The sequence below is a fragment of the Neglectibacter sp. CSJ-5 genome, assembly GCF_032490475.1.
In the GTDB taxonomy this organism is placed as follows: Bacteria; Bacillota; Clostridia; order Oscillospirales; family Acutalibacteraceae; genus Hominenteromicrobium; species Hominenteromicrobium mulieris.
In genome coordinates this window covers 169,628-227,298 of record NZ_JAVYJC010000004.1, presented here as the reverse complement: position 1 = coordinate 227,298, position 57,671 = coordinate 169,628, and the positions used below count along the sequence as shown (strand labels likewise).

Genomic DNA, 57,671 nt, shown 5'->3' with positions numbered 1-57,671 from the left:
CGATAAGATTACCGTCACAAAGAACACCACGTTGACGGCAGTCTACACCAATAAGCCCCAAACCGAGACGATTACGTATCATTATAATTTCGGGGGCAGCACGCAGACCTTTATAGACAGCGGTTACCCGAAGAACACGAACGCAACCGTAAGATCGCGTGACTATGTTGGCTTCACCGCTCCCACAGGCTACAAATTCCTCGGCTGGGCAACCACGCCGAATGGTAATGTTGAATATCAGCCGAACACCAAAGTTTTTGTCGACGCTACCGGCGATAACAATCTCTATGCGGTTTGGCAGGTGAAGACGTACACGGTAACGTGGGTAAACTGGGACGACAGCGAAGTCAGAACGGATACAGAAGTACCGTATGGCACAGAACTGGAAGCACCGGCAGACCCGACGAGAGAAGCAGATGCAGAGTATACGTATACGTTTGCAGGTTGGACACCGGAAATCAAGACGGTTACCGGCAATGCAACGTATAAGGCAAAGTATACGAAAGAAGCGAATACCTACACTTTGACGTATGACCTCGACGGCGGCGAGTGGGAGAACGATACGACCTACACGTACACGAAGAAGTACAACGAAGAAGTTGAGGTAAAAGCAGATCCGACAAAGACAGGTTATACCTTCGCAGGTTGGACGAGCGCAGAAGTAAAAGTAGTAAACGGCAAGTTCACGATGCCTGCAAAGAACGTAACTCTGACGGCGCAGTGGAACATTAACAAGTACACGGTAACGTGGAAGAATGACGACGGCAGCGTACTCAGAACGGATAAGAACGTAGAATACGGCACAATGCCGAACTACGGATCAAACCCGACGAAGGCAGCAGATGCGCAGTACACCTATACGTTCAAGGGTTGGACACCGGAAGTTGAGACGGTTACCGGCGATGCAGTTTACACCGCAGTGTATGAGAAGACCACGAACAAATACACGGTAACGTGGAAGAACGACGACGGCAGCGTACTCAGAACGGATAAGAACGTAGAATACGGCACGATGCCGAACTACGGATCAAACCCGACAAAGGCAGCAGATGCGCAGTATACGTACACGTTCAAGGGTTGGACGCCGGAAGTCGAGACGGTTACCGGCGATGCAGTTTACACCGCAGTGTATGATAAGGCAGTCAACAAGTACACGGTAACGTGGAAGAACGATGACGGCAGCGTACTCAGAACGGATAAGAACGTAGAATACGGCAAAATGCCGAACTACGGAACAAACCCGACGAAGGCAGCGGATGCCCAGTACACCTACACGTTCAAGGGTTGGACACCGGAAGTCAAGGCGGTTACCGGCAATGCAGTTTACACCGCAGTGTATGAGAAGACCACGAACAAATACACGGTAACGTGGAAGAACGATGACGGCAGCGTACTCAGAACGGATAAGAACGTAGAATACGGCAAAATGCCGAACTACGGAACAAACCCGACGACGGCAGCGGATGCCCAGTACACCTACACGTTCAAGGGTTGGACACCGGAAGTTAAGACAGTTACCGGCGATGCAGTTTACACCGCAGTGTATGATAAGGCAGTCAACAAGTACACGGTAACGTGGAAGAACGACGACGGCAGCGTACTCAGAACGGATAAGAACGTAGAATACGGCACGATGCCGAACTACGGAACAAACCCGACGAAGGCAGCGGATGCCCAGTACACGTACACGTTCAAGGGCTGGACGCCGGAAGTGAAGACGGTTACCGGCGATGCAACGTATAAGGCAACGTATACGAAAGAAGCGAATACCTACACTTTGACGTATGACCTCGACGGCGGCGAGTGGGAGAACGATACGACCTACACGTACACGAAGAAGTATAACGAAGAAGTTGAGGTAAAAGCAGACCCGACAAAGGAAGGCTACACCTTCGCAGGTTGGACGAGCGCAGAAGTAAAAGTAGAAAACGGCAAGTTCACGATGCCTGCAAAGGATGTTACTTTGACGGCACAGTGGGAAGCGAATATCTACAATGTAACGTACGACCTCAACGGCGGCGAGTGGACTGAAACGACTAACGAGTTCCCGTACGAGTACAAAGCAACAGTAGAAGTTATAAAGACGGTTCCGACCAGAGAGGGCTATAAGTTCTCGGGTTGGAGAAGCGAAGAGGTTGCGATCGAGAACGATGCGTTCACGATGCCGGCTAAGGACGTTGTGCTGAAGGCTGTTTGGGAAGCAAATCCCACGCCGACCCCGATTCCGTCGGAAGAGCCGACCCCCACACCGGCTCCGACAGAAGAGCCTACACCTACTCCGGCTCCGACAGAAGAACCTACCCCTACTCCGGCTCCGACAGAAGAACCTACCCCTACACCGGCTCCGACAGAAGAGCCTACACCTACTCCGGCTCCGACAGAAGAACCTACCCCTACACCGGCTCCGACAGAAGAACCTACACCTACACCGGCTCCGACAGAAGAACCTACACCTACACCGGCTCCAAATCCGAACCCGAACCCGGCAACACCTACTCCGACGCCGGTAACTCCGGTCGTTCCGGCTACGGTTGCAACACCCACCCCGACACCGACTGCCACACCTTCCGCAACGCCGAGCGATAACGGCGGAAAAGGCGATGGCAATAATGACGGCGAAATAGGCGAAACGATTAACGATAACGATACACCGCTTGCAAACGGTGAAGATATCGCAGACAACGCAACGCCGCTCGCAGGTCTCGGCACGGGCGCTTGGGCACTCATCAACCTGATCCTCACCATCGTGACGACCCTCCTTTCCATTCTCCTTCTCATCGGCTATATCGGCAAGAAAAAGAAGGCGTTGGAAGACGAAGACGGCAACGTGGTTCTCGATGAGAACGGCAAAGAGGTTATGGAGTACGAAAAGAACAAGAAGGGCCTTTGGAGACTCATCAGCATCATCCCGGCTCTGATTGCCATCATCGTCTTCATCTTCACCGAAGACATGACCCTGCCGATGATCTTCGTCGACAAGTGGACAATCCTCCATGCTGTAATCGCGCTGGTACAGGTCGTTGTTATGGTCCTCTGCAAAAAGAAGAAGGACGAAAACGACGAAGACGAGAACGCAGCAAACGCGTGATGGAACAAAAGCATAAGGCGTAAGCCAAAGTAAGACGGGATGTCCCCCAAAAAGGGACATCCCGTTTCTTATGCGCGTTGTGTTTTCCACAGAGTTTTTCTGTATTGTGGAAGGATCAGCTGCACGTGCATAGACCGTACGGCAGGCTTTGCGCAAAAGAATACCGCACAAGGTGAGTTTGCCCTGTGCGGTATCTCTTTTTATAGCGGTTTAGTTTTCAAATTTCGCATCTGCAAGGTACAGATAACCGACGGCACGCAGCGAGGCGAACGCGCCCTCCACTTCAATGCGAACGGTGGAAGCGCCGGAAATGCTCAGGCTCAGCGCGCTTGCGGGGCTGTTCACCGTGAGCGAGGAAACTTCATACTGCAAATGGTCGTCCACATAAATGCGAACCGTGCCGATAAAATCGTCGGAGGTATCGCCCTCCACGACCCATGTGCCCGTCAGGCGCTTATATTGTCCGTTCGGGGCGTATTCGGTGTAGACGGTTTTTGCGATGACAGGGTACAGCGAGAAGTTAAGGCCGTTGCTGTACGCATTGCCGTTTGCGTCATAGGCTGTCCAGTTCTGGCTGCAATCTTCGCCGCCGCTTGGAGAAAGATCTGTCAGCGAAACGGGGTAAAGCGCCCTGTATTCTTCAATCTTAGCCGCAATATCGCTGTCGCCGGAGAGAATGTCGTCGGCGTTTTGCAGCGTTTCCACCGCGTCATAATAGCGGCTTTCACCGGCCTGCTTTGCGGCAGTATCGAGAATTTTTTGCTTATACTGGTTTTTGTAGGTGGCAATCTGCGCGTCGATGCGCTTATCGCTGCGTGTGGCGTCCTGCAGCACGTTAACAGCGCCGGGCAGGTCGCCGTCATCCGCGAGCGTTTTGGCGGTGCCGAGCAGCGTTTCCACGTAGTTGTTGAGCTCTGCGTCCTTAATCTCTTCCAGCTTAGCCTGGACGTCTTTATCATCGCCGAGGATATCGGCGCTGTTCATCAAAATGGCTTCGGCACCGAGGAAATCTTTCTCGTCCGCGCGGCTCTGCGCATCGCTTAACACTTTTTCTTTGTACGCGGTGCGGATGTTCTGAATTTGTGTCTGCGCGTCGTCGTGGTTTACATCGGCGTGAATGACCTTCTGATATTCCGTAATGGCGCGGCCGTCTTCGCCCTGTGCCTGCAGGCTTTTGCCGTTTTTGTAGGCCTCTTTGGAGTCTTTCAGCGATTGAATGCCATCGAGCTGATCGTCGAGACCGATGTTCGGGAACAGCTTTTGCAGGCGGTCGAGCAGTTCATAGGAGCTGTCGTAGTTCGCTTCGCTTTTATTGTATCGGTCGATGACCGTCTGGGCATATTCCTGCATTTGGTCGGAGACCGAAGCGAGTTCGTCCTTTGAAAGCGTGGGAAGTACCTGTGCCGCAGCGGAATAATCGTAAGCGTCAAGCGCGCGGGTGAGCTTTTGCATGGGTGCATTGTACCACCAGAAAATGCCGCCGATTGTAGCGCCGATGGCGATGAGAATGGGAAGCACGATGAAAAGCCATTTAAAAGAACGCTTTTTCTTCGGCTTTTCGTCGTATTCCTCGTAGGCGTAGCCGTCGTTATACGTATATTCTATGGGTTGCACGCGCGGCTCCGGCCCTGAAATTTCCTCCGGGGTTGGGGAGACGGTGAATGTGCCCTCGTGCTCCGTGCCTTCGGGTTTGTCGCCGAGCGCATCGCCGGAGGAAATATCCTCCGTGAAGTCCGTCGGGGAATGGCTGTAAATATCTTCGCCGTCCGGACTGTTTGAAGGGGTATCTTCAGCTTCGGGTGTCGGTTCCGCTTCGGAGAGGCTCTCTGTCAAATTTGGGGAGATGTCTTCCACGGCAGGCTCCGTGGGCGTTTCCGGTGCGGGGGCAGATTCCGACTCCGGTTCGCTTACGGGTTGTGCAGTGGCTTCCGGCGGGCGCACAACGGGGTTGCCGCAGAGCGTGCATTTTTTCGCGCCCTCCGGCAAGGTGGCGCCGCAGTATATACAAAACATAAGTGACCTCCTAATGTTTGTGATCCCGCAGGGAAAATCTGCGGTGTTTTCCATAGCATACAATATTCCGGGAAATCTGTCAAATGTTTAGAAAAAATGTGGGAGATAAAGCAAAGAGAGGGAACGAAGCGTTCCCTCTCTTATCCCCAAAAGTGCCGCTAATCGGCTATTTTAGTCTCCCAGATATGTTTCTGTTCTGGCGAAACGGTCTTTAGCGCGGCGAGCGAATACGGTATCCCCAGCGCGTCCCATTTCGTTTTGCCGATGTCATGGTATGCCATGATCTCGGCCTTTTCAATACAGGTATATTGATGCTTGAGCGCACAAATCGCCTCAAAGTGCGCGTCTGTGTCGTTCACGCCCGGAATGACCGGGCAGCGCAACCACACATGCGCATGCGCGTCCTCAAGGGCTGCCAGGGACTCGAGGATCGGCGCAAGCGGCGCGCCTGCCCATTTTTTGAGGGCATCGGGGTCGCTGTGCTTAAAATCGAACAGAAAAAGATCGGTGAGTGGTATCAGTTCTTTTAAATGTGCGGCAGAGATCAAACCGTTTGTCTCCAGCGCGGTGTGGTACCCTTTTTCGCGGCAGGCTGTAAGCAGCTTTTTCAGGAGTTCAAAGTGCAAAGAAGCCTCGCCGCCCGAAAAGGTGACGCCGCCTTTTGACGAGCGGTAATATTTTGCGTCCTTGTCGATCTGCTTCATCACGGCTTCCACCGTCATTTCGCGCCCGGAAAGCTCCAGGACATCGTTCGGACATACTTCGGCACATTTGCCGCACGCCGCGCATTTTGCACGGTCAAAAACATGTGTGCCGTCTGCTTTTATTTCATGCGCTCCGTTCGGACATACCGCAGTGCATGCCCCGCAGGACGTGCATTTTTCGTGGCGAAACAAGAGCTCGGCATCGGTTGAAAAGCTTTCCGGATTGTGGCACCACGCACAGTGCATGTTGCACCCTTTGAAAAACACGGTGGTGCGAATGCCCGGCCCGTCATACACGCAAAAACGTTGAATATCAAAAATAAGATCCCGCATATCGGCCTCCGCTTACGCGCCGTAGGTCGTACGCTCAATAATCTCGCGCTGCACAACAGGATTCAGTGTGACAAATCTCGCGGAGAAGCCGCCGATACGCACGAGGAGGTTCTGGTAGTTTTCCGGGTGCACCATAGCGTTTTCAAGATCATCCTTGCCGATGACGCACAGGTTCGTCTGCACGCCGTCGTTGTCGTAAAACGCCCTTAAAACGGCTTCTACTTTATCCATAGAGCCCTTGAAGAGCTCCTTTGTAAAGCGCACATTGTTGATAACACCCACGTGCTTTGTATTATCAAACTTCGACATGGAGTTGAGCAGCGCCGTAATGCCGCACTTATCCGCGCCGATGGAAGCGCCGTTGGCGTTTGCCATGGGGCTGCCGGCCTTTCTGCCGCAAGCAGATGCCGCACAGAAGTTGCCCCATTCTGCACTCATGGAGTTGTTGACGCTGACAATATTGTAGTGGTCAAGCCCCGCAGCTTTGCCCGCCGCCACGGTAAGGTCAGCAATATCGGTGAAAAGGCGCGTTGCGATGTCGTCAGCCGTGTCGTCGTCGTTGCCGTATTTCGGTGCGGAAAGGCACATGCGGCGAATATCGTCGTGCCCCTCAAAATCGTGATCCAGCACATCGATGAGCTCCGGCAAAGTGAGCTTCTTCTCGTCGTAAACGAGCGTTTTAATGGCCGTCAGGCTGTCTGCACAGCTGATGATGCCGAACATTTCGCTGGAAGCATTCAGGTAACGCACGCCGCCTTCAAACGTAGCCTTGCCGCGCGCGATGCAGTCGTTCAAAAGCAGGCTGAGGTGCAGATATGGCGCGTTTTCGCCCGCAATTTTATAGTTGAGGTATTTGTGTACAGCAAAGCGGTCAATGGTCGGCTTGAGCTGTGCAAGCACGGCGTCATACAGCTTTTCAAAGGTATCAAACTGCGCCGGGTCGCCGGTCTTTTCGCCGCAGGGAACGTTCTGGTAGAAATCAAGGCCGTTGTGCAACGCAATTTCCAGCGCTTTCAGCGCGTTGATGCCGTTGTTCGGTGTGCCTACGCTGTAACCGACCATGACGTATTCGCCGCAGCCGAACGGCACATATTGCTCGGCTTCCTCATGCGAAACGCCAAAGACTTTTTCCACAGCCGGTACATTCGTCTCATCGGAGTAAATAATCGGGAACGTAGTGCCCTCCGCATTCACTTCCATCGCCTTGCGGAAAACGGTCTCGTCCATGTCGCTGTAATAGCGCAGGGTGAGCTGCGGCACAGTCTCGCGGAAGCGGCGGGAAGCTTCCATGATGACGATGGCGAGGCGGTCGGCTTCCTTCTGGTGCTTTCTGCCCACGCCGCCGATGATTACGCGGCAGTCATGGATCTTGTTAATCTCTTTAAAGTGCTTATAGAGATACAGCACGGTCTGCACGGCTTCTTCTTCCGTGATGCACCCCGCGTCGATATCCGCGGCGTAGAGCGGCCCAAGATAATCGTCCATGCGGCTGTAATTCATAATGTCGCTGCTGACAGCGTAGATCCACATCAGCTGCACGCCTTCAAGGAATGTCTTCGGTGTGCTGTGCTGAATGTTTAAAAGTGCTTCGGCAAGCTTTGTAAAGCGCGTTTTGGCTTCCTCGGTCTCTGCTTTTTCGGCAAGCTCCAATGCCTGTTCGCGGTAACGCTCGCATGCGCCGCGCAGGCTTTCAATCCACAGCTTTAAAGCCGTGTAGAACGAAGACGCGCCGTTCACTTCCGCCGCGCGGTCGATCTCCTGATCGAGCCCGTCAAAGCCGAGGCGGATGAGCTTTTCAAAATCGAGGTTTGTACCTGCCACGCGGCAGTCGCAGTTACCCACGCCCGCACCGGGAAAAGCTTTCGGCGGTACATAGCCGTAGCGCTTCGAAAATTCCAATTCAACCTTGCGCGCGGTGTTTTCCTCGTGCCAATAGGCCTGCACAGCCTGCAAAGCGTAGTCCTCCGCAGCGGTAATCTCGCCGTTTTGCTTACAGGCCATGTATGCGTTCAAAAATTCATGCTCGTTAAAGTAATACGTGTAAATGCCGCCGACCTGCGAGGAAAAGCCCACAAAGTCGTGCTCATAGCGGCCCGCGATGCCGTCGTTTTCATCCATCGGCACTAAGATATGACGGAGCTGAAAATCCATGCAGGCGGCTTCACGCAGGTAAATGTCGTTTGCGTTCTCTTTGTAAATGCGCGTGAATTCCAGCGCATTGCGCAGTTTTTGAACATCGGTCTTGAACATACCGTTATCCTCCCGAAGTTATAATTGAAATTTCTTGATTCCGTTTTTTTGACGCGTTATAATAGCAGAAGAAAGGGGGCGCCGAAATGAGCGACGTTGAACTTCTGCATTTTTCCGAAGAAAATCTGCACACCGGTGAGGGTGCGCGTGTTCTGCACCAGCGCGGTGTGCCGGCGACGTATAAAATTCACACGCATGATTTTTACGAGCTGTTTCTCGTCTCGCACGGCGGGGCCATCCACGCTGTGAACGGACGCTCGCAGCTGCTTTCCGAGGGCTCGTTCGTTTTAATGCGCCCGAGGGACGTGCACCGCTATGATTTTTTCAACAACGCGGATTTCGAGCTGCTTGATATCGGTATTCCACGCACAGTGTTTGAGCGCTTGTGCGATTATTTGCAGCTTGACCGCGCCATATTCGATACGCCGGAGCTGCCGTTGCATTGTGTGCTTTCCGGCCACACCTTAACGGATGTGCAGGAAAAGCTTTTGAACACGAACCGCTTTGCCGATAACGAAACGGCGTGCCGCTACATTTTAAGCCTGTTTCCGTATTTGGTGCAGCTGTTTCTTACAGCACCCGCGCCGGAAGCGATTTTGCCTGCGTGGTTTTCGGAGCTGCTTGAAAAAATGGAGCGGCGCGAAAATTACACCACAGGTCTTCCGTGTCTTTTAGCGCTTGCAAACATGTCGCAGGAGCACCTTACGCGGTCGTTTCGTCGCTACATCGGCATGACGCCGACGGAGTACATCAACGGCAAGCGATTGTCTTTGGCGGCGCAGCTGCTTTTGCAGGGGGACATGCCCGTCATTGAAATCTGCGGTGCATGCGGCTTTAACAGTTTAAGCCGGTTTTACCGCTTATTTACGGAGCGCTACGGCTGTGCACCGAAGGCGTTCCGCACGCAGTTTGCGCATGCGCAGTCCGGGCAAGATTCGCCTATATCTCTATCATAATCGTTTTGCCGTTTGATTTCCTCAAACGCATTGACTAAAACTTCCACTATATTGATATTCAAAAAATACCGCACAAAGTGCAAAACGCAGCTTTGTGCGGTATGGCGGAAAATGAAAAATGCAGCCTTCTCTATCCGAGAGAGCTGCATTTTGTGCGTTAACCCACCGGCTGTTCCTCATCCGTAAACTGGCTGCGGTACAGCTCGGCGTAGAAGCCGTTTTTCGCAAGCAGAGATTTGTGGTCGCCCTGCTCTACGATGTTACCGTCGCGCATGACGAGGATAACATCAGATTCCTTGATGGTCGATAAGCGGTGTGCGACGACGAACGAGGTGCGTCCGCGCATCAGCTTTACAAACGCGCGCTGAATGCGCAGCTCGGTACGTGTATCAATGGAAGACGTCGCTTCGTCCAGAATCAGCATAGGAGGCAGCGTCAGCATGATGCGCGAGATGCACAAAAGCTGTTTCTGTCCGGCGGAAAGGCTGCCGCCGTCTTCGCCAATCTGCGTATAGTAGCCGTTCGGCAGCTGCTCAATAAAACTATGTGCGTGCGCGGCCTTTGCGGCGGCGATAACGTCTTCTTCGGAAGCGTCCGGGCGGCCCATGCGGATGTTATCGAGCACAGTACCGGTTTTCAGCCATGTTTCCTGCAGGACCATGCCGAAGTTACGGCGCAGTGCGCGGCGCGGGATAGTCTGCGTATTCGTGCCGTCCACGCTGATGCTGCCGCTGTCCGGGTCGTAGAAGCGCATGAGAAGATTGATCATCGTCGTTTTGCCGCAGCCCGTCGGGCCTACAATGGCGACGCGGCAGCCCGCCGGTACATCCAAGCTGAAATTGCGGATGAGCGGGCGGTCTTTTGTATAGGAGAAGCAAACGTTATCGAACGTGACCTGTCCCTTTGCGGTCTCGCTGTGCTCCGGCAGCAGTTCGGGGTCGGCAGACATTTCTTCGCTGTCGAGGAATTCAAGCAGGCGGTCTGCGCAGGCGAGTGCGTTCTGAAGCTCGGTGATAACGCCGGAAATCTCGTTAAACGGCTTCGTGTATTGATTTGCGTAGCTCAAAAAGCAGGAGAGCATACCAATGGTGAAGCCCTGTCCGGTCACGGCCAGAAAAGCGCCGATGAGCGCGACCGCCGCGTACACAACGGAGTTTACAAAGCGCGTGGCGGGGTTTGTGATGGAGGAGAAGAATGTCGCCTTTAATGTGTGGCGGCGCAGCTCTTCGTTGATGGTGTCGAATTTCTCCATGTTCTCGTTTTCGTGTCCGTATGCGCGCACGACCTTCTGGTTCGTAATCATCTCATTGATGAATGCCGTCTGGCGGCCGCGTGTTTCGGACTGTAAGCGGAACATGGCGAACGTTTTCTTTGCGATGAAGCGCGCCACCAAAATGGAAAGCGGCGTGACAAGCACCACGACAAGCGTTGTCCAAACGTTGACGGAAAGCATGAAGCCGATGGTGCCGATGATCGTCACAACACCGGTAAACAGCTGTGAGAAGCCCATCAAAAGGCCGTCTGCAAACTGGTCAACATCGGCAATGATGCGGGAAACGATGTCGCCGGTTTCGTGTGCGTCGAGGTAAGAAAACGGCAGACGGTGAATTTTTTTAAAGGCTGCCTCGCGCATATCGCGGATGGTGTTGTACGTGACCTTGTTGCCGCAGACATTCATCAGCCACTGGGCGAGCGCCGCGCAGCCGATGAGCACCGCGCAGGTGAAGAGCTTCGGCAGGATAACGGCAAAGTTGACCTGTTCCTTGCCGATGATGGCGTCGATGGCGTCGCCGACGAGCACCGGGATGTACAGCGAGCACAGCACGCTGACTACGGCAAGTGCAAGCAGCAAAATGATGGTCGGCAGATACGGACGGATTTGCAAAAGAACACGTTTAATGGTACTGTTTTTGTTATTTATCTTGCTCATTTCGCAGCTGCCTCCTTTCCGCCAAACTGAGAGTCGTAGATCTCGCGGTACACGGAGCAGTTCTCAAGAAGCACATCGTGTGTGCCGCAGCCGACAAGCGCGCCGTTGTCTAAGACGAGAATCTTATCCGCGTGCCGCAGCGAAGATGTGCGCTGCGAGACGATGAACACAGTCGGCTTATTCGGCAGTGCGGAAAGCGCGCCGCGCAGTGCCTTTTCGGTCACATAGTCGAGCGCGGAAGCGGAGTCGTCCAGAATGAGGATCGCGGGGTTACCTACAAGTGCGCGGGCAATGGAAAGGCGCTGGCGCTGTCCGCCCGAAAGGTTGCGGCCTTCGGCGGTAATCTTCATATCGAGCCCGCCCTTACTCTGTACGAAGTCTGCGGCCTGCGCAGCCTTTACGGCTGCCTGCATCTCTTCGTCGTTGGCGTTTTTATTGCCCCAAAGCAGGTTTTCGCGCAGCGTGCCGCGAAACAAGACCGCGCGCTGCAATACGACGTGCACCTTTTCGCGCAGTTCTTCAAGCGAATAGGAATTCACGTTGCGGCCGTCCACGCGGATGGTGCCGGAGGATGCATCATAGAAGCGGGGAATAAGCCCCACAAGCGTCGTTTTTCCGCTGCCTGTGCCGCCGATAACGCCGATGATCTCGCCCGGCTCGGCGGTGAAGCTGATGTTTTCGAGCGCGTCCTTCGCGCCTTCGTTATAGTGCATGGAAACGCGGTCGAACTCGACGGCGTGGGTATTGTAGATTTTCTTGTCGTCGGAATAAACGGTGTTTGTGTCGAGCTCGAGCACGTCGCGGATACGTGCGGCGCTTGCAAAGGACTTTGTTACGGTGATGATGAGGTTTGCAAGTTTGATGAGCTCAACTAAAATCTGGCTCATGTAGTTATACAGCGCCACGACCTGACCCTGCGTTAAAATGCCGGTGTTGACCTGAACAGCGCCGTAATGGATGAGCAGAATGATGCCGACGTTAATCAGGATAAACGTAACCGGGTTCAAAAGTGCGGAGATACGGCCCGTGGATTTCTGGAGCTTGGAGAGCAGCGAATTTTGGCCGATAAATTTTTCTGTTTCGGTGTCTTCACCGCAGAACGCGCGTATGACACGCGCGCCGTTCAGATTTTCACGCGTGGTGTTCAAAACGGAATCCAGCTGGTTTTGAATAGCCTTGTAGCGCTTGATGGTCAGCAGCATGATGCCGAATACCACAACGGAGAGCAGAGCGACCACAATGAGGAACAGCAGCGCGCTGCCGGGATCAATGGTGAACGCCATAACGCATGCGCCGAACACAATGAACGGCGAGCGCATAAACAGGCGCAGTACAAGGTTCACACCGTTCTGCACCTGATTTACGTCATTTGTGATGCGTGTCAGCAGCGTGGAAGTGCCCACACGGTCCAAAAGAGAGAAGGAGAGTTCGTTGATTTTTTGGAACAAGCTGTGACGCAGCCCGGTGGCAAAGCCCACGGCAGCCTTTGCGGCAAAATACTGCGCCGTGATGGCGCTGATCATGCCGACCACACCGAACCCGACCAGAAGCAGACAGCGGGAGATGATGAAGCCGGTGTCACCGGTCTGAATGCCCACGTCGATGATCTGCGCGATTATGAGCGGGACAATCAACTCAAAGGTGGCTTCGAGCAGCTTGAAAAGAGGCGCTAAAAGCGACTCTTTCTTGTAGTCTTTCATGTAAACGAGGAGCTTTCGCATGGCGTTCGTCCTTTCCGAACAGTTTAAACGGCATAGTTTTCCATACAATTCCGTTTTTGTCAGTAATTTTCATTATACCGCCTATTATCGTGTAAGTCAAATCGAAACATACCCTGCTACGGAGCGCAGCAGGGTATGTTCTATAGAATTATTTATTCACAGGAAAGCTCTACCGGGTCTGTAAAGTGTTCGTTGTTGTAGATGTCGCGCAGGGTGTATTGGATCACCGTGCGGTATTCGCCGATTTCCTCATAGGTGACGACGGGTTCACTTGCGTATGTTACCGGGTCGCCGAGCGTGTAGTCCCGGTCGTAGTTGAAATCGTAATCATAGTACGAACAGGTGTACTGAATCTGATCCGTCTCCGTAAAGCTGTGCAGACCCTTTGCCGCTACCGTAGGCTCTTCGGTCTTTAAGCGGTAGCCCGCAACAAAGCCGCTGTCATGGTCGCTGTCCCAGCGCAGAACGATCTCAATATCGGTGCTACCGTTCAGCTCGGCCGGTACATAACCCGTTGTGTACCAGTAGTCGTCCGTCTGTTCCTCGATTTCGGCGTAGAACGGCACGATCACGCCGTCAATCGAGATCCATGTATAGTCAAAATCGACTTTCAGGTCACCATCGTCGTCAAACTCGTACACGTTGTCATTGCCAAGGTCAATATATCCCTCGCCGTCGTCGAGGTAAACGGTCATATCAATGTACGTGATGAGGTTCCATGCTTCATCGGAAAGAGAGAGTGCATAATAGTCGCCCTTGTCGATGAGTTCAAAATCGTTGTCGTTTATTGTGGTGACGTTTTCGCCGCCAACCTCGGAGGAATCGAACCAGTCGTAGTAGGAGTAAAAATCGATATCACTCTGCGAAAGCGACTGCCCGGAGAGCATCGTGTTCATGAATTTATCGTAGAATTCAAAATACGATTCCGGGAAGCCGACGCAGGTCATTTCAAAGCGCGTGTCGCCGTAGTAATCCGGCCACAGGCATGGGAAGTAGACCGCAATGCCCGCGGCGGACTTTTCATAGGTGACGTTATACACCACCATGTTCTGAACGGCGGCCTGCACATCGTCCTCGGTGCCGAGGGAAAGGCTCTGCTTTGTCAGCGTGGCGAGGTCGGAAAGATCGACCTGGTCGTATTCGTTGTCGCCGAATTCCCGCACGTTGCTGCGCACCTGCGAAAACGCACCGTAGCTGCCGCTTTGCAGTGCGGCGTAGGCGCTTCCCCAGTAGCTTTCCAACGCGGCGTATAATTCCGGCACATAGCGCAGGTCTAAAACGGAAAGCGTCGGCATGTCGGCGAAAATATAGGCCTCAAGGAAATCGTCCGCCAGCTTTTTGCCGAGCTCCGCCGTGGGTACGGCGGGGTCTTCCGCCAGCATCGTAAGCCAGTTTTTGTACGCCCAGCCCTCGCCGGGTTCGGATTCTTCGGAGGCGATGAGGTAATCCGCATACGGATCCAAGGCGTAGGCCACCTCTGCCGTCGCCATCAGGCAGGCGTCAAAGCCGATGAAATCAAACTGCACGCCGCCGTTATACAGCGCTGTAGAAAGAGAAGAGAGTGTCAAAGAGGTATCTTCGTACAGCTCGTCGTAGCCGAAGCCTGTCATGGTGCCGCCGCCGTGATCCCACAAAATGAGCTCGTAGCGATCTGCGGGGTAGCTTTCGGCGGAGAAGCGAATGAAATCGGAGAGCGTGTCGGCGTCCGTCATATTCATGCTGCCAAGGCTTTGGAGCAGCGTCATATCGCCGTTTTCGATCACAAAGCGCTCACTTTCATCGTCTGTGCAGACATCGTTCCACCAGGTTTCGGTGCCGCCGGTCTGGAGTACAAGGTGAATGTTTTCGGAAAGCGCGGCATCTGCCATTTCCAAAAGGTCGTCGGTCGCGGAGCCGTCCTCGCTTTCTAAGTCGGAGCCGATCATGTACACCATTACCGTGACACTTTCAGCGTTTGCAACATCCGTGTAAAACGCACGCAGGTCGCCGTCTTCGGTCGGCACAGGGGTGGAGATGACGCCGGAGGACGCGGAGCTTTCCGAAATCACGGAGGACGAAGCTTCGCTGTTTTCACGAGCTTTACCGGCTAAGACCAAAACCGTGCTGCATCCTGTGCAGTTAAAAATCAAACCGAAGCTGAGCAAAAGGGGCAAAACGCGGGATAAAAACCGTTTCATACAAAACTCCTTTTATGGCTGTGGACGGAAAACGACCGTGCCGGTTGCGTCGTCCATGCTTTCCACAATGGCGAGCGATTCGAGCGGGTAGCCCATCTCGCGAATTTTCGCGCCGCCGGGCTGGAACCCCTTTTCAATCGCGATACCGATGCCTTCCACCGTGCCGCCCGCCTGATCTACAATAGAGATGAGCCCCTGCAGCGCACAGCCGTTTGCAAGAAAATCATCGATGATAAGAATGTGATCCTCGGGGCCGAGAAATTTTTTCGAGACGATCACGCGATTCACACGCTTATGTGTGAAGGATTCCACTTCGGAAACGTATACGTCGCCATCGATATTCACACTCTGGCTCTTTTTCGCGAAGACGACCGGCACGTCAAAGCATTCCGCCGCCACACACGCAATGCCGATGCCGGAGGCTTCAATCGTCAGAATTTTGTTGATGGGCTTATCTGCAAAACGTCGCTTGAACTCTTTGCCCATTTGGCGAAACAGGCGCACATCCATCTGGTGGTTTAAAAAGCTGTCTACTTTCAATATATTGCCGGCTTTTGCAACGCCGTCCTTTACGATACGTTCTTCCAGAAAATTCATACTGTTTTGTCCCCCGAGGTTCTTGTTGATTCTATTGTACCGAAGCGGAACGGGAATGTCAATTCCGAATGCGCATAGGAAAGCGTACCTGCCATGAGAAGTCGCTTTTCCAAGAGAAATCAAGAAGCCCTCCCGTGTCGGTCATGGATATGCTTCCTTTATAGGGTACATATCCATCACTTCGGGAGGGTGTTTTTGCTTTTATTCAGAAATTCTTATTGTTTTCCGGCGGCGCCCAGGTGAAATCCTCGGCGGAAAGAAGCGTTTTGCCGCTGTGAAAGCGGTCAAGCTCCGCGGTGCACAGCCGCACGGCGTCTTCAATGTACGTGTCCGCCATGGCGGCCGTGAAAAAGTAGGGGGCATCCGCCGACACGGGCACAAAGTTTTGATGAATCGAACGCAGAAGACCTTCGGCGTCAAACGGCTCAAAAGCGAAAATCGGTTCCTGCGTGAAATTTTCCGGGACGGCAAGGTCATCCCGAATATTATATTTTTGAATGAAATGACGGTTTAAAAGCGTGTAATCGTGGTGCATGCGCGCGGTGCTTTCCGGCGTGTAGGGATTCCAGCCGAAGGTGTCGTACAGTGTTTTGCGGTACAAAGCATCCTCGATGAGGTGCAGATAGTAGCCGAGATAAAGGTCGTCTTTTTGCATACGTTCACCGAACTGCGCGCGGTACGATTCAAGATCATAAAGCCGAATGCCGAGCTTTTCATCGTAAATGCGAAAATGTGTTTTCCGCTTGTTTACGGAAGCGTCCGGCAGTACCGCGCCAAAGCGCAGCCGCGCACCGTCGTGCATAGGAAACAGTTGCAAAATTTTGTCTGTGATCGCGTAGTGCATGAGACTGGAAGCCATATTTTTTTACCTTTCTTCCATAATTTTCGGGAGCGGAATTTGCAAATATCCGCAGGTGAACGGGAAAAAATCAAATTTCTTCGTGCCGGTATGCACGGCGCCGTTTTTCTCATACCAGCGGCGCAAGACCCGGTTTTCTTCTACGATGCCGATGTGCATGACCGTGCAGTGCAGCGCAGCAGCGGTTTTTTCGGCGTGCTCCAAAAGCTGTTTGCCGATGCTTTTGTGTCGGTAGGCAGGCAAAACCGCAAGATTGTTTAATTCACAGGTATTATTCTCCTCTGGAAAAAGAGAGTAATAGCCGACGATCTTATCACCGTCCGCATATGCGTACATAGGGCGGTGCTCAACGTGAAATTGGTAGGAAAGGCGGCCTTCGTTGACGGAAAACGCTGTAAAGCGCGGTGCGCTTTCTTTTGTAAAATGAAATTCCTCCGCAACGGTCAAAAAGCTTTCGCGGATCACTTCGACGCAGACGGGAATATCCTTTTCGGTAACGGGGCGAATCATGGGAAAGCCTTCTTTTGTTTTAATTCATCTTATCCAACCGTACGACGCATTCTACATGGTCAGTGTGGGGGAACATGTCTACGGGCTGAATCTTTTCGGCGCGATAGCCGCGCTTTGTGAGAAAATTAAGGTCGCGCGCGAGCGTTTCCGGGTTACAGGAGACGTATACGATGCGTCTCGGCGCAAGTGTGAGCGCGCAGGAGAGAAACGCGGTGTCGCTGCCGGCGCGCGGCGGATCCATGAAAAGCACGTCGCAGTGTTCACCGGCGTTTGCCATATCTACCATGAAGTCGCCTGCATCGGCGCAGACGAAGCGGATATTTTTCACGCGGTTTAATTTTGCGTTTTCACGGGCATCGCGCACGGCGTCGCGGTTCACTTCTACGCCGAGGACCTGTCCGGCTTTTTTGGCGGCGACCATGCCGATGGTGCCGATGCCGCAGTACGCGTCAATGACAGTTTCTTTGCCCGTGAGCTCCGCAAATTCCATCGCTTTGCCGTACAGCACCTCGGTCTGCACGGGGTTAATCTGGTAGAATGATTTTGCCGAAATGCGGAAGCGCAGCCCGCAGAGAATATCCGTGATATAGCCGGGGCCGTAGAGTGTTTTCTCGTTCTGCCCGAGCAGCATGGAGGTGTAGCGGTCGTTGACATTTTGAATGATTGTGGTAATCTCCGGGTGAAGCTTTAACAGCGCACGGGTGAAATTGTTGCGCGCGGGGAAGATCGGCGTACCGGTGACGAGCACAACCATGACTTCGCCGGTCTGAAAGCCGCGCTTGACGAGCACATGGCGCAAAAAGCCGCGCCCGGTGACCTCGTTATACGTTGTCATTTTGAAATCGCGCAGCAGGCGGCGGATATCGACGATGATGCGGTCGGCAATTTCGTCTTCCGTCATGCAACTGTCCACGGCGACGATGTTGTGCGTGCTGCTCTGGTAAATGCCGGAGATGATACGTCCGGCACGCGTGGTGCCGAATGCGGCCTGTACCTTGTTGCGGTAGTGGTAGGGGTTCTCCATGCCGATGATGGGCTCTACGCGGCAGAATTTGCCGAGCAGGCGGATGCACGTGCGCTCCTTGTGCGCGAGCTGTTCCTTATAATCGAGGTTCTGCAGTTGGCAGCCGCCGCACTTTTTGCTGTGCGGACAGCGCGTTTTGTTCTGTGTGCTTTCCATTTTTATATGTCCTTCCGTAGTTTAAATCGGTTTTAGCGTTTTATTTTATGAATTTGCCTTGCAAATTCATTGGGAGACCCCCTAATTGTGTCTCCCACACCACAACAGTCCACCGGACTGTTGTGGTTCCCATCCTGCTTTTTGTTAGGCAAAAGGTGTTTCGTCGTCTGCGGACGACGACTTAGGGCGCTGCCCTAATGAACCCAAGCGAACGCACACGTTCGCTTTAAGCTTCTTGAAAAAGCTTAAGCAAAACTTTTAACCACCGTTGCCGTTGGCTTATGTTTCTTTTATACTATCATTTTGTTTCTCCAAAATCAAGAAAAGCCTTGTTTTCTGCCCGAAAACACAAATTTTGGTTGAAAAGCGAAAAGTTCCGTGCTATACTGAATGTGAAAAAAGGGTGCTGACGTATAAAGTCGGCTGAGAGCGGCGTGAACGCCGAAACCTGTTACCTGATTCGGATAATGCCGACGTAGGAAAATACGCTTATTCTAAAGTGCTTTTTATGCCGCGTGCCGAATGGGTGCGCGGTTTTTGTTTTCTCCGCTTTATCCCCTAAATCTCGGTAGAAAACCGGAGGAATGAACTATGAAGAACAACAATACAAAAAAGCTTGCGGCCTGCGCGGTTATGGTCGCACTGGGCGCTGTGCTCAGCATGATCAAGGTGCTTCAGATGCCGTTTGGCGGTTCCATTACGCTGCTTTCCATGCTGCCCTGCGCCATGATTTCCATCATGTACGGCCTTAAGTGGGGCTTTGCGGCTTCCTTTGTGGAATCCGTCGTTCAGCTTGCGTTCGGCATCACGATGGACGGCATCCTCGGCTGGGGCATGACGCCTTCTGCTCTCATCGGCACGATTCTGCTCGATTACATCGTGGCATACACGGTTATCGGCATTGCGGGCATTTTCCGCAAGAAGGGTTATGTAGGCATTTGCTGCGGCACGGCGCTGGCTGTTGCGCTGCGCTTTGTGTGCCACTTCATTTCCGGTGCCATTATCTTTGCAAACTTTGATGAGTTTGTGGCGTTCGGCGCTTCCTGGGTGGGCCACCCGTGGCTTTACTCCTTCTGCTACAACGGCACTTACATGCTGCCGGAGCTCATCTTCACAGTTATCGCGGCGGTTATTCTGTTCCGTCTGCCGCAGATGAAAAAGCTCATCGCGGACGAGGGCGAATAAATCCAAACAAGCGGAAATTTCGGGCGGTACTCTGCGGAGTGCCGCTTTTTCGTATAAAATCCCGCCGCGGTAGTTGTGTATCTTTGAAAAACGTGGTATGATTGATAAATCATAAGCGCAGCATCCAGCTGCACGAAGCCGTGCAGCAGCCAGCGGCGCGAAAGGAGTTTAACAAATGAAGAAAGTTCTGAAGCCTGAAGAAAAGACCATGGAAAAAATCGTGGCGCTCTGTAAAAACAGAGGTTACGTGTACCCCGGCTCCGAAATTTACGGCGGTCTGTCCAACTCTTGGGACTACGGCCCGCTGGGCTGCCTTTTCAAGGACAACGTAAAAAACGCGTGGAAACGCAAGTTCGTGCAGGAGAGCCGCTACAACGTGGCGCTGGATTCCGCAATCCTCATGAACCCGGAAGTCTGGGTGGCAACCGGCCACGTGGGCGGCTTCTCCGACCCGCTGATGGACTGCAAGGACTGCAAGACCCGTCACCGTGCCGATAAGCTCATTGAAGACTTCACCGGCGAATCCGCAGACGGCTGGACGAACGAGCAGATGCAGCAGTTCATCGCCGACAACAACATTGCCTGCCCGGAGTGCGGCGGCCACAACTTTACGGATATCCGCCAGTTCAACCTGATGTTCAAGACGTTCCAGGGTGTTACGGAAGACGCAAAGAGCCAGCTGTACCTCCGCCCGGAGACTGCACAGGGCATTTTTGTCAACTTCCCGAGCATTCAGCGCACCACGCGCAAGAAGGTGCCGTTCGGCGTTTGCCAAGTGGGCAAGAGCTTCAGAAATGAGATTACCCCGGGCAACTTCATTTTCCGCATTCGCGAGTTTGAGCAGATGGAGTGCGAATTCTTCTGCAAGCCGGGCACGGACCTCGACTGGTTCTACTACTGGAAGGATTTCTGCAAAAACTGGCTTTTGAACCTCGGTCTGGACGAAGCGAACATCCGCCTGCGCGACCACAGCCAGAAGGAGCTCTCCTTCTACTCCAAGGCGACGACGGATATTGAGTATCTGTTCCCGTTCGGCTGGGGCGAGCTTTGGGGCATTGCAGACCGCACGGACTATGACCTCACCCGCCATCAGGAGCATTCCGGCAAGGACCTCTCCTATTTCGACCCGGAGACGAACACCCGCTACGTGCCGTATGTCGTCGAGCCGTCTCTCGGCGCGGACCGCGTAGCGCTGGCGTTCCTGTGCGACGCTTACGACGAAGAAAACCTCGGCACCGAAGAAAAACCGGACGTGCGCGTTGTACTGCGTCTGCACCCGGCACTGGCACCGTTTAAGGCAGCGATTCTGCCGCTCTCCAAGAAGCTGAGCGAAAAGGCCGGCGAGGTTTACGATGCGCTCGCAAAGAAGTTTTCCGTTGACTTTGACGATACGGGTTCCATCGGCAAGCGCTATCGCCGCCAGGATGAGATCGGCACGCCGTTCTGCATCACGTATGACTTTGACAGTGAAAATGACGGCTGCGTTACCGTTCGCGACCGTGACAGCATGGAGCAGGAGCGCGTGAAGATTGACGAGCTTGAAGCGTACATTGCAGAGAAGATTGATTTCTAAAAAAATATAAATAGACACAGTACCCGCCGTTTCGACTGCATGAACCGTGCAGAGAAGCGGCGGGTTTGTTTATTTTGCCGTTGAAACACCATGCAAAATATGCTAAACTAAATAAAAATGAATTCGAAATCGTGACACATAAAAGTTATCACGAAAGAGGAAATGGATTATGAGAAATACTTTTTCTAAACGTATATTTGCTGTTTTAGCGGCGGTTTTACTTGGCGCTGCGCTGTGTGCGCCGCTTACCTTTGCGGATGAAGCCGATACGGCCGATACCACAGACAGCACCGAAACGGTGGACACCACGGAAGGCACGACCGACACCGCAGGCGAAGACAGCAGCGGAGCGGAATCGTTCTTTAATGAGCTGAAGGCCGATAACGGCGTCGGCCGCACGCTGTTCATTGCGGGTGCGGTGTGCATCGTGCTCGGTGTCGGCGGAATTGTCAGCATCATTTTGTGGCAGCGTGCAAGTCGTAACCGCGACAGCGGCGAAGCGGACCGCGCCGAGGTGCTGGATGAGATTGAACAGGAGGAACGACGCAACCGCAGAAGACGCGAAGAAGAGCGCATGCGCCGCGAGCAGATGCAGGCGCGCCGTGAGGCAGAGCCCCGCGTGCCCACGTCCTTTGACCCGGATAAAGACACCGGCGAGCTGCCGGTGATGCCGGTGTCGGCGGAGTACACCGCAGAACGCCCCATCATGCCGGAAACGCCGGTTTCCATGCAGCCACAGAACGTGCGCCGCGCTGCGGTGCAGACCTCAGTGAATCGCGCGCCACGGCAAAGCGCCGCGCCGAGAGCTGCAAAGCCCGCCGCACCTGCGCCGAAGTCCGTGCAGCAGCGCCCGGCAAATCCCCCGAAGCCGGCTGCACAAACAGTGCAGGCAAAGCCTGCCGCGCCGAAAGCACCTGAAAAATATGACCTTGAGGACATTTTAAGAGAAGTCCGCGAGATGAACGCGAATAAATAATCGTACATAAAAAGGCCTTTGCATCTCCGTTTTGGACGGTGCAAAGGCCTTTTGTCGTCTTAATTTTGCGTCAGGTTCTTTTCTTTCTCGAAAAATGCTTGCGCAATGTCTCGAAATCCTCGGGTGTGCAGGCTTTTTTACAGGTGGGGATGAACGAGCCTGTCACCGTGAAGCACGCTTTAATGACGTCGCACGGGTAGTTTTCACACTGGCCGCAATGTGCGATATGCTTTTCGTTCACGCATTTTACAAGGCGATAACGGCACCAGTTTTCTTCCTTGCAGCCGGTACAGGCAATCTCCTCGTTTGTCACTACGTGGTCGCGGTAGCCGATTTTATACCACAGCTCGGCGGTGTGGTGCAGTTCTTCTGCGGTTTTGGTGTACGGCGGCACGTTGTAGCGCGGACATACCGCGCAGTTGTTTCCACACGCTGCAATGATTTTTTCACACATAGAGAACTCCCCCAAAAAACTATGTCTATTGCAGTTTGTCGCGGTAGTAGGCGAGAAGCAGATCGACCATTCTGCCGTAGGAGCGCAGGCCGTTTTCCTGCCCGTTGGCTTTTAAATACGCGTCGTTCACGCGGTCGGAGACCTCGGAAACGGGCGTTTCGTACTGCTTCCAGTACGCATTATTTGACCGAATGTCGCGGCGCAGTGCGTCGCTTTTTAAAGCGTCCGCCCGGTTCCACAGGTCGCTGTCCACGGTGAGCAAAGCATTCATCGCGTGGACGGACGCCAAATACACACCGCTGTAACGGAATTCCGAGTCGTCACTTTGCAGGCACGCCAAAAAAGCGATGAAATTTGCTTCGTCCTCGCGCATGTAGCCGGAAAGGTGCGAAAGTTCGTGGCACATCGTCACGGGGATCAATACGTCGTTCATGTGGACGTTGACGTTCGCTTCAAACGTGAACGGGCAGTAAATGCCGCTGATGTCAAGGTATGACATCACTTCCGAGAACAGCACGGGCTTCGGTTTGCCGTTTGTGTAGAGCGTGGAATACGTATCATGAAGGCTGTTGAATGATGATTTTGCTTCGTCTGCATCGGAAAAAACGCTGTTTGAAAGCTGAAACACGCCGTTTTCGTCTTCGGGCAGGTTTTCGCGCAATGTGTTCGCTTCGTTGATTAAATACACGCACACATCGTAAAGCTCCTCGGCGGAGGACTCCCGCACGGTAAGTCCGCTGACGGCGGCAAAGCTGTACCGGCGGTGGTTCGTGCCGTAGTTCGTTACGCACAAAAACGCGATGCACGTGGCGATGAGAACAGGAACCGACAAAAACCGCACAAAGTACGCAAAACGGCCCTCTTTATGACGAATGAGTTTATAAACGCCGTGAATGAGATATGCTAAAATGAAAAGGACAAGCGCGATCAGACAAAATTCGCCGACAGAAAACGGGAAGACTCCCGTAATGGCGGAAAAGAACTGCGCGTACACGGGGTAGATCGTCACGGCATACCACTCGGCAAAATCTGCGCTCTGCCGTGCGGCGAAGTCCAAAAGGAACGCCGCAGGCAGCAAAAGCAGCAGCCAAAAGCGCTTTAAACGAAACGCTTTAAGATAAGTTTTCATAGTTTGAATTCCTCGGCGCTGTATTGCCCGAGCTTTTGTTCGCTTTTCGGCTCGCGGCGCAGCGGGTCATATTGAAATTTTGCACAGTGCTCTCCGCCGAGCTGCCCCGCAAGACATTTTTTCTGTACACCGTCCGCATGAAACGCGCAGTAAGCGCAGTCCGGCTCAATGCGGCTGCCAAACAGAGCGGGTGTTTGTTTTTTCTTTTTGCGTCCGAACACTTTCGTCGCCTCCGATTTTCAGGTTGCTCTTAGAGTTGTTCTCATTGTAGCATTTTCCCGGTGGAATTTCCACCACAAATTTTCGACGGTGTTTTTCCGCTGCGGAGAATACACGTGAGGAGAAAGAACACAGACAGCGCGATGAGCGCCAAGGATGATGCCGCGCTGCCCGCCATGGGCGCGGTGTTGAGGGGCGAGGTTTCCACGGCAACCGAGGTGTTTGCCGGGAGAAAATAGGAAAGCAGCAGATAACACGCAGCGGAAAGCAGACCGTTTAAAAAGCGTGCGAGAACATATCTCGTTTTCGACAGCGGCAGCCCCGCTTTGTGGAAAAAGGAGAAGATCTGCAAGTGGATGCAAACGCCGGAAAAGCCGAATCCGAAGGCTAAAATGCAAACCGGCAGGTGCCAATATACGCACTGCGAAACTCCGGCGGTGATCTCCAGACCCATCGTCAGCAATGCGCCGGAAAGCGGAACGGTGAGCCCAAGGCGGGAGAGAAACCCGCATAAATACTGAAAAATGCCGGCATCGTGCAAAACGGCCAAAAGCATGGAAAACACAATGACGAACCCGCAAAGGGAAACGGTGGCCTTAATGCCGTCCTGCACAGCGGAGACGATGCCGCCGGGAGCAGATTCTGGCGATTTTAGGCTTTTTTCGGGTTTTTCGGCAAAGCGTGACAGGGTGAGTCCCAGAAGTAACGGCGCAAGTGTGCAGGCAAAAAATAAATTCAGCCCGATGCGGTCGCTTCTTAATAATAAACTGCCCGTATAGGCTGCCGCAAACGCATAGCCCGGCGCGGTACAGAAGCATAACAGCCGCGCCGCCTGGCCCCTTGTGAGCTTTCCGGCCACGTATAAATTTGCGGTGATCTTCGCGCCGGTAGGGTAGCCTGCGGTGAGCCCCAACAAAACGGCGGGAGCGGCGCAGGCGGGTAGGCGGAACACATGACGCATTACGGGGGAAAGCGGGCGAAACAGCACCTGCGCCGCGCGGCTGTTCGTGCATAGGCACGCGAGTAAAATAAACGGGAACAGCGAAGGAATCAGCGTGCCGAGGCATGTGTGGATGCCGCTGACAACGCCTGCGGCGGCAGCGGTGCGGTGCCTGAGCAGGAGCAAGGCGAGCAGTAAAAGCGCGGCGGCGCGGACATAAAGCGCCGGAAGCTGCAATTTTTGGCGAATGAAAAAAGCGATGTGTTCTGTATGCTTCGACACGGTGAACCCTCCTTTTGAAAAAGTATATGCGTGTTTTTCCGCACATACGTATAGGAGTAAAAAAGAAAGAGGGTGGGCGCATGGGTGAGCTTGCAGATAAGCTGCGCTATGCCATGCAGGACGGCACGATCCGCACGGAGATTCTCGGCACGGCGAAGCTTATTTTAGAGGGTTGTGACGGCGTAATCGAATACGAAACGGAAAAGATCGGCCTGCGCTGCGGGCGGCGCGCCGTGTGGGTGGAGGGGAAAAGGTTACGGCTTTTGTGTCTTGAAGAGGACGGCGCGGTGATCACGGGACATATTGAGGCGGTGAGGTTCGCATGAAGAAAATCACGCATTGGGTCCTCGGCACGGCAACGGCGCGTGTTTCGGGCGATACGGCACGGTTTATGAACATTGCGGTGAAAACGGGTCTGCGCCCCATTCGACTTCAAAAGGACGGGAAAGACGTGCTTTTCACCTTGTATGCGAAGGACTACAAAAAGCTGCATAAGATCAAACAACGCACGCACGCGCAGGTGAGGCTTGCGGAGAAAAGCGGCTTCCCGTTTCGGTTCCGCCGCATGCTGCGCCGACAGGGACTTTTGCTTGGCACGGCGATCGGTGTGGCGCTGATGCTGTTCCTTTCCAGCTTTTACTGGGAGATGACGATCTCCGGTGAAGATATTCCGTATGCCGAAAGCGAAATTTTGGCGGCAGCAAAGCGCGTTGGCGTGTATATCGGCGCGCCGCGAAGCACCGATACCGCTTTGGCCTCTATCGCGCTTTTGGAGGAGTTGCCGGAGCTTTCGTGGGCATCGTTTAACACGGAGGGTTGCACCGTACAGCTTGAGCTGCGCACGTCCGTCACAAAGGCGGAGGGCGCGGAGCACGACGGCACGGGGGACATCGTCGCGTCACGCGCGGGGCTCATCCATTCTATCACGGCGCAAAACGGCACGGTGCTCGTGAAAGTCGGTTCTGCCTGCGCCGCGGGGCAGGTGCTCGTTTCCGGCATCACACAGGTGGGCGACCCGTATGACCCGGAATACAACCCCGTGCGCTGCTTTTACACCCGCGCCCGTGCGGAGATTCTGGCGGAGACACAGCGCACATTCACGGCATCCTGCTCGCTTAGTACCGAAACGGTGCGCGAAACGGACCTCGGTACACAGCGCGCGCTGTATATTTTGGGCGTGCGCGTGCCGCTCTCGCTTTCCGGCGCGCCGAAAGGCCAGACGGCATACACCCGCACGCCGTTCGTTTTGCAGGGGCACACGTTGCCGCTGTGGGTGGAAACGGTGCGCGTATATGGGGAGGAGACCGTGCCCGTTACGTTCACGGAGGAAGAAGCGCAGCGCCGCGCGCTTGAAAATCTGCATCAGCTGCAAAAGCTTGCGCTTGGAGAAGACGGGCGTGTACTTACGGAAAACATCACATATCAGACAAAAAACGGCGCGGTTTACGTCACGTCCCGGTGCGTATGTCTTGAAAACATTGCGCAGGAGGCGCCGCTCACCCTGCCTGAAGAGCCTGAAAATCCGGAGATTATAGGGGTATTTGTCGGAAATGTACAGGGAAACGGCTAAATTTCGTTGAAAATTTCATAACCACATTGGGAACACTTATGCTATAATAAAACAGGAAATTCGGTTTTTTAGACTGCACGGTTTTTCAAAGCCGTGCGGCAAAAGGAGAACGATTTGGAAAGAAGCATTCATGTAGACAAAGCAGAATACGCGGCAGAGCTTTTCGGCAGCTTTGACGTGAACGCAAAGCGACTGGAAAAGGCATTCGGTGTAACGTTTTCCTGCCGCGATTCGCAGATCCACGTCATCGGCGAAGAACCCGGTGTTTCGCGCGCGGTGCGTGCGGCAGAAAGCCTTTTGCGGCTCGTCGAAAAGGGCGAAGTCCTAAACGACCAGAACGTCGGCTACTGCATCGACATGGTCATGGAGGACAGCGAAGCACAGATGGTGCCGCTTACGGACGGCTGCATCTGCATCACGGCGAAAGGCAAGCCCGTAAAGCCCAAAACGGTGGGACAGAAGAATTATTGCGACAATATTCGCAATAACACCATCACCATCGGCGTCGGCCCTGCGGGCACCGGTAAAACGTACCTTGCGGTCGCCATGGCTGTGACGGCGTTCCGTGCGCAGCAGGTGAACCGCATCATCTTGACGCGCCCCGCCGTGGAAGCCGGCGAGAAGCTGGGTTTTCTGCCCGGTGATTTGCAACAGAAGGTAGATCCCTACCTGCGCCCGCTTTACGATGCGCTGTTCGACATGCTCGGCGCGGAATCGTACGCCCGCCTTGTGGAGCGCGGCAGCATTGAGGTGGCGCCGCTTGCGTACATGCGCGGCAGAACGCTCGACGACAGCTTTATCATTCTGGATGAGGCGCAGAACACCACCTGCGAGCAGATGAAAATGTTCCTGACGCGTCTCGGCTTCAACTCCAAAATGGTCATCACAGGCGACATCACGCAGATTGATCTGCCGGACGGCAGACGCTCGGGCCTGAAGGACGCGATGCGTGTGCTGCGCAATGTGGATGACATTTCCGTTTTCCGCTTTACCGAAAAAGACGTTGTGCGCCATCGCTTGGTGCAGGATATCATTCGGGCGTATGAAAAAGCGTCCGCAGCAAAATAACCCCTATCGAAAGGATTTTAGCATATGGAAAAAATCAGAGTCATCATCACAAACAACCAGAAAGCGGTCAAAGTGCCGACCGGCGTGCGCATGCTCATCCGTCGCTGTTGCCACGCGGTTCTGCGGATGGAGAAGTTTGAGGATTCCGCTGAAATCAGCGTGACATTCGTGGACAACGAGCAGATCCGCGAGCTAAACGCGCAGTACCGCAACAAAGATGCCGCAACAGACGTGCTCTCTTTCCCCATGGGTGAGAACGGCGTGTATGACATCAACCACGATACCGGCGCGAAGATTCTCGGCGACATTGTGCTCTCTGTGGAAATGGCAATGGCACAGGCAAAGCGCTACGGCCACAGCTTAGAGCGCGAGATCGGCTACCTGACGGCGCATTCTATGCTGCACCTGCTCGGCTATGACCACGAAAACGGCGGCATGGAGCGTGTGCGCATGCGTGAAAAAGAAGAATACGTTATGTCGCAGCTCGGCCTGCCGGGCACTTCCAGCTACACCGTTTAACATGGTGCCGGATTGGAAAACAAACGGTAAGACCCGCACGCAGGCGGACAGCTTTCGCGATGCCGCGCGCGGATTTTTCCATACCGTGAAAACGGAGCGAAACATGCGTATACACCTTACAGCGGCGGTATACGTTTTGTTTTTTTCGCCCTTTCTGAGCGTAACGCGCAGCGAATACGGCGTTCTGCTTTTGACCATCGCAATGGTTATCGCGGCGGAAGCGTTCAACACCGCCATTGAGATGCTGTGTGATTACGCGCAGAAAAGCTATAATCCGCTCATCGGCAAAACAAAAGATATCGCGGCGGGAGCGGTGCTTGTGTGCGCCGTTTTTGCCGCTTTTGTCGGTATAGCCGTTTTGTGGCGTCCAGAAGCGATCTTAGCGCTTTTGATAACAATTGTCACAAATCCGCTTTACCTTGTGCTTTTCATTCTGTCGCTCATTTTGGCCTTTTTCTTCATTTTCAAAGTGCCATGCGGCGTGCGGGAAAAGCTTCATAAAAAGTGATATAAATTATCAGAAAGGAAACCGCGGCTGCGTGCCCCGGGAAAACTATGGATACAGAAAACTACATGAACGAAAAATCGGCGTTTATCGCTATTGTGGGCAGACCGAACGTGGGCAAATCCTCTATTTTGAACCGCCTGCTCGGTACGAAGCTTGCCATCGTTTCCAATAAGCCGCAGACCACCCGCACGCGCATTATGGGCGTGTGGACAGAGGGCGAAACGCAGCTGGTGTTCATCGATACGCCGGGCCTCATCAAGCCGAAGAACTCCCTCGGCGATTACATGGTGAAAAGCGTTACCTCGTCCGTCGCAGATGTGGACGCCTGCCTGCTCGTAGTGGAGGCAAACACGAAAATCTCCAAAGCAGACGAAGAGCTTGTGCACCGCTTTAAAGATTTAGGTGTGCCGGCGCTGCTCGCCATCAATAAGATTGACCTTTTGCAGGACAAAAGCGTTTTGATGGAGCAGATTGCGAAGCTCTCCGCGCTCTATGACTTTGAAGCTGTGGTGCCGGTCTCCGCGCAGGACGGCAACGGCATGGACGCGCTGCGTGAGGAGCTCATCGCACTGGCAGAGCCGGGCGGACACTTCTTCTCGGAAGATACGCTCACAGACCAGCCGGAGCGCGTCATTGCGTCCGAAATCGTGCGCGAGAAAATTCTGCGCTTTACGGATAAAGAAATCCCGCACGGCGTCGCAGTCGTGACGGAAAGCATGCGCGACCTCGGCAACCTGACGGAGATCGATGCGACAATCTATTGCGAACGCGCCACGCACAAGGGCATCGTCATCGGCAAGGGCGGCGCAATGCTGAAAAAAATCGGCTCGAAGGCGAGAGAAGACATGGAGCGCTTTTTCGGCTGCAAGATTAACCTGCGCCTTTGGGTAAAGGTGAAGGAGGACTGGCGCCAGCGCCCGCAGATCCTCACAAAGCTCGGCTTTAACGAGCACGATTTTGACCAGTACCAATAAACCGTGATTTTCGGGAAAACGGTCACATTTTGAGAAATTGACAGACGTTTCCACGGATAAAACCCGCAAAAACCGCAGAAGCTAAAAACAGCCATACGGTTTAGGAGGCGTTTGTATGCGAAATTCCCCGATGCAGAATGCGGCGCATGCCGCGTGGAACAGCTTTTATAAAAGCGGCAAGGCGGAGGATTACATCCGCTACGTGCAGCTTACACGCCGGGAGCTTGCCGACGTGGATTTTACGGCAGGAGACTTTGATGCAGGTAAAGACCCAGGGACTCATCATTCGGGAGCAGACGGTGGGCGAGAGCGACCGCCTTGTCACGGTGCTGACGCGTGACGCGGGCGTGGTGCGTGCGTTTGCCCGCCGCGCCAAAAATTTAAAGGACAGCAAAAGCGCCGCAACGCAGCTTTTGTGCTATTCCCGTCTTTCTATTTTTAAGGGGCGGGAAAAATACATGATTGACGATGCCGAGCCGATCGAGGTCTTTTTCGGGCTTCGGCGGGACATCGCCGCACTTTCGCTGGCGCAATATTTCTGTGAGCTGGCGTACTTAATGGTGCCGGAGGATACGGATTCCGAGGAATACCTGCGGCTCATCTTAAATTCCCTGCATTTTTTATCAAAGGGCACGCGGCCGATACGGCTGTTGCAGTCCGTGACAGAGCTGCGTATGCTCTCGTCGGCGGGCTATATGCCGAATTTAGTCGCGTGCGAAAACTGCGCCGCGTATGAGGCGGAGACGATGTATTTTCTGCCGCAAAGGGGCATTATTCTGTGCGATAAGTGCTTTCACGGCGCGAATGAACCGTATGTCGCGTTGCCGCCGGGCGTGCTGACCGCCATGCGACACATTGCGTATGTGGATTTTGAGAAGCTCTATAACTTCTCGCTTCCGGAGGATGCGCTGAAAATTCTGAACGCCGCAACGGAAAGCTACGTTGTCCATACATTACATACCGTACCGAAGACCTTGGAGTTTTATAAAGCGTTTTTGGATTAACAGAGGAGATTGACTCGGCAAAACCGGGTACGAAAAGAAAGCAGGAACAAAATGCTGAAAGATCATAAAGCGCTGGAGCTGGATAAAATTCTGCTTCAGCTTGCAAATGAAACCACTTGCCCGGATGCGGCGGAGCTGGCGCAGAAAATTGAGCCGGATACCGACATCCGCCACGTGGAGCGCCTTTTGCAGGAAACGGACGACGCGTTTGTTTTAATGGCAAAGTACGGCGCACCGTCGTTTTACGGCATGACGAATGTCACGAATGCGCTGCGTCGCGCAGAAGCGGGCGGCGTGCTGAATCTGGCGGAATTATTGTCTGTTGCCGCGACATTGCGTGCCATCCGCAGTGTTTCGGATTGGCGTAAAAAAAGCGAAAGCGTCAAAACGGCGATCGATTACCGCTTCGAGACCTTGCAGCCGAACAAGTTTATCGAAGACCGCATCTCGATGACCGTCGTCAGCGAGGAAGAAGTTGCCGATACCGCAAGCGTCGCCTTGGCGTCTATCCGCCGCAAGATCCGCGCGGCATCGCTGCGCGTGCGCGAGCAGCTTGATAAAATGATCCGCTCGCAGACCTACCAAAAGTATTTGCAGGAGGCCATTGTTACCCAACGCGGCGGCCGCTACGTTGTGCCGGTTAAGGCGGAGTTCCGCAATGAAGTCAAGGGCCTCATTCACGATTCCTCCGGCAGCGGTGCCACCGTGTTTATTGAGCCGATCGGTGTTGTGGAGGCGAACAACGAAATCCGCGTGTTGCGTTCGGACGAAAAGGACGAGATCGACCGCATCTTGACGGAGCTTTCCCGTGAGATCGGCGAGTTTGCGGACGGCATCATCCAGAGCTACCGCGCGGCGGTGGAGCTGAATCTCATTTTCGCAAAAGGGCAGCTCGCCTACAAAATGAAGGCGACCGTGCCGAAGCTCAATCAGGAGGGGCGCATCGCTATCAAATCGGCGCGCCACCCGCTCATCGATAAAAATAAGGTCGTGCCGACCGATCTGTACCTCGGCAGTGATTTTGATGCGCTCATCGTCACCGGCCCGAACACCGGCGGCAAGACTGTCTCGCTGAAAACGGCGGGCCTTTTGACGCTGATGACCATGTGCGGCCTGATGATCCCCGCGGCGGATGGCAGCGAAGTTTCGATTTTCGACCACGTTTTGGCGGACATCGGCGATGAGCAGAGCATTGAGCAGTCTCTCTCCACGTTCTCGGCGCACATGACGAATATCATCCGCATTCTCAACATTGCAGACGACAAGAGTCTTATCCTAATCGATGAGCTCGGTGCGGGCACCGACCCGGTCGAGGGCGCCGCGCTTGCTATTTCCATCATCGAAGCCATGCGCACCAAAGGCACGCGCGTGATGGCGACAACGCATTACGCAGAGCTGAAGGCATATGCCATTCAGACCGTTGGCGTTGAAAACGCCTGCTGCGAATTTGACGTGGCGACGCTGCGCCCGACGTATCGCCTGCTCATCGGCGTACCGGGTCGTTCCAACGCATTTGCCATTTCCGCACGTCTCGGTATGCCGGCGAACATCGTAGAGCACGCAAAGGAGCTTGTTTCCGATGAAAGCACTATGTTTGAGGAGGTCGTCTCCCGTTTGGAGGAGAGCCGCCGCAAAATGGAAGATGAGCGTGAGAGTGCCGAGCAGCTGCGTTTGAAAGCGCAGAATATGGAAAAAGAGGCTGAAGCGCTGCGCGACCGCGCCGAAAAGGACGCGAGGCACGAGATTGAGCGCGCCAGAATGGAAGCGGCGGAGCTCGTACAGAAAACGCGCCGCGAAGCCCAGAGCCTGTTAGACGAGCTCGAAGACCTGCGCCGCAATAAGCAGAAATTATTGACCGCAGAGCAGAAAGCGCGCCTGAAGGCAGGCATCCGCGATATGGAAAAGGCCAGTGACCCGGTGCACGAGCGCCGCATAGACGAAGATTATGTGTTGCCGCGCCCCTTACAGGTCGGCGATACGGTACTGATTTACGACATCGATAAGATTGCGACCGTTTTGGATGTGCCGAAAAACGGCGACCAGATTTTGGTGCAGGTAGGCATCATCAAAACGCGCGTGCCGCTGAAAAACCTGCGCCTGACCGACCAGAAGCCGAAGGAAAAGAAGAAAGCCGCAGGCGGTCACCGCACCGTGACGAAGAAGGTGGATTCCGCTCCGGCGCGCAATGAAGTGGATGTGCGCGGCATGAATTTGGAAGAAGCGCTCATGGAAGTGGATGCGTTTATCGACCACGCTTTGATGCACAATCTCAACATGCTGACGATTATCCACGGCAAAGGTACAGGTATACTGAGAAACGGCATTCAGCAGCATTTGCGCCGCCACAAGGCCGTGAAATCCTTTCGCCTCGGCGTATATGGTGAGGGCGAAAGCGGCGTGACGATTGTAGAGCTGAAATAACCTTAAGAGGATCGTAAGATGCAAAGTCTCGGCTTTACTTGACAGCAGCGAAAAATTCTCTTAAAATAGGTACAACAGAACCGATACCGCATAAAACTACGAAACAGGTTTTGTGCGGTATTATTTTACGCGGCCGGGCACAGCCGGGCTGCCGAAAGGCAGGGATTGGATGAAAAATCTATATAAAGCGGGTATGGGACGCTTTGCGGCGATATGCCTTGCGGTTTTGATGGTGTTTTCCACCGGCAACCTGTATGCGTTTGCGGATGAAGCCGGAAATGGCGACACGAGCACCTCGTCTTCCGAAGACGGAGGCGACACGGGCAGCACCGTAAGCGCGACGGCAGCGGACGCCGAAGTGCCGGAGCAGCCCGCGGATCTTTATGTCTATGACGAAGCGAGTGTGATCTCCGCCAGTACGAAAACGGTAATCAACGATAAAAACGCCGGCCTCAATGCGACGTATGGTGTGCAGATTGCGGTGTTCACCATGAACACTTTGCCCGGCGAAAAATCCGATTATGATGGCCGCGTGGCCTACCTTAAAAAGGTCATGGACACGTGGAAGCTTGGCGGCGACAGCAAAAACGGGCTTATCATAGGGCTTTCCGTTTCGGACGGCGACTATATGGCGGTGGCCGGTGACGGCCTGCACGGCGCGTTCTCCGGCACGGAGCTGAGCGCTTTGCTGCACGATAATCTGGAAGCGGATTTTCAGACCGGCGCATATGATGCCGGTGTTTTAAAGCTCTTTAACGCCGTGGCAGCGGCAGCGGAAACGTATAAATCCGGCAACCCCACAGACTCGGCGGCTGTGGGCACTGCAAGCAACGCAGAGTCCGCCGCCGGCAGTACGGAATCTTCCGCGGCCGGAAGCAGTGTATCTTCCGAAGCGGGCAGCACTAAGGGCGGCTCGGTGATTTTCGGCATTTTGAAATTTGTTTTGGTGCTTGTCATTGTCTTTGCGGTGCTGCTGCTTATCGTGTACATCCACGGGCAGCGCGTGCGCAAAAAGCGCCGCGAAGCGCGCCGCAGACGTGCGGAACAGCGCCGCCGTGCCGCCGAGCAGGAAACGGCTGACCCGTACACCGCTCCGCGTAAGGAAGAACCGAAGCGCACGCCGGAAGACGATTACCTCGACTTCATGAACCGTTATAAATAACCGTACATATAAAAATGCCGCAGGCACGGGAAAACCCGGTTGTCTGCGGCATTTTCTTTTGCGGTAAGATCAGCCCTTTGCGCGTGCTGCGATGATGGAAGCCATTTCGCCGACGTTCTTCATGGAGGAGATTTCGCCCATCTTGAACTTCATGCGGAACTCGCGCTCTACAGCGGAGATCAGCGTGATGTGCTCCAGACTGTCCCAATCCTCAATGTCGTCTGCGGTCGTTTTCGGCGTGACGTGAATGGTGTCATCATCAAAAACATCCTGAAATACGCGGTCCAGTCTTTCAAAAATTTCTCTTGTGTCCATGGTAAAATTCCTTTCTGTGATTTGATTTAATACTTAATTTAGCGAGGATCACGCTTCTGCGTGGTCGTTGCCGAACACTTCGATCACGTGGTTCTGCGGCTTGTAGTCCGCGACGCGCAACTGCCACACGGTGCTGCCGTCCTCGTGCTCCTCAGTTTTCGTGAAGCCGAAGCGACCGAAAAGGTCGCTGACCATCTTGTTTTTTGCGGTGGGGTAGTAGTAGCCGTTAATCGTCTCTATGCCCACTTCGCGGCAGCGCTCCACAAGGCAGTCCAACATGGCAAATTCCATATCGCGCTTTAACACGCGGCAGCTCATCAGCCATAGGTCAATGTCGAGTGCCGTGCCGTTTTTCCTGCCGATGACAACGGAAACGACGCCGTTGTCGCCGAATTTATCGATGAGCTTGCCGTACAGACGGATATAGCCGTCGTCCTCAAATACGCTTTCCATTTCGGCGGGCGTATAGCGGCGGGTGGTCACGTTGAACTGGTTGCTCTTGTTTGTAAGCTGTGTAATGCGCGCAAGGTACACCGGGATGAAATCATCGATGATGGCGTGCATCTCAAGGCTCTTTAAATAGTCGTTATAATCGCCGAACGACGCCATTTCCGCGGCGCGCAGGGCGTTTTTCTTGTACATTTCGTTGCGCTTCAAGTCATCTTCGCTGAAGGTTGTCACTTCAAAGAAGCCGCTGCGGTCAATCGTCGTGATGTAGTTTTCCACACCGTCCATGTCCGGCACGGCCGTGCCCTTGATCTGCGTGCGCACGATCTCGCGCTCGGCGGGGTTATCGTCCGCAAAAACGATGGAATCCGGCAGAATGTTCAGCTCTGCGGCGGTCTCGGCAATGTTGCGGTCTTTGTTTTCCCAGTTTGCCTTAATGATGACGAAATCGTCCGGGCGCAGTGCACCTTCGGGGTGGTTTAACCCCGCAATGGCGTTTTCATGGTCATTTTTAGAGCAGACCGTCAACACGATGCCGAGACTTTTAAGCTGCTTTACGTAGGTCTGAAACTCGTAGTAGGATTGCGAAACGCCGGTCTCCTGGCCGATCTCGATGCCGTCTACGCCGTCGTCGCCCACAACGCCGCCCCACAGGGTGTTATCGAGGTCAAGGGCAAGCGCCTTTTTATTCTTGCCGAAAATCGACTTGATAATGTGCGAAACGCTGAACGCAAAGGACGGGATCGCCTCAAAGCACATGGCGTATTTGTACATGTTCCAGAACAGCGGGTTCGACCATTCTTTCAGGCCGTAGTCGGCAGAAACAAAGTTGAGGTCGTGAATATAAAAGCTCTCATTTTCGCGTGCGTAGGCGTAAAAAGCTTCGTTTAAGCGCGTGAGGAAATTCGTGCGGCCGTGGATGTCCCACGCGTCGCGGCTGCCGAGCAGGCGGTAAAGCGGCATTTCAAAGTTATTTTGAATGATGGGGCAGTGGAACTTTTCCGCAATGCTTTTCCACATCGCCGTGAAACGGTTTATTTCCGTGTGCAGCTTTTCGTCGATTTGCTCCGTGGTGTCGGTCATCTCGGGCCAGTCCGTCACGTTGCGATTCGTGGTGTGGATGAACACAATGTCCGGCTTGAAGCTTAAAAGCGTTTCATCCGGGAACATGGCGTCCTGAAAATACTGCGCGTATTCGGATTCGTAAAATTCCGGCTCAATACCGGCGTCTAAGAGGAAAAGCTCCAGCGTTTTTACAATGTCGCTTGTGGTGGAGCCGCCGAACACGGCAATCTTCTTTCTGATGCGCGAGGTGCCGTCTGCGAGCAGTGCTTTCTTTAAAGATTTGCGCTTTTTGATGATGTAAGCGGCGTCAAAGGGATATTCCAGTTCTTTCATAGGCTCTCCTTTGTTATTCTTTTGCGGAAGAGGTATCGTCTGTGCTGTCCGATGCAGAACCGGTGACCGTGTTGGCTGCCGCATCCGTGCCGGAAGTCGTCGTTGGTGCACTTGTCGCGGTCGGCATAACCGTTTTCGGCGTAACAGACGGGACGATGTGCGAATCGGTGATGGTCTCACCGACGTTCTGCGCGATGAGGTTCTGAATGTTGTCGGCGTTATCGCCCACAACGGAGTATGCGGACATTGTAAAGAGCACATCCGTAATGCCCATATCTTTGATGAAGCTGACAAGGTTGCACTCCAAATAGCGCACGTCGGCAACGTAGATCTGCTCAAAGGAATTCGTGTAGAACGGAATCTCCGCGTTACCGAAGCTGTCCTTAATGACGAGCAGCTTGCGGCCGTTCTTCATCTGCGTATCGACTTTTACGATGCAGGAGTCGCCGCCGAGGAACTTGAGGTACGCGTTTGCGGTGTCCACATCGGCAAAGAGGTCGTCTTCGTACTGGTAGTTAAAAGAAGTATCGTAGTAGGAAGCCACGTAGTTCGAGGCCGGCACGAAGTAGTGGAAATCGTCCGGGTCGTTCAAAATACGCGTATCCTGCGAGAAACCGTACATAGTGCCTACATAGCCCGGAATGGATTCTTCCGTGTAGGTGGAAAGGTCTGCGAACGGCACGCCTGCGGCCTCGGCAAACGTGCGGGCGGCATAGTAGGCACCGCGTGCCTGCCAGTGGTGGTCGGTGCGCAGGTAAATATCTTCCTCCGCATGCTTTTTCATTACGTCCACAACGTTTACGGACTGAATGCCGGCATTCAGCTTTTCGGCAACGCCGTCAAAGCATTCCTTCTGGTCGCCAACATAATCAATGCCATTTTTCGGGGTGTAGATGGCGGAAGCGGTGGGCGCGGGCATAGACCAAATGGTCACACCGCTGCCGATCTTGCTTTGCAGGTCGTTGAGTGCATTGGCATAAGCGGTGCCGCCACCGCCGCCGAAGGCCTCCATGCAGCGCCAGTGATTATCCCAGTTTACAACAAGCAGGTTGTTCACCCATTCCAATGTGCTGTTATCCTCGGTGCTGAAATCGCGGCCCATTTTTTCATCCGCAGCGCTCACGGCCGGGAACACACGCCCCGCGGCGTATTGCAGCAGGTTCGTGTTGTTTGGCACGGTGCCGTTTGCGGGTGTGGTCGTCTGGGTGTCACCGTTTGCGGCAGAAATATCGGTGTTATCTGTGCTGTCCGTCTCGGGCTTTGCGGTGCTGACCGTTGAAGCGAACATCTTCATACCAAACAGATTCTTAATGGAGTTGCTCATATTCTTAAAGCCGTCGTGGTTCGGCACGGTATCGTCAAACCATGTGGCGACGTCCGCCGTAAACGAGCCGGAAAAATACGATGCAAAAGAGAATTTCGGGAATTCCGCAAGGTTTCGGTTTTCAATCTGTGAGACGGTGGAGCGCGGGAAAAGGAGCAGATACAGCGTCATCAGGGCGAAAAGAATGACCATAACGCCGACGGATAAAACGGAAAGCCGCATGTTCAAAAGCTCGCGGCGGCTCGGTTTCGGCTTGCGGCGGCGCTCTGCGGGTTCGGCGCTTTCATCCGCAGTCGGCGCATCTACGGCTTCGGTTTCCTCCGGCTTCGCTTCCGGTTCGGCGGGCTTGCGGGGAGCAAAATAATCAAGGTCAAGGTCTTTAAAATCGTTCATGTCAATGAGCACCTCCCCTTAGAATCTGAAATACAGGAACACGTTGTTCGTGGTATCAACGAGCAGAACACTCACGACGGCGAGCAACACCATACAGACCGCAACGGAGCCGACGCGGCCGATGGTATAAACGGTATCGTTTTTGCTCTCGAGAAAATAACTCTTGATCTTCGGCAATACCGGCAGGCTGACGAGAATCGCGAACAAAATGAGAAAGATGTTGTTGCGCAGGGAGGAGAACGTCATGGGGTCCGTAAACGGCGCGCCGTTCGCAATCATGCTGATGCCCGTGATATTGAGGAAAAACTGACCAAGCTGGCCGAGATCTTCAAAATAGAAGATGCCAAAGCCGAGGATGATGACAAGCTTCGTATACACATGCTTCCACACGATCGGCCATTTTTTCATGCGCTTTTTGCCCATTTTCTGCTCGAACAGCATGAAGCAGCCGTAGTAAAGGCCCCATAAAATGAAGTTCCATGCGGCACCGTGCCAAAGACCGGTGCAGAACCAAACAAGGAACAGGCCGAAATACTTGCGCGGCTTGCCGAAGAACGGCACGTACAAAAGGTAGTCACGGAAGAAGGAGCCGAGGGAGATGTGCCAGCGCTGCCAGAACTCCGCAATGGTGGTGCAGGCAAACGGATGACGGAAGTTTTCGTCAAAGTGGAAGCCAAACATGCGGCCGAGGCCGATGGCAATATCGGAATAACCGCTGAAGTCAAAGTAAACATACAGCGAATACACGATGATGGTGTACCATGTGCCGAGCACGGAAAGTCCCGTGATGTCCTTGCCGAAGAACGTGTTGACGATGGACCACAAATTGTTCGCGATGATGACCTTTTTCGCAAGGCCGAGGATCACGCGCAGCGCACCTTCGCATAGATCGGTCGCGTTGACGGAGCGGTTGTCGATCTCCTGCTCCACAACGCTGTACCGCACGATCGGGCCGGCGATGAGCTGCGGAAAGAGGGACAGGTACAAAAGGAATTTGTGGTATTTCGGCTGCACGTCCACCGTTTCCCAGTAGCAGTCCAAAATGTAGGAGATAGCCTGAAACGTGTAGAAGCTGATACCGATGGGCAACGTGATCTGCGGCACGGGAATGGCCGCGCCCGAAACAGCGTTCAGGTTTTCTACAATGAACGCGCTGTACTTAAAGATGAGCAAAAGCAGAATATCTACTAAAATACCGCCGCCAACGGCTAACTTTGCGCGCGGGGTATCCCGAAATTTGCCGATCAATATGCCGATGAACCAGTTAAAGAATGAACTGAACAGCAAAAGCAAAATCCAAAGCGGCTCGCCCCAAGCGTAAAAGATGAGTGAAAAGACAATCAGCACGATGTTTTTGGTGCTGAGCTTTTTGGCGAGGCCGTAACAGATGAGGCACAGTGGCAAAAAGACATAGATAAAGAACAAATCGGCAAAAACCATGTATCGGGCTCCTTAATCCTTTGTTTTTTCCGTGCAGGCACATTTCCCGATGCCCGCGGTGTTTGGTTTCCATAAGTTTTCATACATATATCAGTATAGACGAAAAAGCGAAAAGCGTCAAGGCAAAAGCCACCCAGAGCCTTGTCTTTTGCGGAAAATTTGCATGGGGTTTCAAAGCTTTTTCTGTGTATATTTCAGTGCGCGAAAATCCAATATGATTGACAAATGCGCCGCCGTGCGGTACAATAACACAGTACACTTTATGACCCCCAATTTAACACGTTTCAGCAACTCAGTTGGATAGAGGTCACGCTCCTAAGAGAACCTAAAAGTGTTCCCCGATAGATGGGTAATAGCCTCATAAATTAAATATGCGCCAGTAGCTCAGTTGGATAGAGCATCCGCCTCCTAAGAGAACCTAAAAGTGTTCCCCGATGGATGGGTAGTAGCCTCATAAATTAAATATGCGCCAGTAGCTCAGTTGGATAGAGCATCCGCCTCCTAAGCGGCAGATTGTTCGATTCCTTCGAGCCTTGAAAATTGCATAAAACTTTTAAATGTCTCAGTAGCTCAGCTGGATAGAGCACACGCCTCCTAAGGTTGCGTTACAACGGCCACCTCAAAAAAAACTAAATAAGGGATTGCAGTTCGACTTTGATCGGGCTATAATCATATATCAGACACGTCCATATAGCTCAGCTGGATAGAGCACACGCCTCCTAAGCGTGGGGTCGGAGGTTCAAATCCTCTTATGGACGCCAGTGAACAACGCCGAAAGCCTTTGTTTTCAAGGGTTTTCGGCTTTTCTTATATAAAAAGCTACGAAAAAGCTCTTTCACTGTATGAGATAAAATTCTACTCCAAAATTTGATTTTTGACAACCCCTCCAGAATCGAACGGTTGTTATAAGACAAAATCGCCAGCTAATTTTTAGCAGAAAACGGGCTGTTCTTGCTAATGAAAATGCCCTTCCTGCTAATCAGCCCCAAAATCGTGCCAAAAATCCAGCTAATCAAAAAAGGCGGATGTTTTGAATACCATGCAGTTATAGCAGATAAAATTAAATATCGTTATGTACATAGAGCGTCTATTTGCCCCGCATTGGGGATGGATAGGCGCTCTTTTTTTATGCCCAAACCCATGGGCAAATACAAGAGATTGGAGGTGTTTTATTTGAGCAAGCCTGTTTATACCGCAGACAAGCCGAGCGACTGTCATTACTGCTACTTCTGGACGAATGGCAGAAAGGGCTGCCGTCTGGGTAGAAATAATTGCTACTACTTAATCTCTTTGCCGCCGAAACCCAAGTCGGAATGTGATGGCTGTCCCTATGGGCGAGATCACCCGTGCATTGGTTGGTGTACGAAGAAGGTTATGCGTGAAGTGGGGCTTCGTTGATATGGATGTGTATGAACAGGAATACCGCTTCTACTATTTTGCCCGATGTCCTTACGAAAAGACGGATACGACTTTCCGCAGCATTCCGCTGACAACAGAAAGTTTTCCGCAGAAAGAAGGTGGTGAAGCCGTGTGAGTTTTGATTATTTTTACGGTCAGCAATCCGATCTATTCACATTCTATCGAGTTCCGAAGGTGTTGTTCACGAACGAGAGGTTCTGGAATATTTCTGCCGATGCCAAGATGCTGTATGGCATTTTGCTTGACCGCATGAGCCTGTCTGCCAAGAATGGTTGGATAGATAAAAACGGTAGAGTGTATATCATTTTTACAATCGACGAAGCGAAGATGGCTCTGAACTGTGCTGAACAAAAGGCTATCAAGCTGCTCAGTGAACTTGAGAAGAAAGCAGGATTGATTGAACGTAAGCGCCAGGGTTTGGGAAAGCCCAACCTGATCTATGTGAAGAACTTTATCTCTGCTGTGGATTCACAACTCTTGAATTGTGAAAATCACAATTCTGGAACAATGGAAATCACAACTCAAGAACTTCCGAAATCACAATGTAATAATACTGATATTAAAAATACTGAATTTAGTGATACTGATTCTATCTTTCCTTCCGGAAATGGTGGAATGATGGACGAGAATGACCGGTATCAAGAATACTTTGATTATTTCTCGGATCAGCTTAGTATGGATTTGTTGAAGAAGGATTACCCTTACGATTCCGAAATGCTGGATAACATTCTGGAGTTGATCGTTGAAACAGTTTGCACGAAGCGACCGTTGATTCGCATTGGTGCAGAGGAGCGTCCGGCAGAAATTGTCCGCAGTCGGTTTATGAAACTGAATGCCGAACACATTCGATATGTTATGGACTGCTTCAAGGAGAACACCACAAAGATTAGAAATATCCGTCAGTATATGCTGACTACGATATACAATGCGCCGACGACAATAGACACCTACTACGATGCTCTTGTTCGGCACGATATGTCACACGGATATTTGGAAGGAGGATTTAAGAAATTGAAAATGAAGCGAGAGGAAGGAGAGTGACGATAAATGTCGAAAAAAGCAACCATCATTGCGGTGGTCAATCAGAAAGGAGGCACTGGAAAGACCACCACCACCGAGAATCTGGGCGTTGGCTTGGCTCTTGAAGGAAAAAAGGTGCTTCTGGTAGACACCGATCCCCAGGCTTCCCTGACGGTCAGTTTGGGCAATCCCTGCCCGGATGATCTGTCTCCGACACTTTCCGATCTGATGGGAAAGATTATGATGGAAAACCCTATTACTCCCGATGAAGGGATTCTTCATCATCCGGAGGGCGTTGATTTGGTGCCGTCCAACATCGAACTCTCAGGTATGGAGGTAGCACTGGTCAATGCCATGAGCCGGGAAACCATTCTCCGGCAATACCTGGATACAGTCAAACAGAATTATGATTACATTCTTCTTGACTGTATGCCGTCTTTGGGTATGCTGACCGTCAATGCGTTGGCAGCTGCCGACAATGTGCTGATACCGGTTCAGGCAGCATACCTTCCTGCAAAGGGTCTGGAACAGCTGCTTGGAACCATCAACAAGGTCAAGAGGCAAATCAACCCGAAACTGAGGATTGAAGGGATTCTTCTGACGATGGTGGACAGCCGCACCAACTACTCCAAAGACATCAGCAATCTGATTCGGGAGAGCTACGGCGGAAAGCTGAAGGTTTACAAGACCGACATTCCCCGCTCTGTCCGTGCAGAGGAAATCAGCGCAGAGGGAACCAGTATCTTCAAGCATGATCCCAAAGGCAAAGTTGCCGAAGCCTATAAAATTCTGACGAAGGAGGTGTTAAACAATGCAGAAAAAAGGCGCAAACATCAGCTTGAAGGGGTACGATGATATTTTCTCCACCGATCAATCCAGAGCTGAAGCCCAGCAGGAGCGTGTGCAGGAAATTCCGCTTTCTGAGCTACACCCCTTTGAGGGACACCCCTTCCGTGTGGTTGATGATGAAGAAATGATGAAAACGGCAGAGAGCGTCCGAGATTTCGGAGTTCTCACTCCTGCGATTGTCCGTCCTGACCCCGACGGTGGTTATGAAATCGTTTCTGGTCACAGGCGGCACCGGGCATCGGAGCTTGCGGGTAAGGAAACCATGCCTGCGATTGTTCGTGACCTGGACGATGATGCAGCCATTATTTTGATGGTTGATGCGAATTTGCAGAGGGAGAGTATCCTGCCGAGTGAAAGAGCATTTGCTTATAAGATGAAGCTGGATGCGATTAAACATCAAGGTCAACGCACCGATTTAACTTCATCCCAAGTTGGGATGAAGTTGCAGGCAATGGATATAGTCGGTCAGGAGGCAGGAGAAAGCAGAAATCAGGTACACCGTTATATCCGTCTGACCGAACTGATTCCGGAACTGCTGGATATGGTAGATACGGGTCAGATCAAATTCAATCCTGCGGTGGAGCTTTCCTATCTGGCAAGTGAAGAACAGAAGGATTTTCTTTCTGCAATGGATTATGCTCAAGCAGCTCCTTCCCTTTCGCAAGCACAGCGAATTAAAAAGCTCGCACAGGAGGGCGAGTGTACGCTGGATGCGATGTGCGAGATTATGAATGAAATCAAGAAGGGAGAGCTGGACAGAGTAACCTTCAAAACGGATTCGTTGCGAAAATACTTCCCGAAGTCCTATACCAACAAGCAGATGGAGGATAAAATCATTCAGCTTTTGGAGCAATGGCAGAAAAAAAGAGAAAAATCAATGGAAAGGTAAGGTAAAAAATGTTTACACCCAAAAACATTCAGGGCGCTTTGGAAGAACTCTACGACCTTTGCGATCCTGATTATATGGTAGATATGCTCGTAAACTACAGTGAGGAGTTCGATGATATTTCTCCTGCGCTTCTGGCAAAGTCGTTTCAGAAAAATGCCGAGATGATTAGCGAGTATCGAGTATTGTCCTCTGCTGGTGAGGGTATCGACTATCAGGGAAAGGTACTTCTGAACAGCAGAGCCGTGCGGCTTCTGTCCTATGTAGAAGATATGAGCGGCGATGAAAAAGTTCGCACGATTCAGAGCAAGGAGCTGTGGTTAGCAGAAGATATGACATTCTATGTGGTGTCCTGTATGTCTACGATCACGATGGACAAGGAAGAAGCCATTTGTCTTAACGAACACCGCAGCGTGGTTACTACGGTGGAATGCGAGGACGATATTTTCTTCGACATGGGTTCCCTGATTTGCGAACTGGACGATATTTGCTTGTTCGAGCTTTTAGCCGATGTGGATGCGACTATTTATGAACTGTAACAGGTTCATGGATGGTCGCTTTTCTTATTTCCAAAGAAACGGAGGTATCGAAACTTGAAAGAATACGATGTGAAGATCACCGAAACCTTGGAGAAAACGGTTACGGTGCAAGCAGAATCTCACGATGCGGCAGAGGAACAGGTTAGAGCCGCTTATTACAATTCGGAGTACATTCTGGACTCCGAAAACTTTACCGGTGTTGCGTTCGGCACGACCGAGGAACGGGAGGTTCAGAAAGAACAGGCAGATACCATGAATGTGTTGCTGGTAAAGCCGTTCATGTATCCGCAGGCTGTGCAGATCGGCTGTGAGCTGGAGGATTTGCAGAAAGCCGTAGGTGGCGATATTGAGGCAACTTATCCGTTCAATGAGCCGGTTGCACTGGTGATGCACGACGAAGGTAAACTCGTAGGCAAAGAACTGAACCGTGCGCTGCGTGATGATGACGGCGATATTTATGACATTATCGCCGGTGATTTTCTGGTTGTGGGATTGGGCGAGGATGATTTTTGTTCTCTGTCCCCGGAACTGATGAAGCAGTTTGAGGAACACTTTCATCAGCCTGAGACTTTTGTACGCATGGGGCGCAGCATTATGGCGCTTCCCCTGCCGGATGACATGGTGAAGAAAGAAGATGCACCTGTCAAAGCTGATTCGGTTCCCCACAAAAGTAACCCTGACCGAGATGTTCTGTAAGGAGGTTCTTATGCAAAGAAATTCGACGATTGGAGAGCTGATGGAGCGAAAGCGGATTCAGGATGGTGCCAAGGAGTACCAGGGACATACCTATATGGACTTGGCACGATTTGATGACGCCACCAAGCACATGATTATTTTCGATGTGCTGACCGATGAATCGCCTGTCGGTTGGAAAGGCGAAAGAAATCGCCTGTATTTGAGCGATGTGGGTTATCAGAAGGCTCTGGATAACCAGAAAGCTGGCAATATCAAGATTATCAGCCATGCCGCAGTTGCCAAGGGCAATCTGTATTACGACCACAGAGATATGGCACGATAATCTGTTCACTCTACTGCTTGCAGGAGGTGATGAATCATGCAGGAAGAAGTTGAAAACAGAACAGTAAACCTGGCGATCAGCACAACCAAGCTGACGGGGCGCACTATCATTGCCGGTATCCGCAAGTATTTGCAGCACCGGGAAAAAGTGAAGATGAAAAAGGCACGAGACCCTGCCGTTCATGGAAAGCAATCCGTGAAACAGCTTTTGGGACAGAATCAGGGTGCTACGAATGTTGAGATCGACAAAGAGAGTATCCGTGATTTTGAAAAGCTCGCCAAGAAGTATGGCGTGGACTTTGCCGTAAGAAAAGATAAGTCCGTTGATCCTCCCCGGTTTCTTGTTTTTGTCCGTTCTAAAGATGCAGATGCTTTGGATGCAATCTGCAAGGAACATCAGGCAAGGGCATTAACCAAGAATGAAAAGCCGAGCGTTCTGGCGCAGCTGAAGAAGTTCAAGGAAATTGTCGCAGCGATTCCGAAGAAGGTTCGAGAGAAGAAACAGGAGCGTGATCTGTGATGGATAAGAGAAAAATGAAAAAGCTCCTGATTCTGAATTTACCGTATTTTCTGGTAGGGTTGTTCGCTACGAATTTAGGAGAAGCATGGAGATTGGCTGAGGGGGCAGATTCATCTGCGAAAATCCTCAGCTTTTTTCATGCCCTTCCGATAGCCCTGAACAATCCGTTTCCCAGCTTTCACCCGTTGGATTTGCTGATTGGTATTCTCTGCGGCGCAGGACTTCGGCTGGCTGTCTATCTAAAAGGCAAAAACGCAAAGAAGTACCGACACAATGTTGAGTACGGTTCTGCTCGTTGGGGAACGGCAAAAGATATTGAGCCGTTTATTGCACCAAAGTTCGAGGACAATGTGATCCTGACGAAAACGGAGCGGCTGATGATGAGCAATCGCCCGAAGAATCCTGCCAATGCCCGAAATAAGAATGTTCTGATTATCGGCGGTTCGGGTTCCGGTAAAACTCGCTTTTGGTTGAAGCCAAACCTTCTCCAGATGCACAGTTCCTATGTGGTCACTGACCCGAAAGGCAGCATCGTGATTGAGTGCGGCAACGCCCTTTTGAAGCATGGCTACACCATCAAGATTTTCAACACCATCAACTTTCAGAAGTCGATGCACTATAACCCATTTGCCTATATCCATTCAGAAAAAGACATTCTGAAACTGGTGACAACGCTGATTGCCAACACAAAGGGTGATGGAAAAGCCGGTGATGAGTTCTGGACGAAGGCGGAAACGCTGCTCTACTGTGCCTTGATCGGATATATCCACTATGAAGCTCCGGTTGAGGAACAGAATTTCTCCACCCTGATTGAGTTCCTGAACGCAATGGAGGTGCGGGAAGATGATGAGGAGTTCCAGAACCCGGTGGATCTGATGTTTGAAGCCCTGGAAAAGAAAAAGCCGAATCACTTTGCAGTCCGTCAGTATAAAAAATACAAGCTGGCTGCCGGCAAGACCGCTAAGTCGATTTTGATTTCCTGCGGCGCTCGTCTGGCTCCTTTTGATATTCAGGAGGTCAGAGATGTGACTGCCTATGACGAGTTGCAGTTGGATACTCTCGGAGATAAGAAAACGGCGCTCTTTCTGATTATGTCAGATACGGATGCGACGTTTAATTTTTTGATCTCCATGATTTACACACAGCTGTTCAACTTGTTGTGCGAGAAAGCAGATGATGTGTACGGCGGCAGACTGCCGGTTCATGTGCGCTGCTTGATTGATGAGATGGCAAACATCGGTCAGATTCCCAATCTGGAAAAACTGGTAGCGACAATCCGAAGCCGTGAAATATCGGCTTGCCTTGTTCTCCAGGCACAATCACAGCTGAAAGCCATTTATAAAGACAATGCCGATACCATCATCGGCAACATGGATTCCCGAATTTTCCTGGGTGGTTCTGAGCCAACCACGCTCAAAGAACTGAATCAGGCATTGGGAAAAGAAACTATCGACACCTACAACACCTCCAACACCAGAGGTAACAGCCCGTCTTACGGCTTGAATTATCAGAAGTTAGGCAAAGACCTTGCGAGCGTAGATGAGCTTGCGGTTCTGGATGGCAGCAAGTGTATTTTGCAGTTGCGTGGTGTCAGACCGTTTCTTTCTGACAAGTACGATCTGACGCAGCACCCCAATTATAAGTACACATCAGACTTTGATAAGAGAAATGAGTTCAACATTGAGCAGTTTCTGAGTCGAAGGTTGAAGCTCAAGGCAGGTGATGAGTTTGTGGTAGTCGATGCGGATTAAGGAGGTTTCTGTTTGGAAAATCTGAAAACGGTATCTGCCCTGGTTAAGAACATCTTGGAACACGACCACAAGGCAAGAAATACCGACAATCATTTGTACCTGATGGTACTGGAACACTATTCCGGTCTGCGTGGCATCGACATTCATGCCATGACGGTTCCTGTGTTTTTGAAGGAACTGGATAGACGCAGCTTTCCGGGGTTTGAAACTGTCCGCAGAAGCAGACAGAAAGTGCAGGCAACCTACCCTGACCTTGCTCCCAGTGAAGCCGTAGGCAAGCGCAGAGCAAAAAATGAGGTTGTATATCGAGAATTTGCAGAAAGCGAGGTGTAAAAAAAATGACTTGGTGGATCACGGATACCTCTATTGGGCAGCGATTGAAGTTCGTTAGACGATTTCGCCGCCTTACCCAGAAAGAGCTTGGACTCCTGATGGGGTATTCCGAGAAAACAGCGGATGTCCGTATTGCTCAGTATGAGAAAAACGCTCGAACCCCTAATGCAGAAACCACAGCGAAACTCGCAGAGGTTCTGAAGGTTTCACCTGTCGTTTTTTCACCGACAATCTGTGCTTCTCGTGAAGATTTGTTGCAGTCAATGTATTGGCTGTTTCTTATGAAAGGTGGTGGTGATATATATGATTGTGAAACTGAATATGCAAGAAGCAGAATGGAACAGAAACTTGGCGTGATAACCGTCGAGGAGTTCCTTGAAAAGATTCTCGTAAACTAAGCCTTCCGTCCGGTTTTGATGCCGGTAGTACGGAGGGCTTTTTCTATTCTCAAAACAATTTCAAATTTTAGGAGGAAAATATTATGGCATTTTTCAATAGCGCAGTAACCGTTCTTCAGACTCTCGTTATCGCTCTGGGCGCAGGTCTTGGCATCTGGGGTGCAATCAATCTGCTTGAGGGCTACGGCAACGATAACCCCGGCGCAAAGTCCCAGGGCATGAAGCAGCTCATGGCTGGCGGCGGTGTTGCCCTCATCGGCACCACCCTTGTACCTCTGCTCTCCGGACTGTTCGGTTAATCACAAAACAAGGAGGTAATCGCCTTTGGACAGCATACTCCAACAGATCACAGACTGGCTGAAAGAAATGCTCGTTTCAGCTATTATGGGAAATCTGTCGGGGATGTTTGAGTCCGTCAACAACCAGGTTGGCGAGATAGCAACCTCCGTTGGCATGACCCCGGCGAATTTTTCGCCGGGTGTCTTTGCCATGGTACGAAACATCTCCGAGTCAGTGATTATCCCAATCGCAGGCTTGATTCTGACCTTCATTGCCTGTTATGAGCTAATTCAGATGATTATTGACCACAACAATCTGGCAAATTTTGAAACCTGGATCTTCTTCAAATGGGTGTTCAAGACTTTTGTTGCGGTCATGTTAATCACAAACACATTCAATATCACGATGGCTGTGTTTGATGTGACACAGCACGTTATAAACGCAAGCGCCGGTATCATATCCGGAAATACTGCCATAGATGCTTCGGCATTGGAAACAATGGAAGAAACGCTGATGGCAATGGATTTGGGTCCTTTGCTCGGCTTGTTCCTGCAATCCTTTATCGTGCAGGTCACGATGTCCGCTTTGGCAATCATCATCTTTGTGATCGTCTACGGTCGAATGATTGAAATTTATCGCGCGTCCAGAAGCGCCGCTTTTCATCCGAAAGCGGTGCGCGGGCATTTTGGGAATCCGGCTTTGGCAAGCCGGTAAAGAAAAGTATCAAAGACGTGAAAAATGTCACTTTAGCGTCATTCGGTTTACCCCGGAGGGAAACCACAAGGGGGACAATAGCGTACCGAAAAAATCGCAAGTTGGGGAAACCATCTACCCACGACTGAGCGGCAAGACGCAACATTGTGAATGAGGAACAAGGCTAAACTGCTTTAAGGGCAGTCCGAGGCGGGATACTCGACCCGGCGGCGCAGGATGGTTGTATTCGCCGTATGTCATAGCAGAATGTGACAGGTAGACACAGACCGCACGATACTTATGACAGCCAGCCGCAATAAGCGGAAAAGGACGAAAACCCATTACCGACATCACAATACGCTTTTCCCAAGGTGTCTAACTGGAGATTGCCTAAACCGGAGTGCCGGGATTATCCGGCTATGCGTAATGCCGCAAGGTGAAAAATTTCAAGGGGTAAAAACCCAAGAAAGATGACGCTGAATATCCGGCATGGCAACGGAGCCTCCGTAGTAGTCCGAGGGCGGGAAAGCCGTCTACATGGCGAAGGGAGGCAGGATGTCAACCAATTCATAAAAAGGAAAGGTGCGTGAGGCATTATGAGAAGTCCTGAAAATGTGTTGGAAAGCCTAAAATCCAAGGCGTGTAATAAGAGTTACAAGTACGAGCGGTTATACCGCAATCTGTACAATCCACAATTCTATCTGCTGGCATACCAGCGGATACAGGCGAAACCAGGCAACATGACAGCCGGAACAGACGGCAAAACCATTGACGGTATGGGAATGGCAAGGATAAACGCCCTCATTGAAAAAATGCGTGATTTCAGCTACCAGCCCAACCCGGCGAGGAGAACGTATATCCCGAAATCCAATGGGAAAATGCGCCCTCTGGGGATACTGTCATTCGACGATAAACTGATACAGGAGGTGGTGCGGCTCATCTTAGAGAGCATCTATGAGCCAACTTTCAGCGACTACTCCCACGGTTTCCGCATAAACAAAAGCTGCCATACGGCACTCAAATATGTACAGAAATATTTTACGGGGACAAAGTGGTTCGTTGAGGGGGATATAAAGGGCTGTTTTGACAATGTAGACCATCATGTGCTGATTGACATTCTGCGGAAGCGGATTGCAGACGAACATTTCATTGGTCTGCTATGGAAGTTTCTGAAAGCCGGATATATGGAGGACTGGAATTATCACAATACCTACTCCGGCACTCCCCAAGGCTCTATCATCAGCCCCATCCTTGCAAATATCTATATGAACGAACTGGACAACTATATGGCAGAATACGCAGAGAAGTTCAACTGCGGAAACCGCCGTAAAATCAATCCTGCGTTCAAGAAGAAGTTGGATGTTTGCCGGGGAAAAGAGCAACGGCTTAAAAGAAATCTCTCTAAAATGAGCGAGAAAGAAAAAGAGGGCTTAATTGCGGAAATCCGGGAACTGCGGCGCAGTCTGAAATCCATGCCATACAGTGACCAGATGGACGACAGCTATAAGAGGATTTGCTACGTCCGGTATGCGGATGATTTTCTGATAGGAGTTATCGGCAGTAAAGAGGACGCAGAACAGGTAAAACAAGAAGTAGGCTGTTTTATCCGGGAAAAACTTCATCTGGAAATGTCCGGGGAAAAGACTCTGATTACCCACGGACATGATTTTGCAAAGTTTCTGGGATACGAGGTCACAATCGCCAAGGGCGAGTACAGCAAAAAGACCAAAACCGGGGCTACCAGACGAGTGAACAACGGAAAAGTCTTGCTCTATGTTCCCCATGATAAATGGGTAAAACGCCTGCTCTCCTACAATGCCCTCAAAATTAAATACGACAAACAGAACGGAAACAAAGAGGTTTGGGAACCTGTCCGGCGCACCCGCCTGTTGCACCTGGACGACCTGGAAATCCTAAACCAGTACAACGCAGAAATCCGTGGATTATACAACTACTACCGGCTCGCAAACAACGTGACCGTACTCAACAACTTCTACTATGTAATGAGATACAGTATGCTCAAAACTTTCGCCGGAAAATATCGGACACGAATTAGCAGAATTATTCGCAAGTACCGTCAAGGAAAAGACTTTGTTGTGGAGTATCCGAAGAAAAATGGCAAAGTGGGTAAAGTGCTGTTCTACAATAATGGGTTCCGCCGGAATACCAAAGTCGAAAGCGGCAACCCCGACATAGTGGCAAGAGTGGTTGAGAACTACGGGTGCAACAGCCTGATTAAAAGGCTACAAGCGAACAAATGCGAGTGGTGCGGCACAGAGAATGTGCCGCTTGAGATACACCATGTACGAAAACTCAAGGATTTGAGTGGCAGGAAACAATGGGAAATCGCCATGATTGGGCGCAGACGCAAGACAATGGCACTCTGCATTGACTGTCACGATAAGTTACACGTAGGGAAATTAGACTGACATCTGGAGAGCCGGATACATCGAGAGGTGTAAGTCCGGTTCGGAGGGGAGTTCTCGGAAACCTGCCATAGTGATATGGTAAGGCGTCGGGTTCTTACCCTACTGATGGTCAGCCTTGCCCCGATTCCGCTTTCCACTTTTGGAAACAGAGAACAGAGCAATATCGGACAGAATTATCTGCGTTCGCTGTTTGCAATCGGATTCCAGGGATTCCTGATTATGATCTGCGTGGGCATTTATGCGGTGCTGATTCAGTCTATCGCATTCAGTGATGACATCATCGGTTCTATCTGGGGTGTTATGGGCTACACCGTCCTTTTGTGCTTCACCCTGTTTAAGACTGGTTCGCTTGCGAAGGGTGTATTCAGCGCTCACTAAGGGAAGGAGGAAATTGTTTGGCAGCGTATATTCCCGTACCTCGTGACCTGACGAGGGTAAAAACAAAAGTGTTCTTCAATCTGACGAAACGGCAGTTACTTTGCTTTGGTGCGGCGGCGCTCATCGGAGTGCCGATTTTCTTTCTGGTCAAAGCAACCGGAAATGTGAGCCTTGCAGCACTGTCCATGATGATCGTCATGTTACCGTTGTTCTTTCTGGCAATGTATGAAAAGGATAGTCAGCCGTTGGAAGTGGTTGTAGAACACTTCATTCAGACCAAATTCGTTCGTCCAAAGGTTCGCCCTTATCAGACGGACAACTATTATGACGCTTTGATGCGTCAGTACAAACTGGAAAAGGAGGTTGAACGAATTGTTTTTCAAAAAGAAGCCACAGGCAAGAAACATCAAAATGCCTGCAAATCTGAATCGGAAGCAGCAGCGAGAAATTAAAGCTGTTGTGGAACGGGCAAAGAAGGACAACGGTATTCCGCAGACTGCACAGCAGTCCATTCCCTTTCAGAGAATGTTCCCGGATGGCATCTGCCGTGTCACTGACAGTTATTACACCAAGACCATTCAGTTTCAGGACATCAACTATCAGCTGGCACAGCAGGAAGATAAGACTGCCATCTTCGATGAGTGGTGCAGTTTCCTGAATTTCTTTGACAGCTCCATTCACTTTGAGCTTTCCTTTATGAACCTGAGTACCGATGCTGAAAGCTTTGAAAAGAGTATCCGTATCCCGTTCAAGAAGGACAGCTTCAATCCCGTCCGTGCCGAGTATAGCCAGATGCTGAAAAAGCAGTTGGCGCAGGGCAACAACGGCTTGACCAAAACCAAGTACCTGACATTCGGCATTGAAGCCGAATCCATGCGGCAGGCAAAGCCGAGACTCAACCATATCGAAAACGATCTGCTCAATAACTTTCGGCGTTTGGGTGTCATTGCCACTACCATGAACGGCAAAGAGCGGCTGCATCTGATGCACTCTATGTTCCACATGGGTGATAATGATAAGTTCTTCTTCGATTGGAAGTATCTTGTGGAATCCGGGCTGTCCGTAAAGGACTTCATTGCTCCGACGGCGTTTGCCTTTAAGACCAACCGCACCTTCCAGATGGGCAGTATCTTCGGTTCGATGTCTTATCTGGCAATTACGGCATCAGACCTGTCTGATCGTATGCTGGCGGATTTTCTGGATATGGAATCCACGCAGATCGTGACCATGCACATCCAGTCGGTTGACCAGACTGCGGCGATTAAGACCATCAAGAGAATCATCACCGAGCTTGACCGTTCCAAAATCGAGGAACAGAAAAAGGCTGTGCGTTCTGGCTATGACATGGACATTATCCCATCTGACCTTGCTACCTATGGTAAAGATGCGAAGTCACTTCTGAAAGAATTGCAGAGCCAGAATGAGCGAATGTTCATGGTGACATTTCTGGTGCTGAACACCGGGCGCACCGAGCAGGAACTGGAGAACAATGTGTTCCAGGCACAGAGCATCGCCCAGAAGCATAACTGCAATCTGCGTCGTTTGGATTTTCAGCAGGAATCCGGACTGATGAGCAGCCTGCCTTTGGCACAAAACCTGATTGAGATTCGTCGTGGCCTGACTACCAGTTCCACGGCTATTTTTGTGCCTTTCACCACGCAGGAGCTGTTCCAGAATGGTGGAGAAACGCTCTATTACGGGCTGAATGCTCTGTCGAACAACCTTATCATGGTGGACAGAAAGAAGCTCAAGAACCCCAACGGACTGATTCTGGGTACTCCCGGTTCCGGTAAATCCTTTTCCGCAAAGCGTGAAATCACCAATGCGTTCCTGGTTACGGATGACGATATTATCATCTGCGACCCCGAAGCGGAATATGCGGCTCTGGTTCACAAGTTCAATGGTCAGGTGGTAAAAATCAGCTCCTCCAGTACCAACTATATCAACCCTATGGACATCAACCTGAACTACTCTGAGGATGACAACCCGGTAGCACTGAAAGCTGATTTTATCCTGTCCCTCTGTGAGTTGATTATGGGCAGTAAGGATGGCTTGCAGCCTATCGAAAAGACGGTTATCGACCGTTGTGTGCATCAGATTTACCAGAGATATTTCGACAATCCTGCCCCTGAGAATATGCCGATCCTTGAGGATTTGTATGATGCCCTTCTGAAACAGGACGAAAAGGAAGCCCACCATGTAGCGACCGCCTTGGAAATCTATGTTAAGGGTTCTCTGAAACTGTTTAACAACAGAACCAATGTGGATATTCAGAATCGTCTGGTGTGCTTCGACATTAAGGAGCTGGGCAATCAGCTGAAAAAAATCGGTATGCTGATCGTTCAGGATCAGGTCTGGGGGCGTGTAACTGCCAACCGTTCTGCCGGTAAATCGACCAGATATTATATTGACGAGTTCCATCTGCTTCTGAAGGAAGAACAGACGGCAACCTATTCCGTAGAAATCTGGAAGCGATTCCGTAAATGGGGCGGCTTGCCGACCGGTATTACTCAGAATGTCAAAGACCTGCTTCGTTCCCCGGAGATTGCCAACATCCTCGAAAACTCTGATTTCATCTATATGCTGAATCAGGCAAGCGATGACCGAAGTATTCTGGCACAGCGGTTGAACATTTCGCCGCATCAGCTGTCCTATGTAACCAACTCCGGTGAGGGCGAAGGACTTCTGTTCTATGGCAATGTGATTCTGCCGTTCATTGACCGATTCCCGACAGATCTGGAACTGTATCGCATTATGACCACGAAGTTAAACGAGGTGGCACAGGAAAAGGAGGCGTAATGTATGGCGAAAAGACCTACACGACTCCGTTTTACCGAAGATGACCTTGCAGATTCTCATGTGAAGAAAGCTGCCGACCGTGCAGATAAGGCGGTTGATAGGGCTGAAAAAGCGGCAGACAAATTGGCTTCTAAAAAGGCAAAGCCGAAGCTAAAGCTGGAAACAGATGCAGCCGGTTCCCGTAAAGCAAAGCTCCGTTTTGAAAAAGCGGAGTTTACGGAAATCGAGCGCCCATCTGTGGCAAAGCACATGGCAAGCCGTGGTGCCGCAGTCACGCTCACATCCAAAGCACATCGGGCGGTGTCAGAATATGAGGATGATAATATCGGCGTTCAGGCTGTGCAGGAAACGACCAAGGCTGTTGAATCCACTGTCTATACCGTCGATCATGCCGTTTACAGTCACAAGCTGAAAGCCTACGACAAGGCGGAAAAGCTGGTTGAGAAGTCAGATAAAGCAAATGTAAATGCCCTGTATGAGAAGTTCAAAAAGGACAACCCCGATGCCGGTTCCAATCCCTTTTCCCGTTGGCAACAGAAAAGGGCAATCAAGAAAGAATATGCTGCCGCCAAAGCCGGTAAGAATACCGCTTCGACAACGGCTTCTGCATCTAAGGGTGCAGGCAAGGCAACGGGCAAAGCAGCTCAGGGAGCCAAGAACATCACAGAAAGAGTAACGGAGTTCTGCACCACACACTCTAAAACGATTCTGTTTGTTTTGATTGCCGGACTGCTTTTTATGATACTCTCAGGGATGTTCTCGTCTTGTTCGGCTATGTTCCAAGGCGGCACACAGATCATTCTGGGAACTTCTTTTACTGCAAAAGAGGAAGATATTATTGGTGCGGACAATGATTACAAGGCTTTGGAAGCTGCGCTCCGCAATAAAATCAATAATATCGAGCGTACTCATAGCGGATATGACGAGTACCGGTATGACCTTGATGAAATCAACCACAATCCTTATGAGCTGGCGGCGTATTTGACGGTGAAGTTTGAGGATTACACCAGAGATGAGGTGCAGGCTACCCTGCAATGGCTATTTGAGCAACAATATGAGCTGACCCTGACGGAAGTAGTAGAGATTCGTACACGAACAACATCTTCTACTGATCCCGAAACGGGAGAGACAACAACAGAGGAAGAAGATTACGAATATTATATTCTGAATGTGAAGCTCAGAAATAAGGGCTTGAACAGTGTGATTTCAAATTCCGGCTTGTCGGAAGATGATATGGAGCGATATAGAATTTTGCTTCAGACAAGGGGCAACAGACCGGATATTTTCGGAAATGACATTTACGCCACCCCTGGCGGCGAGTACACCGATTATGATATTCCGGGCGAAGCGCTGACAGACACAAGATTTGCCAATATGATTCGGGAAGCTGAAAAATATCTGGGATACCCGTATGTGTGGGGCGGCAGCAGCCCGTCTACCTCCTTTGACTGCTCCGGATTTGTTTCCTATGTAATCAATCACTGCGGAAACGGTTGGAGTGTTGGTCGTTTGACCGCAAACGGTTTGATGGGCGTATGCGACATTATCCCGAAAAGCTCTGCCAAACCGGGAGATTTGATTTTCTTCCAAGGCACTTATGATACCTCCGGTGCATCACACGTTGGTATCTATGTTGGCAATGGTATGATGATCCACTGCGGAAACCCCATTTCCTACGCTTCTATCGAATCGAATTACTGGCAACAGCATTTTTACTGCTTCGGCAGAATCAGAAACTAAAGGAGGGATGGCGATTGAGTGCCAAGTTAGACAGAATAGGTGCAGACCTTGAAAAAGCCCGTAAGAAACGGGCAGAATGGGATGCTAAGGTGAAAGACCTGGAACGCAGATACCGTGAGGAGGAAAATTCCGAAATCCATGAGATGGTTCATGCTGCGAACCTGAATCCCGAACAGCTTTCCGAGCTGCTCCGTATGTTTGCTGCGGATATGGCTCCGAAGCCTGATACGATCAATACTATGAATGAGGAGGAAACGCAGAATGAGATTTAAGAAAATTGGAGCCGCATTGCTGGCGTGTGCAATGTGTTTTGGCGTGTTTTCTACAACGGCATTTGCCTATGTAGATGAAAGCGTAGCGACTGAAGAACCTGCGGTCGAAGAAAAAGTTCCCGAAACAGAGCCGGAGGAGCCGATGCTACCGCTTACTCCCGACGGCAATCTGACTTTGGTTGATGACGCTGGCTCGCCTACGAAAAGCGGAAAGCAGTTCATTACCGCTGTAACCAAAAACGGAAACTACTTCTATATCATCATTGACCGTGATGATAAGGGCGAGGAAACCGTGCATTTTCTGAATCAGGTGGATGAAGCCGACCTGCTCAAGCTGATGGACGAGGAAGAAGTTGCAGAGTTCACCAAGCCGGTTGAGGAAACAAAGCCGGAAGTAGTTGAAACAGTTCCTGAAATTACAGAACCGACACCGGAGGAAAAGCCGAAATCCACAAATATGCTCCCGGCGATTCTTACTCTGATTGTGCTTGCCTGTGGTGGTGGATTCTTCGTATTTAAGAAAGTCCAGGAAAAGAAGAAGGCACAGGAAGCGGCAAAGCCTGACCCAGATGCTGATTATGTGGACGATGACGAGGACTATGGGTACGATCCGGAGTTTGAGGACGACGATGAAGATAGCTCCGTCGATGAAGATGATAATGAACCTGTGTAAACAGGATAGGCTTGATGCCTGGGGCAGCCTTCGGGTTGCCTTTACATAGTTTCCGCT

General features: G+C 51.7%; 51 protein-coding genes, 1 tRNA gene, 2 pseudogenes and 1 riboswitch (1 of these 55 cut by a window edge). Of the genes and pseudogenes, 36 read left to right on the top strand and 18 right to left on the bottom strand.

All coding sequences use genetic code 11. From position 1 onward, the window contains the following. Nucleotides 1-3,088: the 3' portion of an InlB B-repeat-containing protein gene (locus R2K26_RS09960; protein WP_316520394.1), read on the top strand. It extends 2,321 nt beyond the left edge of the window; the window shows 3,088 of its 5,409 coding nt (coding positions 2,322-5,409); the start codon falls outside the window, past its left edge; its stop codon occupies nt 3,086-3,088. Nucleotides 3,089-3,298: 210 nt separating this feature from the next. On the opposite strand, the gene R2K26_RS09955 is transcribed toward R2K26_RS09960, so the two are convergent. The 3 genes from R2K26_RS09955 to R2K26_RS09945 form a co-directional block, all read right to left on the bottom strand. After that, nucleotides 3,299-5,101 (bottom strand): hypothetical protein, encoded by a 1,803-nt coding sequence (locus R2K26_RS09955; protein ID WP_316520391.1) that lies wholly within the window; start codon nt 5,099-5,101, stop codon nt 3,299-3,301. A 158-nt stretch (nt 5,102-5,259) separates the two neighbouring features. Next, nucleotides 5,260-6,138: a glycyl-radical enzyme activating protein gene (locus R2K26_RS09950; protein ID WP_316520388.1), complete on the bottom strand. Its 879-nt coding sequence runs from the start codon at nt 6,136-6,138 to the stop codon at nt 5,260-5,262. Nucleotides 6,139-6,150: 12 nt separating this feature from the next. Continuing rightward, a complete protein-coding gene (locus R2K26_RS09945) occupies nt 6,151-8,388 on the bottom strand; it encodes a pyruvate formate lyase family protein (protein ID WP_316520383.1) in 2,238 nt (745 codons plus the stop codon). 86 nt (nt 8,389-8,474) lie between these two features. On the opposite strand from R2K26_RS09945, the gene R2K26_RS09940 reads away from it, so the two are divergent. Next, nucleotides 8,475-9,344 (top strand): AraC family transcriptional regulator, encoded by an 870-nt coding sequence (locus R2K26_RS09940; RefSeq protein ID WP_316520378.1) that lies wholly within the window; start codon nt 8,475-8,477, stop codon nt 9,342-9,344. A 157-nt stretch (nt 9,345-9,501) separates the two neighbouring features. Here R2K26_RS09940 and R2K26_RS09935 read toward each other — a convergent pair whose 3' ends face one another. The 7 genes from R2K26_RS09935 to rlmD all read right to left on the bottom strand — a co-directional run bounded on the left by R2K26_RS09935 (nt 9,502) and on the right by rlmD (nt 18,318). Then, nucleotides 9,502-11,274: an ABC transporter ATP-binding protein gene (locus tag R2K26_RS09935; protein WP_316520375.1), complete on the bottom strand. Its 1,773-nt coding sequence runs from the start codon at nt 11,272-11,274 to the stop codon at nt 9,502-9,504. Continuing rightward, complete coding sequence (locus tag R2K26_RS09930) at nt 11,271-12,995, bottom strand: ABC transporter ATP-binding protein (protein WP_316520372.1); 1,725 nt, start codon at nt 12,993-12,995, stop codon at nt 11,271-11,273. The genes R2K26_RS09935 and R2K26_RS09930 overlap by 4 nt, the downstream gene beginning before the upstream one ends. A 152-nt stretch (nt 12,996-13,147) precedes the next feature. Beyond that, entirely contained in the window at nt 13,148-15,172 is a 2,025-nt protein-coding gene (locus tag R2K26_RS09925; protein WP_316520368.1) for a clostripain-related cysteine peptidase, read from the bottom strand. Between the two features lie 12 nt (nt 15,173-15,184). Further along, on the bottom strand, nt 15,185-15,769 hold the full coding sequence (locus tag R2K26_RS09920; RefSeq protein ID WP_316520366.1) for a xanthine phosphoribosyltransferase: 585 nt from the start codon (nt 15,767-15,769) through the stop codon (nt 15,185-15,187). A 205-nt stretch (nt 15,770-15,974) separates the two neighbouring features. Further along, on the bottom strand, nt 15,975-16,628 hold the full coding sequence (locus tag R2K26_RS09915; protein ID WP_316520363.1) for a hypothetical protein: 654 nt from the start codon (nt 16,626-16,628) through the stop codon (nt 15,975-15,977). Nucleotides 16,629-16,634: 6 nt separating this feature from the next. Next, the gene (locus R2K26_RS09910; RefSeq protein ID WP_316520360.1) at nt 16,635-17,138 is read right to left on the bottom strand and encodes a GNAT family N-acetyltransferase; all 504 of its coding nucleotides are present in this window, start codon (nt 17,136-17,138) and stop codon (nt 16,635-16,637) included. A gap of 19 nt (nt 17,139-17,157) precedes the next feature. Beyond that, nucleotides 17,158-18,318: a 23S rRNA (uracil(1939)-C(5))-methyltransferase RlmD gene (rlmD, locus tag R2K26_RS09905; protein ID WP_316520358.1), complete on the bottom strand. Its 1,161-nt coding sequence runs from the start codon at nt 18,316-18,318 to the stop codon at nt 17,158-17,160. A gap of 389 nt (nt 18,319-18,707) precedes the next feature. Continuing rightward, nucleotides 18,708-18,817: riboswitch (TPP riboswitch) on the top strand. 92 nt (nt 18,818-18,909) lie between these two features. Between rlmD and R2K26_RS09900 the strand changes: the two genes are divergently transcribed. The 3 genes from R2K26_RS09900 to R2K26_RS09890 all read left to right on the top strand — a co-directional run bounded on the left by R2K26_RS09900 (nt 18,910) and on the right by R2K26_RS09890 (nt 22,052). Further along, nucleotides 18,910-19,503 (top strand): energy-coupled thiamine transporter ThiT, encoded by a 594-nt coding sequence (locus tag R2K26_RS09900; protein WP_308449851.1) that lies wholly within the window; start codon nt 18,910-18,912, stop codon nt 19,501-19,503. Between the two features lie 175 nt (nt 19,504-19,678). After that, nucleotides 19,679-21,076, top strand: coding sequence for a glycine--tRNA ligase (locus R2K26_RS09895; protein ID WP_176819761.1), 1,398 nt, complete (start codon nt 19,679-19,681; stop codon nt 21,074-21,076). A 169-nt stretch (nt 21,077-21,245) separates the two neighbouring features. Beyond that, nucleotides 21,246-22,052 carry a hypothetical protein gene (locus R2K26_RS09890; protein ID WP_316520354.1) on the top strand — a complete coding sequence of 269 codons (807 nt, stop codon included), beginning with the start codon at nt 21,246-21,248 and terminating at the stop codon, nt 22,050-22,052. Between the two features lie 70 nt (nt 22,053-22,122). Here R2K26_RS09890 and R2K26_RS09885 read toward each other — a convergent pair whose 3' ends face one another. The 4 genes from R2K26_RS09885 to R2K26_RS09870 are packed head-to-tail and all read right to left on the bottom strand — an operon-like array spanning nt 22,123 to nt 25,076. Further along, a complete protein-coding gene (locus R2K26_RS09885) occupies nt 22,123-22,506 on the bottom strand; it encodes a DUF3795 domain-containing protein (protein WP_316520351.1) in 384 nt (127 codons plus the stop codon). Nucleotides 22,507-22,531: 25 nt separating this feature from the next. Then, nucleotides 22,532-23,635 (bottom strand): DUF3810 domain-containing protein, encoded by a 1,104-nt coding sequence (locus R2K26_RS09880; RefSeq protein WP_316520348.1) that lies wholly within the window; start codon nt 23,633-23,635, stop codon nt 22,532-22,534. Next, on the bottom strand, nt 23,632-23,856 hold the full coding sequence (locus tag R2K26_RS09875) for a hypothetical protein (RefSeq protein WP_176819765.1): 225 nt from the start codon (nt 23,854-23,856) through the stop codon (nt 23,632-23,634). Before R2K26_RS09875 ends, R2K26_RS09880 begins: the two co-directional genes overlap by 4 nt. A 41-nt stretch (nt 23,857-23,897) precedes the next feature. Further along, a complete protein-coding gene (locus tag R2K26_RS09870; RefSeq protein WP_316520346.1) occupies nt 23,898-25,076 on the bottom strand; it encodes a hypothetical protein in 1,179 nt (392 codons plus the stop codon). 80 nt (nt 25,077-25,156) lie between these two features. Between R2K26_RS09870 and R2K26_RS09865 the strand changes: the two genes are divergently transcribed. The 10 genes from R2K26_RS09865 (at nt 25,157) to R2K26_RS09820 (ending at nt 34,302) form a co-directional block, all read left to right on the top strand. Then, on the top strand, nt 25,157-25,402 hold the full coding sequence (locus R2K26_RS09865) for a YabP/YqfC family sporulation protein (RefSeq protein WP_316520344.1): 246 nt from the start codon (nt 25,157-25,159) through the stop codon (nt 25,400-25,402). Continuing rightward, the gene (locus tag R2K26_RS09860) at nt 25,399-26,646 is read left to right on the top strand and encodes a sporulation protein YqfD (protein WP_316520342.1); all 1,248 of its coding nucleotides are present in this window, start codon (nt 25,399-25,401) and stop codon (nt 26,644-26,646) included. Before R2K26_RS09865 ends, R2K26_RS09860 begins: the two co-directional genes overlap by 4 nt. A 114-nt stretch (nt 26,647-26,760) precedes the next feature. Then, complete coding sequence (locus R2K26_RS09855; RefSeq protein ID WP_316520339.1) at nt 26,761-27,714, top strand: PhoH family protein; 954 nt, start codon at nt 26,761-26,763, stop codon at nt 27,712-27,714. Nucleotides 27,715-27,738: 24 nt separating this feature from the next. Continuing rightward, nucleotides 27,739-28,233, top strand: a complete 495-nt coding sequence (ybeY, locus tag R2K26_RS09850; protein ID WP_176819770.1) for an rRNA maturation RNase YbeY — start codon at nt 27,739-27,741, stop codon at nt 28,231-28,233. Beyond that, entirely contained in the window at nt 28,169-28,741 is a 573-nt protein-coding gene (locus tag R2K26_RS09845; protein WP_316520330.1) for a diacylglycerol kinase family protein, read from the top strand. Before ybeY ends, R2K26_RS09845 begins: the two co-directional genes overlap by 65 nt. A 47-nt stretch (nt 28,742-28,788) precedes the next feature. After that, nucleotides 28,789-29,715: a GTPase Era gene (gene era, locus R2K26_RS09840; protein WP_316520326.1), complete on the top strand. Its 927-nt coding sequence runs from the start codon at nt 28,789-28,791 to the stop codon at nt 29,713-29,715. 115 nt (nt 29,716-29,830) lie between these two features. After that, on the top strand, nt 29,831-30,055 hold the full coding sequence (locus R2K26_RS09835; RefSeq protein WP_316520323.1) for a hypothetical protein: 225 nt from the start codon (nt 29,831-29,833) through the stop codon (nt 30,053-30,055). Then, nucleotides 29,973-30,719: a DNA repair protein RecO gene (gene recO, locus R2K26_RS09830; protein ID WP_316520320.1), complete on the top strand. Its 747-nt coding sequence runs from the start codon at nt 29,973-29,975 to the stop codon at nt 30,717-30,719. Before R2K26_RS09835 ends, recO begins: the two co-directional genes overlap by 83 nt. 51 nt (nt 30,720-30,770) lie before the next feature. Then, nucleotides 30,771-33,140: an endonuclease MutS2 gene (locus tag R2K26_RS09825; RefSeq protein WP_316520316.1), complete on the top strand. Its 2,370-nt coding sequence runs from the start codon at nt 30,771-30,773 to the stop codon at nt 33,138-33,140. A 169-nt stretch (nt 33,141-33,309) separates the two neighbouring features. Then, nucleotides 33,310-34,302 carry a TPM domain-containing protein gene (locus tag R2K26_RS09820; RefSeq protein WP_316520313.1) on the top strand — a complete coding sequence of 331 codons (993 nt, stop codon included), beginning with the start codon at nt 33,310-33,312 and terminating at the stop codon, nt 34,300-34,302. Between the two features lie 69 nt (nt 34,303-34,371). Here R2K26_RS09820 and R2K26_RS09815 read toward each other — a convergent pair whose 3' ends face one another. Genes R2K26_RS09815 through R2K26_RS09800 form a run of 4 tightly spaced genes read right to left on the bottom strand, consistent with a single transcriptional unit; the run spans nt 34,372 to nt 39,619 of the window. Beyond that, on the bottom strand, nt 34,372-34,617 hold the full coding sequence (locus R2K26_RS09815; RefSeq protein ID WP_176819776.1) for an acyl carrier protein: 246 nt from the start codon (nt 34,615-34,617) through the stop codon (nt 34,372-34,374). A gap of 48 nt (nt 34,618-34,665) precedes the next feature. Then, on the bottom strand, nt 34,666-36,462 hold the full coding sequence (locus R2K26_RS09810; protein WP_316520308.1) for an HAD-IIIC family phosphatase: 1,797 nt from the start codon (nt 36,460-36,462) through the stop codon (nt 34,666-34,668). 13 nt (nt 36,463-36,475) lie between these two features. Then, on the bottom strand, nt 36,476-38,179 hold the full coding sequence (locus tag R2K26_RS09805) for a DHHW family protein (RefSeq protein ID WP_316520305.1): 1,704 nt from the start codon (nt 38,177-38,179) through the stop codon (nt 36,476-36,478). 18 nt (nt 38,180-38,197) lie between these two features. Beyond that, entirely contained in the window at nt 38,198-39,619 is a 1,422-nt protein-coding gene (locus tag R2K26_RS09800) for an MBOAT family O-acyltransferase (RefSeq protein ID WP_308449839.1), read from the bottom strand. A gap of 684 nt (nt 39,620-40,303) precedes the next feature. On the opposite strand from R2K26_RS09800, the gene R2K26_RS09795 reads away from it, so the two are divergent. From R2K26_RS09795 to R2K26_RS09695, 21 genes and pseudogenes are all read left to right on the top strand, one after another. Next, nucleotides 40,304-40,380, top strand: a tRNA-Arg gene (locus R2K26_RS09795). Nucleotides 40,381-40,949: 569 nt separating this feature from the next. Continuing rightward, nucleotides 40,950-41,153, top strand: coding sequence for a hypothetical protein (locus R2K26_RS09790; RefSeq protein ID WP_223385014.1), 204 nt, complete (start codon nt 40,950-40,952; stop codon nt 41,151-41,153). Then, the gene (locus R2K26_RS09785; protein WP_002304312.1) at nt 41,150-42,079 is read left to right on the top strand and encodes a DUF6017 domain-containing protein; all 930 of its coding nucleotides are present in this window, start codon (nt 41,150-41,152) and stop codon (nt 42,077-42,079) included. Before R2K26_RS09790 ends, R2K26_RS09785 begins: the two co-directional genes overlap by 4 nt. Before the next feature lie 6 nt (nt 42,080-42,085). Then, the gene (locus tag R2K26_RS09780) at nt 42,086-42,913 is read left to right on the top strand and encodes a ParA family protein (protein ID WP_002304313.1); all 828 of its coding nucleotides are present in this window, start codon (nt 42,086-42,088) and stop codon (nt 42,911-42,913) included. Next, nucleotides 42,870-43,796, top strand: coding sequence for a ParB/RepB/Spo0J family partition protein (locus R2K26_RS09775; protein ID WP_002304314.1), 927 nt, complete (start codon nt 42,870-42,872; stop codon nt 43,794-43,796). The genes R2K26_RS09780 and R2K26_RS09775 overlap by 44 nt, the downstream gene beginning before the upstream one ends. A gap of 8 nt (nt 43,797-43,804) precedes the next feature. Continuing rightward, entirely contained in the window at nt 43,805-44,332 is a 528-nt protein-coding gene (locus tag R2K26_RS09770; RefSeq protein ID WP_002304315.1) for a hypothetical protein, read from the top strand. A 54-nt stretch (nt 44,333-44,386) separates the two neighbouring features. Further along, nucleotides 44,387-45,028 (top strand): DUF3846 domain-containing protein, encoded by a 642-nt coding sequence (locus tag R2K26_RS09765; RefSeq protein ID WP_002588969.1) that lies wholly within the window; start codon nt 44,387-44,389, stop codon nt 45,026-45,028. 10 nt (nt 45,029-45,038) lie between these two features. Further along, complete coding sequence (locus tag R2K26_RS09760; RefSeq protein WP_002304317.1) at nt 45,039-45,350, top strand: DUF5720 family protein; 312 nt, start codon at nt 45,039-45,041, stop codon at nt 45,348-45,350. Nucleotides 45,351-45,386: 36 nt separating this feature from the next. After that, the gene (locus tag R2K26_RS09755; RefSeq protein ID WP_002304320.1) at nt 45,387-45,869 is read left to right on the top strand and encodes a PcfB family protein; all 483 of its coding nucleotides are present in this window, start codon (nt 45,387-45,389) and stop codon (nt 45,867-45,869) included. Beyond that, nucleotides 45,869-47,620, top strand: a complete 1,752-nt coding sequence (locus tag R2K26_RS09750; protein WP_002588968.1) for a VirD4-like conjugal transfer protein, CD1115 family — start codon at nt 45,869-45,871, stop codon at nt 47,618-47,620. Before R2K26_RS09755 ends, R2K26_RS09750 begins: the two co-directional genes overlap by 1 nt. Nucleotides 47,621-47,632: 12 nt before the next feature. Continuing rightward, nucleotides 47,633-47,953 (top strand): hypothetical protein, encoded by a 321-nt coding sequence (locus R2K26_RS09745; RefSeq protein WP_002304332.1) that lies wholly within the window; start codon nt 47,633-47,635, stop codon nt 47,951-47,953. Between the two features lie 5 nt (nt 47,954-47,958). Next, nucleotides 47,959-48,351 (top strand): helix-turn-helix domain-containing protein, encoded by a 393-nt coding sequence (locus R2K26_RS09740; protein ID WP_002304334.1) that lies wholly within the window; start codon nt 47,959-47,961, stop codon nt 48,349-48,351. 83 nt (nt 48,352-48,434) lie between these two features. Continuing rightward, nucleotides 48,435-48,650: a Maff2 family mobile element protein gene (locus R2K26_RS09735; protein WP_002576404.1), complete on the top strand. Its 216-nt coding sequence runs from the start codon at nt 48,435-48,437 to the stop codon at nt 48,648-48,650. A 25-nt stretch (nt 48,651-48,675) separates the two neighbouring features. Then, nucleotides 48,676-49,266, top strand: a pseudogene (locus R2K26_RS09730) (VirB6/TrbL-like conjugal transfer protein, CD1112 family); the annotation flags it as partial. A gap of 653 nt (nt 49,267-49,919) precedes the next feature. After that, complete coding sequence (locus tag R2K26_RS09725; RefSeq protein WP_117471387.1) at nt 49,920-51,752, top strand: reverse transcriptase/maturase family protein; 1,833 nt, start codon at nt 49,920-49,922, stop codon at nt 51,750-51,752. A 99-nt stretch (nt 51,753-51,851) separates the two neighbouring features. Next, a pseudogene (locus tag R2K26_RS09720) lies at nt 51,852-52,130 on the top strand (hypothetical protein); the annotation flags it as partial. A 17-nt stretch (nt 52,131-52,147) separates the two neighbouring features. Continuing rightward, complete coding sequence (locus R2K26_RS09715; protein WP_002304375.1) at nt 52,148-52,582, top strand: PrgI family protein; 435 nt, start codon at nt 52,148-52,150, stop codon at nt 52,580-52,582. Then, entirely contained in the window at nt 52,542-54,929 is a 2,388-nt protein-coding gene (locus R2K26_RS09710) for a VirB4-like conjugal transfer ATPase, CD1110 family (protein ID WP_002588967.1), read from the top strand. The genes R2K26_RS09715 and R2K26_RS09710 overlap by 41 nt, the downstream gene beginning before the upstream one ends. Nucleotides 54,930-54,932: 3 nt before the next feature. After that, on the top strand, nt 54,933-56,669 hold the full coding sequence (locus tag R2K26_RS09705; protein WP_002304377.1) for a C40 family peptidase: 1,737 nt from the start codon (nt 54,933-54,935) through the stop codon (nt 56,667-56,669). 14 nt (nt 56,670-56,683) lie between these two features. Next, complete coding sequence (locus R2K26_RS09700; RefSeq protein ID WP_002304378.1) at nt 56,684-56,941, top strand: DUF4315 family protein; 258 nt, start codon at nt 56,684-56,686, stop codon at nt 56,939-56,941. Next, entirely contained in the window at nt 56,931-57,614 is a 684-nt protein-coding gene (locus tag R2K26_RS09695; RefSeq protein WP_002578950.1) for a DUF4366 domain-containing protein, read from the top strand. The genes R2K26_RS09700 and R2K26_RS09695 overlap by 11 nt, the downstream gene beginning before the upstream one ends. Nucleotides 57,615-57,671: the final 57 nt, after the last annotated feature.

Coding starts and splice junctions, on each gene's coding strand:
- R2K26_RS09955 (WP_316520391.1), bottom strand. CDS start 5,101: ATGTTTTGTATATACTGCGGCGCCACCTTGCCGGAGGGCGCGAAAAAA.
- R2K26_RS09950 (WP_316520388.1), bottom strand. CDS start 6,138: ATGCGGGATCTTATTTTTGATATTCAACGTTTTTGCGTGTATGACGGG.
- R2K26_RS09945 (WP_316520383.1), bottom strand. CDS start 8,388: ATGTTCAAGACCGATGTTCAAAAACTGCGCAATGCGCTGGAATTCACG.
- R2K26_RS09940 (WP_316520378.1), top strand. CDS start 8,475: ATGAGCGACGTTGAACTTCTGCATTTTTCCGAAGAAAATCTGCACACC.
- R2K26_RS09935 (WP_316520375.1), bottom strand. CDS start 11,274: ATGAGCAAGATAAATAACAAAAACAGTACCATTAAACGTGTTCTTTTG.
- R2K26_RS09930 (WP_316520372.1), bottom strand. CDS start 12,995: ATGCGAAAGCTCCTCGTTTACATGAAAGACTACAAGAAAGAGTCGCTT.
- R2K26_RS09925 (WP_316520368.1), bottom strand. CDS start 15,172: ATGAAACGGTTTTTATCCCGCGTTTTGCCCCTTTTGCTCAGCTTCGGT.
- R2K26_RS09920 (WP_316520366.1), bottom strand. CDS start 15,769: ATGAATTTTCTGGAAGAACGTATCGTAAAGGACGGCGTTGCAAAAGCC.
- R2K26_RS09915 (WP_316520363.1), bottom strand. CDS start 16,628: ATGGCTTCCAGTCTCATGCACTACGCGATCACAGACAAAATTTTGCAA.
- R2K26_RS09910 (WP_316520360.1), bottom strand. CDS start 17,138: ATGATTCGCCCCGTTACCGAAAAGGATATTCCCGTCTGCGTCGAAGTG.
- rlmD (WP_316520358.1), bottom strand. CDS start 18,318: ATGGAAAGCACACAGAACAAAACGCGCTGTCCGCACAGCAAAAAGTGC.
- R2K26_RS09900 (WP_308449851.1), top strand. CDS start 18,910: ATGAAGAACAACAATACAAAAAAGCTTGCGGCCTGCGCGGTTATGGTC.
- R2K26_RS09895 (WP_176819761.1), top strand. CDS start 19,679: ATGAAGAAAGTTCTGAAGCCTGAAGAAAAGACCATGGAAAAAATCGTG.
- R2K26_RS09890 (WP_316520354.1), top strand. CDS start 21,246: ATGAGAAATACTTTTTCTAAACGTATATTTGCTGTTTTAGCGGCGGTT.
- R2K26_RS09885 (WP_316520351.1), bottom strand. CDS start 22,506: ATGTGTGAAAAAATCATTGCAGCGTGTGGAAACAACTGCGCGGTATGT.
- R2K26_RS09880 (WP_316520348.1), bottom strand. CDS start 23,635: ATGAAAACTTATCTTAAAGCGTTTCGTTTAAAGCGCTTTTGGCTGCTG.
- R2K26_RS09865 (WP_316520344.1), top strand. CDS start 25,157: ATGGGTGAGCTTGCAGATAAGCTGCGCTATGCCATGCAGGACGGCACG.
- R2K26_RS09860 (WP_316520342.1), top strand. CDS start 25,399: ATGAAGAAAATCACGCATTGGGTCCTCGGCACGGCAACGGCGCGTGTT.
- ybeY (WP_176819770.1), top strand. CDS start 27,739: ATGGAAAAAATCAGAGTCATCATCACAAACAACCAGAAAGCGGTCAAA.
- era (WP_316520326.1), top strand. CDS start 28,789: ATGGATACAGAAAACTACATGAACGAAAAATCGGCGTTTATCGCTATT.
- R2K26_RS09835 (WP_316520323.1), top strand. CDS start 29,831: ATGCGAAATTCCCCGATGCAGAATGCGGCGCATGCCGCGTGGAACAGC.
- recO (WP_316520320.1), top strand. CDS start 29,973: ATGCAGGTAAAGACCCAGGGACTCATCATTCGGGAGCAGACGGTGGGC.
- R2K26_RS09825 (WP_316520316.1), top strand. CDS start 30,771: ATGCTGAAAGATCATAAAGCGCTGGAGCTGGATAAAATTCTGCTTCAG.
- R2K26_RS09820 (WP_316520313.1), top strand. CDS start 33,310: ATGAAAAATCTATATAAAGCGGGTATGGGACGCTTTGCGGCGATATGC.
- R2K26_RS09815 (WP_176819776.1), bottom strand. CDS start 34,617: ATGGACACAAGAGAAATTTTTGAAAGACTGGACCGCGTATTTCAGGAT.
- R2K26_RS09810 (WP_316520308.1), bottom strand. CDS start 36,462: ATGAAAGAACTGGAATATCCCTTTGACGCCGCTTACATCATCAAAAAG.
- R2K26_RS09805 (WP_316520305.1), bottom strand. CDS start 38,179: ATGAACGATTTTAAAGACCTTGACCTTGATTATTTTGCTCCCCGCAAG.
- R2K26_RS09800 (WP_308449839.1), bottom strand. CDS start 39,619: ATGGTTTTTGCCGATTTGTTCTTTATCTATGTCTTTTTGCCACTGTGC.
- R2K26_RS09790 (WP_223385014.1), top strand. CDS start 40,950: ATGGGCGAGATCACCCGTGCATTGGTTGGTGTACGAAGAAGGTTATGC.
- R2K26_RS09780 (WP_002304313.1), top strand. CDS start 42,086: ATGTCGAAAAAAGCAACCATCATTGCGGTGGTCAATCAGAAAGGAGGC.
- R2K26_RS09775 (WP_002304314.1), top strand. CDS start 42,870: ATGCAGAAAAAAGGCGCAAACATCAGCTTGAAGGGGTACGATGATATT.
- R2K26_RS09770 (WP_002304315.1), top strand. CDS start 43,805: ATGTTTACACCCAAAAACATTCAGGGCGCTTTGGAAGAACTCTACGAC.
- R2K26_RS09760 (WP_002304317.1), top strand. CDS start 45,039: ATGCAAAGAAATTCGACGATTGGAGAGCTGATGGAGCGAAAGCGGATT.
- R2K26_RS09755 (WP_002304320.1), top strand. CDS start 45,387: ATGCAGGAAGAAGTTGAAAACAGAACAGTAAACCTGGCGATCAGCACA.
- R2K26_RS09750 (WP_002588968.1), top strand. CDS start 45,869: ATGGATAAGAGAAAAATGAAAAAGCTCCTGATTCTGAATTTACCGTAT.
- R2K26_RS09740 (WP_002304334.1), top strand. CDS start 47,959: ATGACTTGGTGGATCACGGATACCTCTATTGGGCAGCGATTGAAGTTC.
- R2K26_RS09735 (WP_002576404.1), top strand. CDS start 48,435: ATGGCATTTTTCAATAGCGCAGTAACCGTTCTTCAGACTCTCGTTATC.
- R2K26_RS09725 (WP_117471387.1), top strand. CDS start 49,920: ATGAGAAGTCCTGAAAATGTGTTGGAAAGCCTAAAATCCAAGGCGTGT.
- R2K26_RS09710 (WP_002588967.1), top strand. CDS start 52,542: ATGCCTGCAAATCTGAATCGGAAGCAGCAGCGAGAAATTAAAGCTGTT.
- R2K26_RS09705 (WP_002304377.1), top strand. CDS start 54,933: ATGGCGAAAAGACCTACACGACTCCGTTTTACCGAAGATGACCTTGCA.
- R2K26_RS09695 (WP_002578950.1), top strand. CDS start 56,931: ATGAGATTTAAGAAAATTGGAGCCGCATTGCTGGCGTGTGCAATGTGT.